Raw genomic sequence first — 56,375 nt, 5'->3', positions numbered from 1 at the left:
CGCGAGCGAGAATAGCGACTCGCTGCGCCACAATGCTGGTGAGGCGCTCACGAGCGCGCGGGACAATGCCGGCGAGGTGCTGAGCAAGGCCCGCGAAACGGCAAGCCACGCGCTGTCGAGCGCGAAGGAAAGCGCCAGCGACACCGCTGCTGCGGCCCGTGACGCTGCGGCATCGGCCGATCTTGGCGGCAAGGCATCGAAGCTGGCGGACGAACTGGTCGCGCTCGTCTCCACCCGTGTCGAGGCGCTGGGTGATGCGATCAAGGCGCGATTGCCGAAAAGCTAATCGCGATTGCCGCAAACGCAATCGACACACAGGCCGCTTTCCTTGGCGGATCGCAGGGACGATGCTAAGGCACCGCGATCAGTCAAAGGAGAACATATAACGCCATGAGCAAGATGCATCTGGTGATGGGCGGCCGCGTAACCAACCCGCAGACGCTGGAATTCCAGGACCTGAGCAAGGTCGACCTGGTTGGCGTTTTCCCGGACTATGCCTCGGCCGAAAAGGCCTGGCGCGGCGCAGCACAGCGCACCGTCGATGACGCCGAAATGCGTTATGTGATTGTCCACCTGCACCGCCTGCTGGAGCCCGAGTTGCCGGCAGCCTGATCGCATGTTTCGGGCGAGACCGGATCATGCCCCGGTCTCGCCCGAACACACATTATCGAACGATCAATTGATAGGCTGGGGCCGTTTGCGGAACCGCCAGCGCAACAAGGGCCGGGTCAAGGCCAGCCCTGCCAGGAAGCCGCCGATATGGGCGGCAATCGCGATCTGACCCAGATCGCCCAATCCCCCCGCCGTCGCCACGCCGATCATCAGCTGGATTGCGATCCATGCGGCTGCCAGCCACAGCACCCGCACAAAATTGGCTGACAACGGCCCGATCCGCCGCACCTGTTGCTGACTATAGAGCAGCGCGTAGGTGGCGATGATCGCGGAAATGGCGCCGCTCGCCCCCACCATCGGATTGATCGATTCCGGCGTGATCGCCCATTGCGCGAAACAGGCGGCATAGGCGCCGGCGATATAGAGGATCAGCGTGCCGGTGCGGCCCAGCACATGTTCGACCTGCCGCCCGCAGAAAAGCAGCATCAGCAGGTTGAAGCCGATATGCAGCCAGCCGGCATGGACGAAGGTGCAACTGAGCGGCGTCAACCACCAGGGCACCGCCGCCATGCCGTCCAGCAAGCCGGGATTACCGACGCGGGCGGGAATGAACCCGCCCAGCAAGGCCGCATTGTCGATCTGCCCCGTCGCCAGACACAGCAGGAAAAGGACCAACGTGAGCAGTGCGATCGCGTTGGTCGTGCGTCCGGCGGGCAGTTTCACGGGATCAGATGAACGCGATCTTGTCGACCAGGTAGAATTTGTCGCCCGACGGGACCGACACTTCCACCTCATCGCCAACCTCGCGGCCGATCAGCGCACGGCCCAAGGGGCTGTTATAGCTGATCATGCCGGCCTTGGCGTCCGCCTCGGCCTGACCCACGATCTGATATTTGACCGGCTTGTCGTCTTCGTCCAGCAGGGTCACGGTCGCGCCGAACACGATCTTGTTGCCCGACAGTGTGGTCGGATCGATGATCTGGGCGCGCGACAGCTTGTCCTCCAGATCGTTGATCGTCGCTTCGACCTGGCCCTGCCGTTCCTTGGCAGCATGATATTCGGCATTTTCCGACAGGTCGCCGTGGGCACGAGCTTCCTCGATGGCGTCCACGATCAGAGGGCGCTCGGCCTTCAGTTCGCGGAGCTGCGCATTGAGCTTGTCATAGCCCATCTGCAGCATCGGCATCTTCTCGACGGTCGCCATTATTGCAAATCCTTCGTCAAAACTTCCCTTTGGCGGCGACCTACGTGGCGCCACCCGCAGCATGCTTCCTGGTGAAGGGGATCAGGCGTGCGACCCGGGATAATAGGACTGTAGCGAGCGCACTTCAAGGGCACGGTCCCGCAAAGCCTCGATTGCGTCCGCCGCAGCGACACTGGCGGTCGCGGTGGTGAAACTTGCAATCTTGGCCCGCAGTGCGCTGGTGCGGATCGCCTTGCTGTCCTTCAAGGACTGCCAGCCTTCGGTGGTGTTGAAGATCAGCTGTACGTCGCCATCGGTGATCCGGTCGACGATGTGCGGGCGCCCTTCGGCCACCTTGTTGACATGCTCGACGGCGATCCCCTGCCCTTCCAGATAGGTCGCGGTGCCGCCGGTGGCGATGATGGTGAAGCCCATGCCCGCCAGCTTCTGCACCGCCGGCAGGATCACCGGCTTGTCGCTGTCCTTGACCGAGACGAAGACGGTGCCGCTGGTCGGCAGCACGGTGCCCGCGCCCAGCTGCGCCTTGGCAAAGGCGGTGGCGAAATTGCTGTCGATACCCATGACTTCGCCGGTGCTCTTCATTTCCGGCGAGAGCACGGGGTCGACGCCCGGGAAGCGGTTGAACGGGAAGACCGCTTCCTTGACCGCGACATGGTCGATCGCGTTGCGATCGATCTTGGGCAGATCCTTGATCTTTTCACCGGCCATGACGCGCGAGGCGATCTTGGCGATCGGGGTGCCGATCGCCTTGGCGACGAAGGGCACGGTGCGGCTGGCGCGCGGATTGACCTCGATCAGATAGACAGTGCCGTCCTTGACCGCGAACTGGATGTTCATGAGGCCGCGGACCGACAGGGCATGGGCCAGCACTTCGGTCTGGCGCTCGATCTCGGCAATGATCTCGTCCGACAGGCTGTAGGGCGGCAACGAACAGGCCGAGTCACCGGAGTGGACGCCCGCTTCCTCGATATGCTGCAACACGCCGGCCACGACCACATCGTCGCCGTCGCACAGCGCGTCGACGTCCACCTCGACCGCATCACGCAGATACTGATCGATCAGCACCGGGGATTCGCCCGACACCTGCACGGCGGTGGTGATATATTCTTCCAGCTGGGCCTGGCCGTCGACGATCTCCATGGCGCGACCGCCAAGGACGTAGGACGGACGCATCAGCACCGGATAGCCGATCCGGTTGGCGACCGCGATCGCCTCTTCGCGGCTGCGGGCAATGCCATTGGCCGGCTGGCGCAGCTTCAGCTTGTCGATGAGCGCGGCGAAACGCTCGCGATCCTCGGCCAGGTCGATCGCGTCCGGGCTGGTGCCCAGGATCGGGATGCCGGCATCTTCCAGCGCCTGCGCGAGCTTGAGCGGCGTCTGGCCACCAAACTGCACCAGCACGCCGGCCAGCGTCCCCTTCGACATTTCGACATGCAGGATTTCCAGCACGTCTTCAGCCGTCAGCGGCTCGAAATAGAGGCGGTCGGACGTGTCATAGTCGGTCGACACGGTTTCCGGGTTGCAGTTGACCATGATCGTCTCATAGCCGGCTTCGCTCAGCGCAAAGCAGGCATGGACGCAGCAATAGTCGAACTCGATACCCTGGCCGATGCGGTTGGGACCACCGCCCAGGATGACGACCTTCTTGCGGTCGCTGGGCTGCGCCTCATTCTCCGGCTCGCCGAAGATCGGGGCTTCATAGGTCGAATACATGTAGGGCGTCTTCGCCTCGAACTCGGCGGCGCAGGTGTCGATGCGCTTGAACACCGGACGCACGCCCAGCTTGTGGCGCAGGCTACGCACTTCGTCCTCGGTCACGCCGCCGGTCATGGCGACGACAGCATCGTGGATCAGGCCGCTGCCACGCGCCACGCCGCGCTCATTGCCGCGCAGATTGACGGACTTGAGCGCCAGCCAGGCAAGACGCTTGTCGGAAAAGCCCATGGCCTTGAGGCGGCGCATGCCGTCCGCATCGCGCGGCAGGCCATGTTCCAGCACTTCATTTTCGGCGTCGACGATTTCCTTCAGACGCTCCAGGAACCAGGGATCGAACTTGGCGATATTGTGGATTTCCTGAACGCTCAGCCCTTCGCGCAGGGCCTGCGCCGCGACCAGCAGACGATCAGGCGTCGCCTGCGCCAGCGCGGCGATGATGTCGTCCTTGGGCGCGCCGACCAGATGATCGACCTGGTTGAAGCCGGACAGGCCGGTTTCCAGACCGCGCAGCGCCTTCTGCATCGATTCATGGATGTTGCGGCCGATCGCCATGACTTCGCCAACCGACTTCATCGCGGTGCCCAGCAGCGGCTCGGCCCCCTTGAACTTTTCAAAGGCGAAGCGCGGAATCTTGGTCACGACATAGTCGATGGTCGGCTCGAACGAGGCCGGGGTCGCCCCGGTAATGTCATTCTCGATCTCGTCGAGCGTATAGCCGACGGCCAGCTTCGCCGCGACCTTGGCGATCGGGAAGCCGGTCGCCTTCGACGCCAGCGCCGAGGAACGCGACACGCGCGGGTTCATCTCGATCACGATCAGGCGGCCGTCCTTCGGATTGACCGAGAACTGCACGTTGGAACCGCCGGTCTCGACGCCGATCTCGCGCAGCACCGCGATGCTGGCGTTGCGCATGATCTGATATTCCTTGTCGGTCAGCGTCAGCGCCGGCGCGACAGTGATGGAGTCGCCGGTATGGACGCCCATCGGATCGACATTTTCGATCGAGCAGATGATGATGGCATTGTCGTTGCGATCCCGCACGACCTCCATCTCATATTCCTTCCAGCCGATCAGCGATTCCTCGATCAGCACTTCGGTGGTCGGGGAAGCGTCGAGGCCGCCGCGCACGATGTTGACGAACTCTTCGCGATTATAGGCAATGCCGCCGCCGGTGCCGCCCATGGTGAAGCTGGGGCGGATGATCGAGGGAAGACCGGTATATTCCAGCGCCTCCAGCGCCTCTTCCATCGTGTGCGCAATGCGCGAGCGGGCCGATTCCAGGCCGATCTTGTCCATGGCGTCGCGGAACTTGATCCGGTCCTCCGCCTTGTCGATCGCCTCGGCGTCGGCGCCGATCATCTGGACGCCGAACTTCTCCAGCGTGCCGTCATTATAGAGCGCCAGCGCCGTGTTCAGCGCCGTCTGGCCGCCCATGGTCGGCAGCACCGCATCGGGCCGCTCCTTCTCGATGATCTTCGCCACGATTTCGGGCGTGATCGGCTCGACATAGGTCGCGTCGGCAAATTCCGGGTCGGTCATGATCGTGGCCGGGTTGGAATTCACCAGGATGATGCGATAGCCCTCTTCCTTCAGCGCCTTGACCGCCTGCGTGCCCGAATAATCGAACTCGCACGCCTGGCCGATGATGATCGGACCAGCGCCGATGATGAGGATGGAGGAGATGTCGGTGCGTTTGGGCATTAGTTTTTCTTCGCCTTTAGGGATTCGATCATTCCATCGATAATTGAGCGGCCTTCCGGGCTGCTTGCGTTCATGACGTTGACGCCAGCACTCACAATCGGCCCATTTTTGGGTTCGAAGGACCAGCCTAGGAAATTCATCTTTGCGGCGCTGGCCACCTCCAGCATCCTAGGCATCCTGTCGTTCAGCCAAGCGATTGTAGGATAGGCGTTTTCCCAAGCCTCAACGCCAGCACTTCCCCCGATGCCGTCAATCTCGACATCGAATGGCATGGCATCAAAAATCGGCTTGGAAAGCTGAACACATTCAGCGTCCTCATCCCAGCGATCATTCTCTTCATCCGCAGGGCAGAAGAAATGGTAACAGACGTGGCAAGCTGCTGGATCAATGGCACCGAGCGCATCGATATCCGACAATGCCGCCTTACCGACCTCCAATAGATGGTCTAGCGAGGTTGCAGCAGCACTCAATGCACGCCCCCCGCCTGCGCTTCGCAGCCCCAGCCGTCATATTCGACACCGCAGAGGATTTCGATCTGGAGGCACTTTTTGGTCAGCGCGCGGATCGACTGCTCATCGACCGGCTGCACACATTCCAGGAACAGGAACAGGTCGCCATCCTCATCTTCCTCCCGGTCCAGTTCGACGAAGCCGAACTGGCTGGCGATGGTCAGAACGCGCTCGAAATCCTGCTCGCTGCCCCGGAAGCTGACATCCACGGGCCGCGCGAGACGCGCGACGTCGCCATTGCGCTTGAGATTGGCGAGGACTTGCCTGTCCGCCTCCCACTCTGCGGCAAGGCGCGCTTCGTCAACCGGGGGCAGGTTCTGGCTCACGCGGCGACCGCGCCCTTGAGGCCATCGACGAACTTCTTGAACAGGTAGAAGCTGTCCTGCGGGCCGGGCGAGGCTTCGGGGTGATACTGCACCGAGAAGGCGTTCTTGTCGGTGAGTTCAATGCCGCAATTGCTGCCATCGAACAGCGAAATATGGGTCGAGCGCGCATTGGCCGGCAGCGTATCGACATCGACGGCGAAACCATGGTTCATGCTGGTGATCTCGACCAGGCCGTCCGACAGGCGCTTGACCGGATGGTTGGCGCCACGATGGCCCTGATGCATCTTGATCGTCTTGGCGCCAACGGCGAGGCCCAGAAGCTGATGGCCGAGGCAGATGCCGAAGACGGGGATGTCGGCAGCCAGCACCTGGCTGATCACCGGCACGGCATATTCGCCGGTCGCGGCCGGATCGCCCGGACCGTTCGACAGGAACACCCCATCGGGATTGAGCGCCTTGACCTGATCGAAGGTCGCGGTGGCGGGCAGCACGGTGACGCGCGCGCCGGCCTGCACCAGATTGCGGAAGATGTTGTTCTTCGCGCCATAATCGATGGCGACGACATGGGGGCGTTCCTCACCCGCTTCATTGAGGCCATAGCCATGACCGATGGTCCAGACGCCATCCTTCCACAGGCGGCTTTCCTTGCCCGTGACTTCGATGGCGAGGTCCATGCCTTCAAGGCCCGGCCAGGCGGCCGCCTTGGCCGCGAGCGCGACGATGTCGAAATTGCCGTCGGGATCATAAGCGATGACGACGTTGGGCGCGCCCTTCTCGCGGATCAGACGGGTCAGCGCGCGGGTGTCGACACCGGCGAGGCCGATGCGGCCCTGCTCCTTCATCCACTGGTCGAACGGTTCGACATTGCGGAAATTGCTGGGCGCGGTGACGTCCTGCCGCGCGATGCAACCCAGCGCATGGGGCGAGGCGGCTTCGACATCATCCAGATTGGTGCCGACATTGCCGATATGCGGGAAGGTGAAATTGATGATCTGCCCGGCGTAGCTGGGATCGGTCATGATCTCCTGATAGCCGGTGATCGAGGTATTGAAGCAGAGTTCGCCGACCGCTTCGCCGACCGCGCCGAAGCCGCGACCGAAGACAGCGGCGCCATCGGCAAAAACCACGACCCCTGTCGCTCCTTTGGGCACAATGAGGGTCTTGGCGTCAGCCATGGTCTGCGGTCCTTTATGCTTTTGCGGGAACCCGTCTGGTGCGGGTTAAACGGCCGGTCACCTATTCCTGCGAGGCGTGAAGGTCAACGTCTGTTAAAAATCTCTTTTCGCATTATATCTGCTCCTTTCCGCAAGAGACAGGATTTATTCGCCGATGATTCGCGACACCATCAAGAGCGCCCAAGTGCAGTCCATGAAGGCCGGCGACAAGGATCGCCTGGCCGCCGTGCGCCTGATCCTGGCCAAGCTCAAGGATCGCGACATCGAATTGCGCACCGCCAGCAATGTCCCCGACGACGACAGCATCGTGGTCGAGGTGCTGCAGAAGATGGTGAAGCAGCGCCGCGAATCAATCGACATGTTCAAGAGCGGCGGCCGCGACGAGCTGGCTGCCAAGGAACAGGCCGAGCTGGACGTCATCGAGACCTTCCTGCCCGCGCAGCTGAGCGAGGACGAGACCAAGGCGGCGATCGAAGGCATCAAGGCAGAAGTTGGTGCTGAAAGCGTCAAGGACATGGGCAAGGTCATGGCCGTGCTCAAGGAACGCCATGGCGCGGTGATCGACATGAGCAAGGCGAGTGGCCTGGTGAAGGCGGCGCTGAGCTGACCCTTCCGCACTAGTCCCCCTCCCGCTTGCGGGAGGGGTCAGGGGAGGGCATGTTCTTGACCGATGGACAAAGGCTATGCTCGCCCTACCGCGAAAGCCCGCGCGCTGCGCAATAATGCCACGGAAGCCGAGCGTGCTCTGTGGCAGGTGATCAGCGCCCGCAAGATTTCCGGCATCCGCTTCAACCGTCAGGTGCCAATCGGCCCGTTCATCTGCGATTTCGTAGCCCGCGCGATCGGTTTGGTAATTGAAGTGGATGGCGGACAGCACGATGATGCCGTCAACGCTGATCGGACGCGCCATATCGAAGCACGAGGCTTTCGCGTGATCCGTTTCTGGAACAATGATGTTCTTGGCAATATCGAAGGCGTGACTGAGGAAATTGAACGGGTGATTGCGGACATGCCCTCCCCCGATTTGGGTAAACAGCGCCCCGCGCTGTTTAGGCCAAGCCGGGGGCTTGACCGACCCAAATCGCCCTCCCGCATGCGGGAGGGGAGATTTTGACCCTCACGCCCCAATGGCTGGACGAACTGCGCGCGCGGACGTCGCTTTCGACGTTGATCGGCAAGACCGTAAAGGTGCAAAAGGCAGGCCGCGAATATAAGGCTTGCTGCCCCTTCCATAACGAGAAGACGCCCAGCTTCACGATCAACGACGAGAAGGGCTTCTACCATTGCTTCGGTTGCGGAGCGCATGGTGATGCGATCCGCTGGATGACCGAGCAGCGCGGCCTGCCCTTCATGGAGGCGGTGAAGGAACTCGCGCAGACGGCCGGCATGGACGTGCCCGCCGCCGATCCGCGCGCGGCCAAGCGCGCCGAGCAGGCCAAGGGGCTGCATGACGCGATGGGCGCCGCACAGGGCTTTTTCGAGGAGCAACTGGCTGGCATCGATGGCGGCGACGCCCGTGCCTATCTCGCCAAGCGCGGCATCAGCGATGCGACCCGGCGCACGTTTGGCTTTGGCTATTCGCCGGATTCGCGTGGGAAGCTCAAGACGTCGCTGCGCGATTTTGGCGAGCCGATGCTGGTCGAGGCCGGGCTGCTCATCGATCCGGATGGGGAACGCGACACCTACGACCGGTTTCGTGGGCGCCTCATGCTGCCGATCCGTGACATTCGCGGGCGGGTTATCGCCTTTGGCGGCCGGATCATCGGCCAGGGCGAACCCAAATATCTGAACTCGCCCGACACGCCGCTCTTCGACAAGGGACGTACCCTCTACAATATCGACCGCGCCTCCCCCGCCAGCCGGCAAAGCGGCCGGGTGATCGTGGTCGAGGGCTATATGGACGTGATCGCGCTGGCCCAAGCCGGTTTCGGCGATGCGGTCGCGCCGCTCGGCACGGCGCTGACCGAGCATCAGATCGAGCGGCTGTGGAAGATGGTCGAGGTGCCTGTACTCTGCTTCGACGGAGATGCGGCCGGGCAGAAGGCGGCGATCCGTGCCGCGACCCGCGCCCTCCCCCTGCTGCGTCCCGGTCATAGCCTGTCATTCGCTACCCTGCCGACGGGGCAAGACCCCGACGACCTGCTCCGCGCCGAGGGGCCGCGCGCGATGGATGCGGTGCTGGCCGCCGCGCAACCGCTGGTCGATCGCCTGTGGGAGCATGAGCAGAAGGTCGCACCACTCGACACGCCCGAGCAGAAGGCAGCGCTCAAGCAGCGGCTCGCCGCCCATAGCGACTCGATCCAGCATCCCGATGTCCGCGCGCTCTATGCCCAGACATTCCGGGAGCGGTATGACGCGCTCTTCTTTGCCCGCCCCGATCGTTTTGGCGGCGGCCAGCGTTCGCAGCGCAGCGCAGGCGGTGGCGGCGCCCGCGCCGGCTGGCAGCGTGACAAGAAGGGCAATTGGAAGCCCCCCGTCCCGCCCGCCGGTAACGAGGCGCGGGAGATCGGCGCAAGCGGCATGGAACATCGGCTGCTGCGCGCGATATTGGCCAGCCTGCTGCGCGATCCGGAGCAGATTGTCCTGCACCGCGAGACGCTGTCAGGCCTGCGAATCGGCGATCCGGCGCTCGCCCAATTGCTGGATGCGATGATCGCCGCATCCTTCCGCAAAGAAACAGTTGAAACGCAGGCCCTCCTTACCATATTGGGGCAAGGTGACTTGTATAATATGGCTAAGGGGATGCTCCGGGCCGATACGTTCACATTCACCCCACATAGGATGACAACCGACCCCAGTCGCGTGCAGCGCGACCTGGACGAGGCCATCCGGGTGATGGCGCAAGGACCGGAGCTGGAAACGGCGCTGGCGGAGGCTACTAGACGGTTCGAGAGCGACTTCAGCGAAGAGAATTTCGCTGAGCAGCAGCGCATCCGCGCACTGAAAGCCGATCACGACAGCCGCCTGGCGGAACTGGCGCAGTCCGAAGACATTGTTTGATTAGGGTCGTTCCTGTCGGGACGACGGAGTTAAGGCGAATAAATGGCGACCAAGGCGAACAGCAAGAATGGCGGGATGGGCGATGGCGAGGATGGCGATGCCCCCCTGCTCGACCTCAACGAAGCGTCCGTCAAGAAGCTGATCGCGCGCGCGAAGAAGCGCGGCTACATCACCTATGACGAACTGAACGATGCCCTGCCGCAGGACCAGATGTCCTCCGAGCAGATCGAGGACATCATGTCGGCGCTCAACGAGATGGGCGTCAACATCGTCGAGAATGAGGAAGCCAGCGAAGACGGCGACGAGCAGCGCGAGCGCGAAGATGCCGAGGATGCCGAGGATGATTCGGGTGACGATGACGGCGCGCCCAAGCTGGTCACCGAAAAGAAGAAGGAAACGGTCGATCGCACCGACGATCCCGTGCGCATGTATCTGCGCGAAATGGGCGCAGTGGAGCTGCTCAGCCGCGAGGGCGAAATCGCCATCGCCAAGCGGATCGAGGCCGGCCGCGACACGATGATCCTGGGTCTGTGCGAAAGCCCGACCACCTTCAACGCGATCATCGAATGGTCGACCGCCCTCAACAATGGCGAGATGCAGCTGCGCGAGATCCTCGATCTCGACGCCATGCTGTCCAAGGATCCTGCTCCGGAAAATCTGGAGGAAGGCGCCGAGGACGATGATGGCGAGATCAGCGAGAAGACCGCCGGCCCCAGCTTCAAGGAAGAGGAAGAGCCGGAGGAAGAATCCGCCGACGGCGACGAAGATGAGGACGGCGCGCCGCGTGCCCGCCGCAATGAGGAAGAAGAGGAAGAGGACAACACCCTCTCCCTCGCCCAGATGGAAGAAACTCTCAAGCCGATGGCGCTGGAGAAGTTCGCGACCATCACCGAGATCTTCCGCGCCTTCTCCAAGGCCCAGGCATCGCGCATGGTCGCCATGGCCAATGGCGAAAGCCTGAGCCAGAAGGCTGAGGACAGCTATCACGAGTTGCGCGAGCAACTGACCGCCGAGGTCGAGAGCGTCCAGTTCCACCAGCAGAAGATCGAATATCTGGTCGATCAGCTCTATGCCTATAACCGGCGCCTGACCGCGCTGGGCGGCCAGATGCTGCGCCTGGCCGAGCGCCACAAGGTCAGCCGCAAGGACTTCCTTGAGCGCTATATGGGCCATGAACTGGACGATGCCTGGCTGGAAAAGGTGCAGGGCCTCGACAAGAAATGGGCCGCCTTTGCCGCTGCCGAAGGCCGCGCGGTCGAACGCATCCGCAACGAAGTGAGCGAGATCGCCCAGGCGACCGGCATGTCGCTCAGCGAATTCCGCCGCATCGTCAACATGGTGCAGAAGGGCGAGCGCGAAGCGCGCATCGCCAAGAAGGAAATGGTCGAGGCGAACCTGCGCCTCGTCATCTCCATCGCGAAGAAATATACGAACCGCGGCCTGCAGTTCCTGGACCTCATCCAGGAAGGCAATATCGGCCTGATGAAGGCGGTCGACAAATTCGAATATCGTCGCGGTTACAAGTTCAGCACCTATGCCACCTGGTGGATTCGTCAGGCGATCACCCGTTCGATCGCGGATCAGGCGCGGACCATCCGTATCCCGGTCCACATGATCGAGACGATCAACAAGCTGGTTCGCACCAGCCGCCAGTTCCTGCATGAACAGGGCCGTGAACCCACGCCGGAGGAAATGGCCGAGCGCCTGTCCATGCCGCTCGAAAAGGTGCGCAAGGTGATGAAGATCGCCAAGGAGCCGATCTCCCTCGAAACGCCGATCGGCGACGAGGAAGACAGCCATCTGGGCGACTTCATCGAGGACAAGAATGCGATTATCCCGGTGGATGCGGCGATCCAGGCGAACCTCAAGGAAACGGTCACCCGTGTCCTTGCCAGCCTGACCCCGCGCGAGGAACGCGTGCTGCGCATGCGCTTCGGCATCGGCATGAACACCGACCATACGCTGGAGGAAGTGGGCCAACAGTTCAGCGTGACCCGCGAGCGTATCCGCCAGATCGAGGCGAAGGCGCTGCGCAAGCTGAAGCACCCCAGTCGCAGCCGCAAGATGCGCAGCTTCCTGGACCAGTAATATAGGCTAGCAAAAAAGACCTGGCCCGGATCATCTCCGGCCAGGTCTTTTTTTACCTAGTGAGCTTGGCGGCTAGCACCACGATTTCAGGCCTCCACCGCCTCCATCTGGATGCCGTCCGGCATTGCGACGTTATCGGTAACTGGGCTAATCACCCCATCAAACAACAGATCGATGACGGCCAATTCATGCGATCCTTGATCCGGCAAGCGCGCCGTTCCCCGATGCTGGATATTATCATAGCCGACCTGCTCGGCCTCTGCATCTGCGACCAAACGAAGCGAGAAGCGCTCCTCGACATCCAGTGACGCACAAATCTGCTTGCCGAAATATTGATCGGGAATGACCAAGTTGAGCAGGAACGGATATTTCTCGTCATCGAGCGCACGCCGTCGTAGCGAAAAATAGCTTTTATGTGCACCGAACTGCGCACAGACAACGCCATCCTCGCGCGTGGACACTACCATGACAGCGACAACACTTCCCTGAACATTGAAGGAAATTTCGGCTCCCTCACCAATAATAGCGGCACGTTCTGAAAATAAAGAGTTAGAAAAATCACGAAATTTGGTATCAGCAGGCAACATCATATCGAATTTATTAGCCATCACCGCCGATTGCGCATTGATGAAATGACCAGGCATGATTGGCGCATAATCCCGTGCTAAACCATACCCCTCTCCCTTCAATATCCGATCTGCAACCATCTCTCCGATCATCACCTGCAGGAACTTATGATAATGGGATTGATCTCGGTGCCATTCCTTGGCTGGGTCCCAATAGTTGAGCGGCGCCTTCGCCAAAAGCTCCTGTGTGACGTCGATTGTCGACACCCCGTAGCGCATGTTGATCAACGCCACGCCGCTGCTGATACCTGAAATTTGCGTCCGACCGGTGTTGCTGCGAGAGAAAAGCAGCGGCGTGAGAATTTGCGCCGTCGGATTGTCTCTACGCAGACGCGCAATCATCCCTTCATAGGCCTTGGTCCATTGCTGATGGATTCCGAAACGCGCAAGTTCCGCATCATTAAGGGCATACTCAACGATGATGACGTCTGCATCAATATGCTGCCCCTTTGTCACCACTTGCCATAAACCGAAATGACAAAATGTACCGCCGACCGAGAGATTGCGAAAATCGACCTTCTTACCGGTGCGCCTCTCAAGATTGGCCACAAGAGGAGGGGTGTATCCATTTCTCATCAAAGAATTAGATCCACCGATTACGCAAAGCTTCAATGTATCAGGCATCTTGCCCCTTTCGATCCTGCCCAGGCGAACCATTTCAATATGCACCAAAAATAGGCGTGTGAAGAGAAGTTTCGTAATAGCGTCATATGGGGAGCAAAGTCTGGATGGATTATCCTGATCGCCGCCTCCCTATCGCTAAAACTCGGCTCGTCGCATGCATATTGCGTTCCATCGACACAGGCTCAGGTTTAACCCGGCGTTTACGCACCTTGCCCTAAATTATGCCCAGCGGCGCCCCTTACGCCGTTGCCACAGGGAAATTTCTATGAGCGAAGTGACGGCGCTGCGCCGGGGCGACGATATTGCGCAAATCCTGGATATGCTGGTTCGTACCGATGGCAGCTATGGCCATAACTACACGATCCAGGCGAGCCAGGATGCACGGTCGCGCGATGCCCTGGGCCTGCCGGACCTTGCCGATGCCGCCTATTATCTCTGCCTGCTCCATGGTCGCCATCCCGGCGTAATCGATCATGCCGCCACACGGTCCGTCGAAAATGCCTCGCGCCGCTGGCTAATCGAGGCAGCAGACGCGTTTGCGCGGGAGCGCGCCTATCTGACCCAGGTGACCGTGGCCGCAGGCCCAGCCCCCAGTACGGCGGGCCAGAGCAACTGCGAAGCGCTCGTCAGCCAGCAGCGCCATGCGCTCGACATGCTGGCCCAGTCCGACCGGCGCGGCTGCGCCATGGGCGCGGCGATTGCGCTGGTGCTGGACTGGCGTGCCGTGCGCAAGCTGCTGGACATTGCCGCGCTTCGTGCGGGCATAGAGCCCGTACCCTGTGCCCTACCTGATCATCGCGCAACACTGGAAGTCGCCCGCGCCATCGGCGGCGATCCGGCTGTCGATCGCGCGATCCAGTTCGGCATGCGCCAGTTGCTCGCCCAGCATCGCGGCTTGTGGGATCTGCTTGAAGCCCGCGCCGCCATCCGCCGCCAACAGCAAGACTGATCCATCGCCCTGCCGGTTTGCCGCAACGCACAAACGCGTTGCGCCCCAATCCCGCTTTGCCTAGTCCGGTCCTCCAGCAATGATGGAGCGGAAGAGAGCCATGCGCTTTGAGGGCACCCAGGATTATGTCGCCACCGACGATCTGAAGGTCGCGGTCAATGCCGCGGTGCTGCTGCGCCGGCCGCTGCTGGTGAAAGGAGAACCCGGCACCGGCAAGACCGTGCTGGCCCAGGAAATCGCCAAGGCCATCGACGCCCCCCTCATCGAATGGAACGTCAAGTCTACGACCAAGGCGCATCAGGGCCTCTATGAATATGATGCGGTGGCCCGTCTGCGCGACGGCCAGTTGGGCGACGAGCGGGTCCACGACATCGCTAACTATATCCGCAAGGGCAAGCTGTGGGAGGCCTTCACCTCCCCCACCCTGCCCGTGCTGCTGATCGACGAGATCGACAAGGCCGATATCGAATTTCCCAACGACCTGTTGCAGGAACTCGATCGCATGGCCTTCCATGTCTACGAAACCGGCGAGACGGTCGCGGCCAAGGAACGGCCGGTCGTCATCATCACCTCGAACAACGAGAAGGAATTGCCCGACGCCTTCCTGCGTCGCTGTTTCTTCCACTATATCAAATTCCCCGATCGCGAGACGATGCAGGCGATCGTCGATGTCCATTTCCCCGGCATCCAGAAGATGCTGGTCAGCCGCGCGATGGACATTTTCTACGACATTCGCGAAGTTCCGGGCCTCAAGAAGAAGCCCAGCACCAGCGAATTGCTCGACTGGCTGAAGCTGCTGCTGAACGAGGACATGCCGCTCGACGTACTGCAGAATGCCGACCCGACCAAGGCGATCCCGCCACTACACGGCGCGCTGCTCAAGAATGAGCAGGACATCATGATGTTCGAGCGCCTGGCCTTCATGGCGCGGCGCCAGGGGCGCTGAGGCCGCGATTCGGCCTGGGCGAATCGCGGCCGTCGCGCTGGATGAACCCGACCGGGTCACACCCCAAGGCCTGATCTGGACCGATACTGCGCCACGATCAGCCCATCACGACCCGCAATTGCCACGATTTCCGGGGCAAATAGCGCCGGCGACATGAAGGCCGCTTGCGCCCCTGTGGAATCCATGGTCTCCTGACCCTCTGACATTCAAGCCCGCGCCAAGACGGTCTGAATCGAGAGAGAGGATGCCAATGCCCAAAAGTGCGTTGTTCCTGTGTTCGATGGCCCTCTGCCTGACCTTGCCCTCGCTGGCGCAGGCGGCGGACGATATCGAGGCATGGACGCCCAGCGATACTGCCATAAGTGCGACCGCCGCCGGCATCAGCCTGCCGCAGACGGTCGCCAGCCTGTCACTGACCAAGAGTGGCGAAGTGTCGAACGGCGGCAAGGGCATCGACAATTACGCCCAATATATTTCGCAGGATGGTGCCATCCAGGCGACCCTCTATGTTTATCTGCCGGCCTATGCCGACGCCTCGCTCGCCGCATACATGACCGACAAGGCGGTGATGGAACGGTTCGGCACCAAGACCCATCGCACCGCCTATGACAGCGTCGCAGCCGGCGGTACTGCGGGCACCGCGATCCGCGCCGTCTATGACGATGCCGCCGATGGCGCACTGACGACGGCGGCCGCCTTTGCCCATGCCGGGCGCTGGATGGTGAAGCTGCGCGTCACCGGGCCGACCGAACGCCGCGCCGAAGTGCTTGCAGGGCTGGACGGGATGTTGGCCGGCTTGCAATTCGACGAGGTTTCAGCGCTGCACGCGACCAGTCCGGCCAGCTTCGGCGCCTGTCCCACCGGCGACATCAGCGATGCCCGCCTGACCAAGGCCGTGCCCAGCGGCACCGCCGGCCAACCCGTGCCGCAGGATGTCCGCATCCCGCGCGAGGGTAAGGACAATCTGTGCATTCGCGGCACCGTCCAGACTGCGCAGGGCAGCTATGACATGTTGCAGCAGACGGGTCGCAGCGACGGCGCGATCATCGTGCCGGTCGACGATAGTGGCACCGTCCTCGCCTTCGATCCCGCCACCCGCGACCTTGGCTATCAACTGTCAATCCATATGGTCGGCCAGACTGATCTTTACGGCATCTATGACAAGGTGCCCAGCGGCCGCCAGATCGCCGCGATCCTGGACGGCAAGGATCCCCAGACGGCCCAGGCCGAAGCCACGGCACTTTATGCCGCCAATGGCGAGGTGACGATTAGCCAGGGGGCACGCAAGCCCAACTGAGGCGGTTTTACAAAGTCCTGGGTGCTCCGGACATTATCCGGAGCGCCCTTTCGCTCCCGATCAGCGACCGGGGCACGCGCCGACGCGCTCCCCCGACAATTCGGTCTTCAGGCTCCCGAAGAAGCGCGGCTTCTCTGGCCCTTTCCCGCGCGGCCCCCGTCCGCCAACCGTCTTGTGTTCGGCAGATGCCTCCAGCGCATCGCCCGTGACCGTTCCGTTCATCCTGCCATAGGAAAAGCCGCCATGCGCACGGCCACAATATAGTCGCCCCTCGAATTTGCGCCCTGACACAGTGACCCGCCATTGGCGGCATCCATGCGGGCCACCGGTCCCAGCCGGAAGGGGCGGTCCCTCCACGGCATAGCGGATCGCCAGATCATCGCGACGATCGGGGATGCAGGCCTCCCACTGGCGGGTGCCCGGAGGATGATGTCCGGAAACGCTGCTCACATAGGTGCCGATCTCGGTAAAGCGCCACAGGCCCGGATTGATGACATGGCGCGCGCCGGTGACGATGATCGCGTCGGATTTTTCCGCATCGTCCGCTGGTGCATCCTGCCCGGCGGCGGCGGTTTCAAGCGCAGCCTCGCTCACCAGCGCAGGCAGGGTGCCACGATGATTGGCGAGATCGTCGATCCGGGCATTGACGCATTGCTTGGCCTCTTCGCGCCGTGTCTTCCCGTCGAGCAGGCATTGTTGCAGCAACATGCAGATCGCCCGGTCGGCCGCCGGCGTGCCGGTCGTCCCGTCGAGATTGCAGGCCTTGAGCCAGGGACCACGAAGCGCATATTCGATGTTGATGATCTTCATCCTGGCGACGATCACGACGATCTCGTCCTCGGCCTGTTGCGGCGTATCGGTCCCCAGCGCCGCGCCCGAAGCGCCGAGCAGCGCCAAAGCCAGCGCCCGCGTCCATCGCCGTCCCGCCATCGGCAGCCTCTCCCCATTCTTCTGTTGTTCCGTCAGCTTAACGATCATGCGCGCACTGCAAAGCATTTTCGTCGGGGCCGGAATGATTGGCGGCCGGGCCATGGCGCGCTAGATATCAAGACATGAACGACCCCACGGGCGCGACCCGCTTTGCGCGGATACGCGCCCATCTGGAATCGGTCCGCGTTGCGGCGGGGCCGCGCGCCTGGGCCTACGAATTCCTGCTGTTCGGCTTCAAGCAGGGCTGGGCCTGCCTGTTCGGCGGACTGATGTTGGCGCTGCTACTCGCCACCCATCTTTTCTATCCCGCCGGTGCGCCGCTGCATCGCTATGATTTCCTGACCTTGTCGGCGATCGCGATCCAGATCGCGATGCTGGCCCTGCGACTGGAAAGCCCGCGCGAGGCGCTGGTGATCTGCGCCTTCCACCTGATCGGCACGATCATGGAATTGTTCAAAACCCATGCGGGCAGTTGGGTCTATCCCGAGGCCAGTCTGCTCCATATCGGCCCGGTGCCGCTCTTTTCCGGTTTCATGTATGCTGCGGTCGGCAGCTATATCGCGCGGATCTGGCGCATCTTCGACTTCGGCTTCAGCCGCTATCCGCCGGTCTGGGCGACAGTGCTGCTGGCGAGCGCCATCTATGTCAATTTCTTCGCCCATCACTGGCTGCCCGATGTCCGGATCGCCCTGTTCGCTGCCGCCATGCTGTTGTTCGGGCGGACATGGATCTGGTTCACGCCCTGGCGGGAGCCACGGCGCATGCCGCTGCTACTCGGCTTCTTCCTGGTCGCGCTGTTCATCTGGCTGGCGGAGAATATCGGCACCTTCGCCAATGCCTGGACCTATCCCAGCCAGCGCCATGGCTGGGAGATGGTCAGCCTGATGAAGCTGGGCGCCTGGTATCTGCTGATGATCATCTCCTTCGTTCTGGTCTCGTTGATCCATGGCATCCGGCGCGTCGATCAGATCAGATACCCGACCTCATAGACACCCCATCGACGCCCGGCGAAACGCAGCGGCACGAACACGCTGCGCAGTGCCCGATAGCGCCCCTCCCCCAGATTCTGGCGATAGGTGAAGAGATAGAAGTCGTCGTCGCCGTCGAGCGCGCGGCGGGTCTGGGCGTCCATGAAGATTTGCCGGTTGCGGGCATGCTCCATGTTCCAGCGCGGGTCACCGATGCGCTGCGGCTGGCTGCGCGCGCTGATATGGGTGGGCAGATAGCCGTCCATGTCGATCAGGCAGCAACCGATGATGGTCGCGTCCTTCGCGGTATGGCGGTCGAGCAACGGTCGCACCCGCAGATCGGCATAGGCGGTGAAGCCGGTCTGATATTGGGTCGGTTCAGACCCCGCGATCGGTCGATGGCTGCGATCGAACAAGGCCTGTTGCGACAGTTCGCCGCAGGCCAGCGCATCTTCGAGCAGGGCCGCGACTTCCGCCGCGCCATCCTCGGCCAGCGCGATATAATGGCTGTTGCGGGTGCGCAGCCGGCTCTGCGCCGCCGTGTTGAGCATGTCGTTGGCCAGGCCCTCCAGCGTCTCGATCTTGTCGCGGGCCATGTCGACCCGCCCCGCGCTTTCGGTCGAGGAACGGCCGAACAGCGCCAGCCCCTGGTCCAGCGCCGCGACATGGGCGTCGGCCTCGTCGGTGCAGGCGACGATCGCATTGGAACGCTCGCCAAACTGGCTCACCAGCGAGGCGATCTCCGCCATGGACAGGCGCAGCTGGTCGATATGGGTGCCGACGTCGCGGCCGCGCTGGATATTCGCCTCCACCCCGCCGATCAGATGGCGGGCATCGCGGTCTAGCTGGCCAAGCTTGCTGCCGACCGAGGCCGAGGATTCGGCCGCCTGCTCGGCAAGCCGGCGGATTTCCTCCGCCACCACGGCAAAGCCCATCGTTGCCTCACCACCGCGCGCCGCCTCGATCGCGGCATTGACACCCAGCAGACGGGTCTGGCGGGCGATCGTGCCGAGCTGGTCAGAAATGCCGCCCACCGCCTCGATCACCTGCAGAAACTGGCGCAAATGGCCTTCGAGGCCGGTGACATGCTCGACCAGCCCCGCCACCTCGCCCAGCGACAGGGTGATGACGTCATGCCCCTCGGCAATGATGCGCCCGGCGCGCCCGGCGGTCAGGCTCAACTCCTGGGCCGCCGCCACACTCTCATTCTGGCTGGCGGTCAGCGTCTGCATGTTCGCCTGAAGATCCGACAGGCGCGCCGAATCGCCCTGGATCCGGCGGTTCACCTCGCCCAGAAATCCAGCGGTTTCGCTGCATTGCAATGCTATGTCGCCCGACCGTTCCCCCAGGTCAGCCAACAATTCTCCGTTTTCCAAGCCGCCCCCGCAACTTAACTGTCATAATGAATACTGGACTGTTTACCGTGCGGTGCAACACTTAATATTTCGCCAATGCGATCCGCCCGGCGCTTGCATCGCCCGACCCGCTGGCCGACAAGATCGGCACCATGATGCTCAATTTCCTCGACGCGCTGCGCGCCGCCGGCATCCCCGCCAGCATCAAGGAGCATCTGTTGCTCCTGGAAGCGCTGGACCGCGACGTGATCGAGCGGCGGCCGGAGGATTTCTACTATCTCGCCCGCGCCACCTATGTGAAGGATGAGGGGCTGATCGACCGGTTCGATCAGGTCTTTGCCAAGGTCTTCAAGGGCCTTTTGGGCCAGGACGGAGTCGAGGCGGAGATACCCGAGGAATGGCTGTGCCTGGTCGCGGAGAAGTTCCTCAGCCCCGAGGAGATGGAGAAGATCAAGTCGCTGGGCGACTGGGACGAGATCATGAAGACGCTGAAAGAGCGGCTGGAGGAGCAGAAGGAGCGCCACCAGGCCGGCAGCAAGTGGATCGGCACCGGCGGCACGTCCCCCTTCGGCCATGGCGGCTATAATCCCGAGGGCGTGCGGATCGGCGGGGAAAGTCGGCACAAGCGCGCGATCAAGGTCTGGGAAAAGCGCGAATTCGCCAATCTGGACAGCAATCGCGAGATCGGCACCCGCAATATCAAGGTGGCACTGCGCCGGCTGCGGCGTTTTGCGCGGGAGGGCGCGGCCGACGAGCTGGACCTGGACGCCACGATCCGCGGCACCGCGCGGCAAGGCTGGCTCGATATCCGGATGCGGCCCGAGCGGCACAATGCGGTCAAGCTGCTGCTGTTCCTGGACGTGGGCGGATCGATGGACCCGCATATCAAGCTGTGCGAGGAGCTGTTTTCCGCCGCGACCAGCGAATTCAAGAATATGGAATTCTTCTATTTCCATAACTGCCTCTATGAAGGCGTGTGGAAGGATAATCGCCGCCGCTTTGCCGAGCGCACCCCGACCTGGGACCTGCTGCACAAATATGGCCATGATTATAAGGTGATCTTCGTCGGCGACGCGGCAATGAGCCCCTATGAGATCAGCCATCCCGGCGGATCGGTGGAGCATATGAACGAGGAAGCCGGTGCCGTCTGGCTGCAACGCGTCGCCCATACTTACCCCGCGACCGTGTGGCTGAACCCCGCGCCGGCGGAACATTGGGGCTATAGCCAGTCGACCCGCACCATCCGCGACCTGATGAACGAACGCATGTATCCGCTGACGCTGGAGGGGCTGGACGAGGCAATGCGGGAATTGACGCGCAAGCGGTAGGGCTGGCCTTCACAGCACGTAGACATATCCGACAGGTCAAAGAGCCATCCGCATTATGGCGGAGGGGTGCGGTGTAGGACAGCGCGAATTTTCTGCTTTGAGGGTCGCCGGTCGGCGAACGACGCGACAGTTTATTTCGGCCCGAAGTTCACAGTGTCGTCGGGCCATTTCGGGCCTTTTGCAGCTGTCACGCGCCCGCGACGCGACAGCAACGCGCCTGTGACGCGACTATTGCGTCACGATCAGGGTCACCGTCCCGCGCCACCGACGCGACAGTCAGGCGACAGGGACGCGACAATTCTGGACATGCGTGCGTGAGGGGGACGGCTGTTCATGGCCGGAGTAGATCATGAACGGGGCGAATAGGACAGACCGGGTGCGGCCTTGGTCGGGTCGCGCTCGCAAAGCAAGAAAAGCGGGATGCCGGGTCAAGCCCGGCATGACGGGATGGGGTCGGGCGGTTAGCGACCACTTTTTGCCATTTGCCTTCGCTGGCATTGCTCTCAATTGCGGACGTTGAAATTGATCGCCATAACGCAGAAATGATCGAAGACCGCTTGAACCATTTGCGCCGTGTCATAGCTGATGGGCAGACAGCTTTAGCTGTAGATGCTGCACTCGATCCGATTGCGAGTGCCGCCAATCCGGAAACCATCAAACCGTTGCTACTGATGTTGAACGATGACAGCGACGATGACGGGATGTGGTCGATCGTCCATGCAGCAGAGCAGTTCGACGATCATGTCTACATCAGCAGTTTTGTCGCAGCGCTTCCATTCCTGAACATCGCTTCGGCCCGCTGGGCATCAATCGTTATGATGCGCGTGCTGAACTCTGATGCTGCAAAATCCGAGTTGGTTCGACAGTTGCGGTCTGCCCCTGAGGATGCGCGAAAGGTTGCAACCATAATTTGCGAGCGCATCAATACCGCTGATCCTCGTTTTTTAGCGAAAACGACGGCCATCCTGATAGCTGCGAAGTAGTTTGCAGCCTGACAGCTAACGCCCTGTCGGATGTTCAAAGCCGACCGTCCGCCATTCACCCTTATTCGTCATCCCCGCGAAGGCCCGGTCTCATGCGGTAACAGACGGAGATCAGCCGTTTGCGCTATCCGTTTCCTTCGCTTGCGCCTGCCAAAGATGCCAGCCTTCGCTGGCATGACGGGGGGAAAAGCAGAAGATAGTCATTCATCCCTGCATGGCGCTTCCCTGGCATCGGTTTTGCCCGCGCTCGCAGTACATAGCCCGCACTCAGCGTGGCGGATGGAGGCCGGGGATGTTGTCGATCGTCACCCAGCCCTGCACATAATTGGCATAATAGAGCCCGAACAGGACGGCCGAGAGCAGGGTCGCGCGCAGCATGACGCGGCCGGGGCGGAAGTTGCTGGGGGCGCTGTCCGCCTGGCCTTTCAGCAGCGCCTCGCCCGTCTCGTCGGGCGTGCGCAGGCCGAAGGGCAGGACGAGGAAAGCGCTGATCACCCAGAACAGCACATAGATGGCGAAGATGGCGTACCAGTTCATCCGGCCCGCCCATTATTGCAGCCCATGCCCCTATCCTCTCCCGTCATTGCGGCGCTTCTTCGCTCGCCATGACGATTCAATCTTGATCGGCCCGAGCCTAGAGCGAGATGACATGAGATCAACCCATGCTGTCATTTCGCTCCAGATGTTTCCGGCTTCGCGCGAAAGCGCCGTTCGCATCTGCCCGAAGGTCGGAGGCGAACGGCGCTCTGGCCTAAATCATGCGCGGATCAGCAGCACGTCGACGATCGGCTTCTTGCCGGTCCAGCGGGTCGCGGTGCGGCGCACGGCGAGGCGCAGGCGCTCGCGCAGGGCTTCCGGCTCCATCGATCCCTTGGCGACGGCCGCTGCCGCTTCCTCCGCCGCTTCGGCGAGGAAGGCATCCTTGTCTTCCTCCACCGGCACGCCCTGAGTGCGCAGCACGGGTTCGCCGATCAGGCGGTTCTTGGCATCGAGCGCCACCGCCACGCTGATCTGGCCGTGCAGGCCGAGCTTGCGCCGTTCGTTCATGGTCGCGCCGTCGGCCGGCAGGATGACATCGCCGTCAAGCACCAGACGGCCGGTATCCTCATGGCCGATGATCGTCGGCTTGCCCGGTGCCAGACGCAGCAGGTCGCCGTTCGACTGGACCACCGCATCGGGGATGCCGGTGGCCAGGCCAAGCCGCGCCTGTTCCGCCATGTGGCGGCGCTCGCCATGGACCGGCAGCAGGATGGCGGGGCGGATCCAGCGATACATGGATTCCAGTTCCGGACGGCCCGGATGGCCCGAGACATGGACCTCGGCCTGGCGGTCGGTCACCATGATGATGCCCTTGGTCGCCAGCGCATTCTGGATGCGGCCGATCGCGATCTCATTGCCCGGAATCTGCTTGGACGAGAAGATGACGGTGTCGCCTTCGGCCAGCTTGATCGGGTGGCTGTCAAAGGCGATGCGCGACAGGGCGGCGCGCGCCTCGCCTTGGCCGCCGGTGGCGATGAACATCACTTCCGAGCGGGGCAGATCCATCGCATCGTCCCAATCCAGCACCGGCGGGAAATCCTTGAGATAGCCGGCCGCCTTGGCGGTGCTGATGATGCGGTCGAGCGAGCGGCCGGCGACGCACAGCTTGCGCCCGGTGGCGGCCGCGACCTCGCCCAGCGTCTGCACGCGCGCGGCATTGGAGGCAAAGGTGGTGACCAGCACCCGGCCCTTCGCCGCCGCAACTGTCTGCATCAGGCCATCGCGCACCGTGCTTTCAGAACCCGACGGTTCTGGATTGAAGACATTGGTGCTGTCGCACACCAGAGCCAACACGCCCTCGTCACCGATCGCGGTCAGTTCCTCCGGGGTGGAGGGCTGGCCGAGCAGCGGGGCAGCGTCCAGCTTCCAGTCGCCGGTGTGGAAGATGCGGCCGTGCGGCGTGTCGATCAGGACGGCATTGCCCTCCGGGATCGAATGGGCCAGCGGCACATAGCGGAAACCGAACGGGCCGAGATTGAAGCTGCCCTCATTCTCGATAACGTGGAGCTTCACCTCCTTGGTGAGGCCCTCTTCTTCCAGCTTCAGACGGATCAGGCCGGCGGTGAAGGGCGTGGCATAGAGCGGCACGCCCAGGTCCGCCGCCAGATAGGGGATGGCGCCGATATGATCCTCATGCCCGTGGGTCAGCACGATGCCGAGCAGGTCGTCCTTGCGCTCCTCGATGAAGGCCAGGTCGGGCAGCACCAGTTCCACGCCGGGATACAGGGGATCAGCAAAGGTCAGGCCGAGATCGACCATGACCCATTTGCCCTGGCAACCATAAAGATTGACGTTCATGCCGATCTCGCCCGAGCCGCCAAGGGCCAGGAAGAGCAGCTCGTCTTTGGGTGTCATTCTGTTTTAAAACTCCGTTCGTACAGCAATGCGAGGCCCTGGATCGTCAGGTCGGGCGCGATCGCATCGAAAATATCGCTATTGTCATTGAAGAGGACAGCGAGTCCTCCGGTCGAAATCACTTTGGTCGGGCGGCCGATCTCGGCGCGCATGCGGGCGACCAGCCCCTCCATCATCGCCACATAGCCCCAGAAGACGCCGATCAACATGGCGTCGGCCGTGGTCCGACCGATAACCGATCGGTTCTCTGGCGGGGCGATCGCGATGCGGGGCAGCTTGGCCGCTGCCGCCACCAGCGCATCGAGCGACAGGTTGATGCCCGGCGCGATGATGCCGCCCTTATAGGCGCCGCGATAATCCACCACATCGAAGGTCGTCGCCGTGCCGAAGTCGATGACGATCAGATCACCAGCATAAAGGTGGTGCGCGGCGATCGCGTTTACAACCCGGTCGGCGCCGACCGACGCAGGCTCCGCCACATCCAGTTCGATGCCCCAGTCGACCGGCGCCTGGCCGGCGACCAGCGCAGTGGTCTTGAAATATTTGTCGGCCAGCACCTGAAGATTGTGGAGCGCACGCGGCACGACCGTGGCGACGATCACCGCGTCGACATCGGCCATGGCATAGCCTTCCAGCATCAAGAGCTGGTTCAGCCACACGGCATATTCGTCGGCGGTGCGGCGCGGGTCGGTGGCGATGCGCCAGCGCGTCTTGATCTCACGCCCGTCGAGCAGCGCGAAAACGACATTGGTGTTGCCCGCGTCGATCGCGAGAAGCATGGCCGAACCCTCAGATGAGAAAGATATCGCCGGCATGAATGGCACGGGTATCGCCATTCGCCAAGCGCAGGATCAACATACCCTGGCTGTCGAGCGTGCCGAAGCCACCCTCCACCACGTCGCCGTCGGGCTGGACGACGCGCATCGGCGTGCCGGTCGGATGGGCATTGAGCAGCCAGTGGGCGCGGACCGGATCAAGCCCCTGTGCCCGCCAGATCGCCAGCCAATGGCCGAAAAGCTGGGCGAGGCGCTCCAGCAACGCGGCGGCATCCGCCCCTTCCCCGGTCGCGCCTTGCGCAACGAGACTGGTGACCGGACGGTCGAGGCCCTGGGGGAAATGGGTGACGTTGAGGCCGATACCGACCACCACGGCATCGCCGGTGCGTTCCAGCAGGATACCGGCGATCTTCGCACCGTCGACCAATATGTCATTGGGCCATTTGATCCGCGCCTGTCCGGCACAGAGCGGCGCGACCAGCGCATGGACGGCGTTCGCCGTGACCAGCGCCAGCGTATGCGCCATCGGGTCGCCCGGCTGCAGCCGGATCAGAGTAGAGCAATAGAGATTGCCGACCGGGCTTTCCCACGCCCGGCCCAAACGACCGCGGCCTCCGGACTGTCGCTTTGCGCGCAGCCAGAGGCCCTCGGTTTCACCCTGCTCCGCCAATGCCAGCATGTCGGCATTGGTGGAGCCGGTTTCTTCTACGGTGCGAAACTGCGTCAGAACAGCGAAGCCGCCGCAGCCGCGCTGGCCTTGTCCAGCAGCGGGTTGAGCAGATAACCGAAGACGATCACGATGGCGCAGGCGGCCATGATGATGTTCTCGACCGCCCCGCCCTTCGCCTCATAGGGCGCGGCCGGCTCGTCGAAATAGATCGTCTTGATGATCTTGAGATAATAGAAGGCGCCGATCACCGACATGGCGATGCCGAAGGCGGCGAGCGCGGTCAGGTTGGCCGCGACCGCGGCATCGAACACCAGGAACTTCGCCCAGAAGCCGAACAGCGGCGGGATACCGGCCATCGAGAACATGAAGATCGCGAAGGCGGCCGACAGGCCCTTGCGCGACTGCGACAGGCCGGCGAGGCTGGCGATCGTGTCGACCGGCTTGCCGTCGGCATCCCGCATCTGGAGGATGCAGGCGAAGGCACCGATGGTCATGACGACGTAAATCGCCATGTAGCTCATCGTCGCGGCAACGCCGGCGGGCGTGCCGGCGGCGAGGCCAACCAGCGCGAAGCCGACATTGTTGATCGACGAATAGGCCATCAGACGCTTGATGCTGGTCTGGCCGATCGCCGCGACCGCACCGAACAGGATCGAGGCGAGCGCAACGAAGATGATGATCTGCTGCCAGTCGAGACCGGCCGGGCCGAGCGCTTCGATCGCGACCCGGACCATCAGGCCCATCGCGGCGACCTTGGGCGCGCTGCCGAAGAAGGCGGTGACCGGGGTCGGCGCACCTTCATAGACGTCGGGCGTCCACATGTGGAACGGCACGGCGCTGATCTTGAAGGCGAGACCCGCGAGTACGAAGACCAGGCCGAACAGCTCGCCCTTCGACACGCCGTCGCCCATGGCGATGGCGATGCCGTCGAACGCGGTCGAACCGGTGAAACCATAGAGCAGCGAGATGCCGTAGAGCAGGATGCCGCTGGCCAGCGAACCGAGCACGAAATATTTGAGGCCCGCTTCCGACGACTTTTCGTCCTGGCGCATGAAGCTGGCCAGCACGTAGGACGCGAGGCTGTTCATTTCCAGGCCGACATAGAGCGTCAGCATGTCGCCGGCCGAGACCATCATGCCCATGCCGATAGCGGCAAAGACGATCAGGACGGCATATTCGGGACGCAGCGCGCCGCCGGCAGCGAAGAAGCGCGGGGCCAGCAGGATGGCCGCACCGGCCGCGCCATAGATAAGCGCCTTGGCATAGACCGAGAAGGCGTCGGCACGGACCAGGCCGTCGAACGCGACCGGGCCGTGCGCCATCGAGGTGCAGAGGCTGAGGCCGGCGGCGAGCAGTGCGAGCACTGCCAGCCAATTGACGGCATGGGTCGAGCGGTCACCACCGAAGGCGGCGATCAGCATCAGCACCAGGCCGGAGCCGGTGAGGATGAGTTCCGGCAATACGGCCAGAAGGGAAGCGGTTTCGATCATTAGTGCGCCTCCCCGTGCGCAGCGGCTTCTTCATGATGGCCCTCGCCCGCAGGCTTGGGCGCACCCATCTTGATCTGGGAATCTCCTGCGGGAGCCGCAGGGGCGAGACGCGCTTCGAGCGCGCGGATGTCGGGACGCATCGGGGCCAGGAAGCTTTCCGGATAGACGCCCATCCAGAGCACCGCCGCGGCAATCGGGGCGAGCAGCCAGATTTCACGCGCCGACAGGTCGGGCATGGCGGCGGCATCGGCATTCACCTGATCGCCGTAGCAAATGCGGCGATAGAGGTAGAGCATGTAGGCCGCACCCAGGATGATGCCGGTGGTGCAGATCAGCGCCGCCCAGGTCGAAACCTGATAGATGCCCATCAGCGACAGGAATTCGCCGACGAAGTTGCTGGTGCCCGGCAGACCAACCGAAGCCATGGTGAAGAGCAGGAACAGCACGGCGTAGCGCGGCATGTTGATCGCAAGGCCACCATAGCGGTTGATCTCACGGGTGTGCAGGCGGTCATAGATGACGCCGACGCAGAGGAACAGCGCGCCCGAGACGAGGCCGTGGCCCAGCATGACCATCATCGCGCCTTCCAGGCCCGCCTGGTTGAAGGCGAACAGGCCGATGGTGACGATCGCCATGTGCGCGACCGACGAATAGGCGATCAGCTTCTTCATGTCCGACTGAACCAGCGCGATGAGGCTGGTATAGACGACGGCGACCATCGACAGGCCCCAGACCCAGGGCGCGAGCTGCGCCGAGGCTTCCGGGAACATCGGCAGCGAGAAGCGGATGAAGCCATAGCCACCCATCTTCAGCAGCACGCCTGCCAGGATGACCGAACCGGCGGTCGGCGCCTGAACGTGCGCGTCGGGCAGCCAGGTGTGGACCGGCCACATCGGCATCTTCACCGCGAAGCTGGCGAAGAAGGCCAGGAACAACCAGATCTGGATCTTCGGATCGAAGTTGTAGGCCATCAGGTCGGGAATGCGGGTCGTGCCGGCCTCATGCACCATCCACATCATCGCGATCAGCATCAGGACCGAGCCGAGCAGCGTGTAGAGGAAGAATTTGTACGAGGCGTAGATACGGTTCGCACCACCCCAGATACCGATGATGAGATACATCGGGATCAGGCCGGCTTCGAACATGATGTAGAAGAGGTAGAGATCCTGCGCGGTGAAGACGCCGATCATCAGCACCTCCATGAACAGGAACGCCGCCATATATTCGCCGACGCGCTTGTTGATCGCGTTCCAGCTGGCGCCGATGCAGATCGGCATCAGGAACACGGTCAGCGCGATCAGCAGCAAGGCGATGCCGTCGATCCCGAGCGCCCACGCGAAGCGGCCGAAGATCGGCGCATATTCGGTGAACTGCCACTGGGCGCCTGCGCCCGACTGATCGAAATTGATCCACAGGACGACGCCCAGGACCAGATCGACCAGCGTGGCGATCAGCGCAATCCAGCGCGCATTGTTGGCGCCAGCGAAGAGGCAGGCGATGGCACCAGCCATCGGCACTGCCATCATCAGGGAGAGGATGGGGAAGCCGTCCATTATCGTGTCATCGCCCAGGTTGCAGCCGCGGCGAGGCCAATCAGCATCACCAGCGCATAGGTGTAGAGGTAGCCGGACTGAAGCCGACGGGTGATCTTGTTGCCCTGCACGACCAGAGCAGCCAGCCCGTTGGGGCCGAAGCGGTCGATGAAGCCGACATCACCGAACTGCCAGAAGAAGCGGCCGATGGCGAAGGCAGGCTTGACGAACAGGAAGTTGTACAGCTCGTCAAAGTACCACTTATTCAGCAGGAACTGGTGCAGGGCGCCGAAGGTGGCGACGAAGCGCTGCGGCCAGTCGGTGTTCTTGATGTAGGCGAGCCAGGCAATGACCAGGCCGGTCAGCATCACGGTGAACGGACCGAACTTGACCCAGGTCGGCACTTCATGCGCGGCGTGCATCAGGTGGCTGTCGAACGCGAGCGCCCCCTTCCAGAACTCGATGCCGCCTTCCGGACCAATGAACTGGTCGTGGAAGACGAAGCCGGCGAACACGGCGCCCAGGCTGAGCACCAGCAGCGGGATCAGCATGACCAGGCCGCTTTCATGCGGATGGTAGCCACCGGTGCCGTCGCCAGCGTCATGGGCATGATGGTCATGGCCATGATCGGCGTGCGCGTGGGCATGATCGTCATGACCATGGCCAGCATGGGCGTGATCGTCATGGCCGTGGCCGTGATCGTCGTGCAGCGCATGCTGGATATGTTCCGACTGGGTCCAGCGCGGCTTGCCGAAGAAGGTCAGGAAGACCAGGCGCCAGCTGTAGAAGCTGGTCAGCAGCGCGGCGAAGATGCCGACATAATAGGCACCGATGCCTGCACCGCCCGAAGCGAAGGCCGCTTCGAGAATGCCGTCCTTCGAATAGAAGCCGGCGAAACCGATGCCAACGAGCGGCAGGCCGACGCCAGTGATGGCGAGAGTGCCGAGCGTCATGGTCCAGAAGGTCACGGGGATCTTCTTACGCAGGCCGCCATAGTAACGCATGTCCTGCTCATGGTGCATCGCATGGATGACCGAGCCGGCGCCCAGGAACAGCAGCGCCTTGAAGAAGGCATGGGTGAAGAGGTGGAACATCGCCGCGCCATAGGCGCCGCAACCGGCCGCAAAGAACATGTAGCCCAGCTGCGAACAGGTCGAATAGGCGATGACGCGCTTGATGTCGGTCTGCACGGTGCCGACAGTGGCGGCGAACAGACAGGTGGCGGCACCGACATAGGTGACCACGGTCAGCGCGGTCGGCGACATTTCGAACATCGGCGACAGACGGCAGACCATGAAGACGCCGGCCGTGACCATGGTGGCCGCGTGGATCAGCGCCGACACCGGGGTCGGGCCTTCCATCGCGTCGGGAAGCCAGGTGTGGAGGCCCAGCTGCGCCGACTTACCCATCGCGCCGATGAACAGCAGCAGGCAGAGCACGGTCATGGTGTCGAAGCGGTGACCCAGGAAGCCGATGGTCGAACCCGCCATCGACGGGGCCATTTCCAGGATTTCCGGGATCGAGATGGTGTTGAACACCAGATAGGTGCCGAAAATGCCCATCATGAAGCCAAGGTCGCCGACGCGGTTGACGACGAACGCCTTGATCGCGGCCGCGTTTGCACTCGGCTTACGGAACCAGAAACCGATCAGCAGGTAGGAGGCCAGACCCACGCCTTCCCAACCGAAGAACATCTGCAGCAGATTGTTCGCGGTCACGAGCATCAGCATCGCGAAGGTGAAGAGCGAGAGATAGGCGAAGAAGCGCGGCTGATCCGGCTCTTCGTCCATATAGCCCCAGCTATAGAGGTGGACGAGGCTGGACACGCTGGTGATGACCACCAGCATGACCGCCGTCATGGTGTCGACCCGCAGTGCCCACTGGGCATCGAAGCTGCCGCTTTCGATCCAGGTGAAGACGGGCGCGACATAGGGTTCGGCGTGGCCGGTCAGGAAGCTGATGAAGATTGGCCAGGACATGGCGCAGGCAGCGAACAGCGCGCCGGTCGTGACGATCTTCGCCGGAATCTTGCCCAGGGCCTTGTTGCCAAGGCCGGCGATGGCTGCGGCGAGCAGCGGGAGAAGGACGATAAGCTGGATCATGGGATTTGGCTCAGCCCTTCATCCGGTTGACATCGTCGACGGCGATGGTGCCGCGACCACGGAAGTAAATGACGAGGATGGCGAGGCCGATGGCCGCTTCACCCGCCGCGACGGTCAGCACGAACATCGAGAAGACCTGGCCCACCAGATCGCCCAGGAAGGCGCTGAAGGCGACGAGGTTGATGTTCACGCTGAGGAGGATCAGCTCGATCGCCATCAGGATGATGATGACATTCTTGCGGTTGATGAAGATGCCGAGCACCCCCATCACGAAGAGGATGGCGCTGACCACCATATAATGTTGAAGGCCGATCACAGCTCCACCCCCTGCCCCACGGGCTGATTGATGTTGCGCACGGCGTCCTGCGGACGACGGCGGTTCTGCTTGGCAACATTCTGGCCACGGACGCCGCCACGGGCACGATGGGTCAGCACGATGGCGCCGATCATCGCGACCAGCAGGACGATACCCGCCGCCTCGAACAGGAAGATGTAGCGGGTGTAGAGAATACCGCCGATCGCCTGGATGTTGGAAAGTTCCGGATTGGCCGGGGCCGCACGCTGGGCCAGTTCAACCGGGCCGGCGCTCCACAGGCCGATGCCCAGGACGATTTCCGCCAGCAGCACCAGCGCGATCAGCAGGCCGAACGGCAGATAGCTGACGAAGCCGGCGCGCAGTTCGGCGAAGTCGATGTCGAGCATCATGACGACGAACAGGAACAGCACCACGACCGCGCCGACATAGACGATGACAAGCAGCATCGCGATGAATTCGGCGCCGAGCAGGATCATCAGACCGGCAGCGTTGAAGAAGGCCAGGATCAGCCAGAGGACCGAATGGACCGGGTTGCGCGACAATATCGTGAGCGCGCCGCTGCTCACCACCAGAATGGCGAACAGGTAAAAGGCGAGGACGTGGATCACAGGTTCATATTCCCTTTGACGCCGGCGGCTTAACGATAGGGTGCATCGGCAGCAAGATTGGCAGCGATGGCACGCTCCCACTTGTCACCGTTTTCCAGGAGCTTGGCCTTGTCGTAGATCAGCTCCTCGCGGGTTTCGGTCGCGAACTCGAAGTTCGGACCTTCGACGATCGCATCGACCGGGCAGGCTTCCTGGCAAAAGCCGCAATAGATGCACTTGGTCATGTCGATGTCGTAGCGCGTGGTACGGCGGCTGCCATCGTCGCGCGGCTGCGCCTCGATGGTGATCGCCTGCGCCGGACAGATGGCCTCGCACAGCTTGCACGCGATGCAGCGCTCTTCCCCGTTGGGGTAGCGGCGCAGCGCATGTTCACCACGGAAACGCGGCGAAATCGGGTTCTTCTCGTAGGGATAGTTGATCGTCGCCTTGGGCTTGAAGAAATACTTCAAGGTCAGCCAGTGCGCCTTCACGAACTCCCAGAGGGTAAAGCTTTTGACGTAGTAACCGAGGCTCATTGTGCGCCTCCATAGCGCGTCAGCATGAGGAAGCCCGAAACCAGGAAGACGAAGAAGAGCGAGGTCGGCAGGAAGATCTTCCAGCCCAGGCGCATCAGCTGGTCATAACGGTAGCGGGGCACCGTCGCCTTCACCCAGGAGAAGACGAAGAAGAAGAAGGCGATCTTGAGCAGGAACCAGATGATGCCCGGCACCAGATAGAGCGGCGCCCAGTCGAACGGCGGCAGATAGCCACCCCAGAACAGGATCGCGTTGAGGCCGCACATCAGGATGACGTTGGCATATTCGCCGAGCCAGAAGAGCGCGAAGGCCATCGACGAATATTCGGTCTGGTAACCCGCGACCAGTTCGGATTCCGCTTCGGTCAGATCGAACGGCGCACGCGCCGTTTCCGCCATGGCCGAAATCAGGAACATGATCGCCATCGGGAACAGCAGCGGGTTGAAGCCGTTGCCGTTGAGGAAGCCATAATAACCCTTCTGGCTTTCCACGATCGCCGACATGTTGAAGCTGCCGGCCCACAGCACGACGGTGATGAGGATGAAGCCGATCGAGACTTCATAGGAGATCATCTGCGCGCTGGCGCGGATCGCGGAGTAGAAGGGATATTTGGAGTTGGACGCCCAGCCCGCCAGCACCACGCCATAGACGCCGAGCGACGAGATGGCGAGGATGTAGAGCAGGCCGACATTGATGTTCGACACCAGCACACCGGCGCCGAACGGGATGACGGCCCAGGCCATCAGCGCCACGGTGAAGGTGATGATCGGCGCGATCAGGAACAGGGCCTTGTTCGACGCCGAGGGAACGATGGTTTCCTGCAGGAAGACCTTGAGGCCGTCCGCGAAGGACTGAAGCAGGCCCAGCGGGCCGACGACGTTGGGACCACGGCGCAGCGCCATGGCCGCCCAGATCTTGCGGTCGGCATAGATGATCATGGCGACGGCCAGCATCAGCGGCAGTGCGATGACCAGGATACCGATAATGGTCGAAAGCAGCCAGGCGCCTTCGAAAGGCAGGCCGAGGCCTTGGAAGAAAGCGGTCACTCTGCGGCCTCCGCGAAGCTTTCACCATGGATCAGCTCGGCCGAGCATTGCTGCATCGTCGGGCTGGCGCGGCAGATCGCGTTGGTGAGGTAGAAATCCTTGATCGGCGAACCCAGCTCGCCGGTCGCACCGGTCGGCAGCGAAGGCACGGACCAGCCATAGTCGGCGATACCTTCGACGCCCAATGCGGGAACCGCCTTGACCATCTGGCCACGCAGCGCGTCGAAGCTGTCGAAGGGCAGCCTGGCGCCCAGCGCTTCCGACAGGGCGCGCAGGATCGACCAGTCCTCGCGGGCGTCGCCCGGCGCGAACACGGCCTTTTCACCGAACTGCACCCGGCCTTCCAGGTTGACGTAGGTTCCGGCCTTTTCGGCATAGCTTGCGCCCGGCAGGATCACGTCCGCCGCATGGGCGCCCTTGTCGCCATGATGGCCGACATAGACCTTGAAGCTGCCCTCGAAGGCCGAATAGTCGACTTCGTCGGCGCCCAGCGAGAAGAGCAGCTTCGGCGCGGCCGCAGCCACAGCCTTGATGCCGCCCTTGGTCGCATAGCCCAGCATCAGGCCGCCCATGCGGGCCGCCGCGAAGTGCAGGACGTTGTAACCGTTCCAGCCGTCCTTGATCAGGCCCAGCGTATCGACCAGCGCCAGCGTGTCGCCATGCGCGCCGTCCTTGGCCAGCACGCCGCCACCGACGATCATCGCCGGACGGGCAGCGCCCTTGAAGGCTTCGACCACGGCTTCGGGCAGCTTGGCCAGCAGCGACGCGTCATTGCCCAGCCATTCGACCTTGTAGGTCAGGTCGAATTCGGGACCGACGGCGAAGACCTTCGCGCCCTTCTTGATCGCCTTGCGGATGCGGGTGTTCACCAGTGGCGCTTCCCAGCGCAGGTTGGTGCCGACCAGCAGGATGACGTCCGCGGTTTCGAGATCGGCGAGCGGCGTGTTGAATACCACCGACGACAGGCTCGACACGTCGTAGGACAGGCCGGTCTGACGGCCTTCCAGGAGCGAACCGCCGAGCTTTTCGACCAGCGCCTTGCCCGCGAACATGGTTTCGCAATCGAGCAGGTCGCCGGCGATGGCCGCGACGCTGCCGCCATGCTGGACCGCGGCGACGGCGGCAAAGGCTTCCGCCCAGGTCGCCGGAACCAGCTTGCCATCCTTGCGGACGAACGGCTTGTCGAGGCGCTTGCGGACCAGACCGTCGACATTGTGACGGGTCTTGTCCGACGCCCACTCCTCGTTCACGTCGTCATTGATGCGCGGCACGGCGCGCAGCACCTGACGACCACGGCTGTCGAGGCGGATGTTGGTGCCGAGCGCGTCCATCACGTCGATCGCATGGGTCTTCTTGAGTTCCCACGGACGCGCTTCGAAGGCGTAGGGCTTGGCGGTCAGCGCGCCGACCGGGCAGAGATCGACCACATTGCCCGACAGCTCGCTCTTGGCGGCATGTTCGAGATAGGTGGTGATTTGCATGTTTTCGCCGCGATAGATGGCGCCGATTTCCGGCACGCCCGCAACTTCCTCTGCAAAGCGCACGCAACGGGTGCACTGAATGCAGCGGGTCATGACCGTCTTGACGATCGGCCCCATATTCTTCTCGGTGACGGCGCGCTTGTTTTCGTCATAGCGCGACGAACCACGGCCATAGGCGACCGACTGATCCTGAAGATCGCACTCGCCGCCCTGGTCGCAGATCGGGCAATCGAGCGGGTGGTTGATGAGCAGAAACTCCATCACCCCTTCGCGGGCCTTCTTGACCATTTCGCTGTCGGTGCGGATTTCCTGGCCTTCGGTGGCCGGAAGTGCGCACGACGCCTGCGGCTTGGGCGGTCCAGGCTTCACCTCGACCAGGCACATGCGGCAATTGCCGGCGATGGAAAGGCGCTCATGATAGCAGAAACGGGGGATTTCCTTCCCCGCCTGCTCGCAAGCCTGGAGGACTGTGGCGCCCGCCGGGACTTCGAGTTCTACGCCGTCTACTTTGACCTTCGGCATGGTTACTCCGCTGCCTCCATGACGGGGGCACTACCCTTGTTCTCGTTGATCCGGCGCTCGATTTCCGGACGGAAGTGCCGGATCAGCCCCTGGATCGGCCATGCTGCTGCGTCGCCAAGCGCGCAAATGGTGTGGCCTTCAACCTGCTTGGTCACCTGGAACAGCATGTCGATTTCGCTCTGGTCGGCGTCGCCGGTGCGCAGGCGCTCCATGACGCGCCACATCCAGCCAGTGCCTTCGCGGCACGGCGTACACTGGCCGCAGCTCTCATGCTTGTAGAAGTAGGAGAGACGCGAAATGGCGCGGACGATGTCGGTCGACTTGTCCATGACGATGACCGCGGCGGTGCCCAGGCCCGAACCCAGCGCGCGCAGACCGTCAAAGTCCATCGGTGCGTCCATGATCTCCTTGGCGGGGACCAAAGGCACCGAAGAACCGCCCGGAATGACCGCGAGCAGATTGTCCCAGCCGCCACGGATGCCGCCGCAATGGCGGTCGATCAGTTCGCGGAACGGGATCGACATCGATTCCTCGACGACGCAGGGCTTGTTCACATGGCCGCTGATCTGGAACAGCTTGGTGCCGCGGTTATTCTCACGGCCGAAGCCGTTGAACCAGGCGGCGCCGCGACGCAGGATCGTCGGCGCAACCGCGATCGATTCCACGTTGTTCACGGTGGTCGGGCAGCCATAGAGGCCCGCGCCGGCCGGGAAAGGCGGCTTCAGGCGGGGCTGGCCCTTCTTGCCCTCGATGCTTTCGATCTGGGCGGTTTCCTCGCCGCAGATATAGGCGCCGGCACCACGATGGACGAACACGTCGAAATCATAGCCCGAGCCGCAGGCATTCTTGCCGATAAAGCCCTTTTCATAGGCCTGCTCCACGGCGGCGAAGAGTACCTTCGCCTCATAGATGAATTCGCCGCGAATATAGATGTAGGCAGCACGCGCCCGCATCGCGAAACCGGCGATCAGCGCGCCTTCGATCAGCTTGTGCGGATCGTGGCGGATGATTTCGCGGTCCTTGCACGAACCCGGTTCGGATTCGTCGGCGTTGATGACCAGGAAGCTGGGACGGCCGTCCTTGCTTTCCTTGGGCATGAAGCTCCACTTCATGCCGGTCGGGAAGCCGGCGCCGCCGCGGCCGCGCAGGTTCGACGCCTTGATGGTGTCGATGATCGCGTCCTGGCCGATTTCCATCAGCTTCTTGGTATTGTCCCAATCGCCACGCTTCATCGCGGCGTCGACGCCCCAATCCTGGAAGCCGTGGACGTTGGTGAAGATGCGGTCCTTGTCGGACAGCGGCCCGACGAAGGGCGCCGGTGCGGGTGCATCGGTCATGCCGTCGCTCCTTCGTTCCATTGACCGCGATAGTCGTGATTTTCGCCGACCATCTCCTTGAGGGTGGTCGGGCCACCTTCCGGCGCGCTGGTCTGGCGATCGATCTGCGGGCCGATCTTGGGCTGGCCGCCGGCGGCCAGCGTTTCCAGGATGGCGATGGTGCTGTCGTAGGTCAGATCTTCGAAATTATCGTCGTTGATCTGGACCATCGGAGCGTTGGCGCAGGCACCAAGGCATTCGACCTCATTGAGGGTGAACAGGCCGTCGGGGGTCGTGCCACCCTTGACCAGGCCCTTGTTCTTGCACGCGGCAAAGACATCGTCCGACCCGCGCAGCATGCACGGCGTCGTGCCGCAGACCTGCACATGATAGCGGCCGACCGGCGCGAGGTTGTACATGGTGTAGAAGGTCGCGACCTCATAGACGCGCATGTACGGCATATCGAGCTGACGCCCGATATATTCCATGACCGGAACCGGCAGCCAGCCGTTGGTCTGGGTTTCCGCACCGACCTGACGCTGGGCCAGATCAAGCAGCGGCATCACTGCCGACTGCTGGCGACCCGCGGGATAGCGCGCGATGACCTTCTTGGCCTGCTCGGCATTTTCGGGCGTCCACGCGAACGCGCCCCAGCGCGCGCGGGTTTCGGCCTCATCGGGGATATGAACTGCGTCAGCCATTATCGGTCACATTCTCCGAACACGATGTCCATCGCGCCCAGTACAGCGGTGGTGTCGGCGAGCATGTGGCCCTTCATCATGAAGTCCATAGCTTGCAGATGCGAGAAGGCGGTCGGGCGGATCTTGCAGCGATAGGGCTTGTTGGAGCCGTCGCTGACCAGATAGACGCCGAATTCGCCCTTGGGGCTTTCGGTCGCCACATAGACTTCGCCCGCGGGGACATGGAAGCCCTCGGTATAGAGCTTGAAGTGGTGGATCAGCGCTTCCATGTCCCGCTTCATCTCGCCGCGCTTGGGCGGGGAGACCTTGCGGTCGAAGCTGGCGATCGGCCCTTCCGGCATCTCGTTGAGGCACTGTTTCATGATGCGCGCGGACTGGCGCACTTCCTCGACGCGGACCATGAACCGGTCATAGCAGTCATAGGCAGTGCCGACGGGCACATCGAAGTCCATGCGGTCATAGACGTCGTAGGGCTGCGCCTTGCGGATGTCCCAGGCAATGCCCGAACCACGCAGCATAGGGCCGGAGAAGCCCCACTTCAGCGCATCTTCCTTGCTGACGATCGAGATGTCGACATTGCGCTGCTTGAAGATGCGGTTGTCGACGACCAGGCTCATCGCGTCCTCGAACAGACGCGGCAGGCGGGTGTCGAGCCAGTCGGCGATGTCGGTCAGCAGTTTCAGGGGCACGTCCTGATGGACGCCGCCCGGCCGGAAATAGGCCGAATGCATGCGGGCACCCGAGGCGCGCTCGAAGAAGTTGAGGCAATCCTCGCGGATTTCGAACAGCCACAGGTTCGGCGTCATCGCGCCGACGTCCATCACGTGCGAACCCAGGTTGAGCATGTGATTGCAGATGCGGGTCAGTTCCGCGAAGAACACGCGCAGATATTGCGCGCGCAGCGGCACTTCCAGGTTCAACAGCTTTTCGACCGCCAGAACATAGCTATGCTCCATGCCGAGCGGCGAACAATAGTCCAGCCGGTCGAAATAGGGCAGCGCCTGCATATAGGTCTTATATTCGATCAGCTTTTCGGTGCCGCGATGCAGCAGCCCGACATGCGGGTCGCAGCGCTCGACGATTTCGCCGTCCAGTTCCATGACCAGACGCAGAACGCCGTGCGCCGCAGGGTGCTGCGGACCGAAGTTGATCGTGTAGTTCTGGATTTCCGTGTCACCATAGGCCGGGTCGGCCGCATCGGTGACATGATCCATCTTTTCGAGATAGTCGGACATCAGGCCTTACCTTCGGGCTTGGCAGCCCCCTTGCCTTCATCGGTTTCGGCGGCGGGCTTGGCCGGCGCGTCGGCCGACTTTTCCTCCGCCTTCTTGTTGGCGGCATCGCCAGCACCGGTGTCGGCCTTGCTTTCCGTCGCCTTAGGCGTGGGTGCGGCTGCGGGCGCAGCAGCAGGCGCGGCAGGCGCCGCGGCCTTCTCGTCACCCGGCAGCACATATTGCGCGCCTTCCCAGGGCGACATGAAGTCGAAGCTGCGGAAATCCTGCGCCAGTTTCACCGGCTCATAGACGACGCGCTTGTCTTCCTCGGAATAGCGCAGCTCGACATAACCGGTCAGCGGGAAGTCCTTGCGCTGCGGATGGCCCTTGAAGCCATAGTCGGTCAGGATGCGGCGCAGGTCGGTATTGCCGTCGAAGATGACGCCATACATGTCGAACACTTCGCGCTCCAGCCAGCCGGCGACCGGCCAGAGGTGCGTGACGGTCGGCACCGGCGTATCCTCGTCGGTCGAGACCTTGACGCGAACGCGGTGGTTACGGGTTACGCTGAGCAGGTGATAGGCGACCTCGAACCGGTCCGGGCGTTCCGGATAATCGACGCCGGCGATTTCCATCAACTGCTGGTAATGCGCCATGTCGCGCAGCGCGACCATGGCATTGGCCAGGTCGTCACGCGCGACAACGAAGGTCAGCTCATCGGCATGATCGATGGTCTCGATCAGCATCGAACCCAGCAGGGCGCCGATTTCCTCGGCGATCCCTTCGGGGTTCACGATCTTGGGTGCAGAATGGCCCATATTAACGCTCAATCGTCCCGATCCGGCGGATCTTCCGCTGCAGCTGCATGATGCCGTAGAGCAAGGCTTCGGCGGTCGGCGGACAGCCCGGCACATAGATGTCGACCGGCACGATGCGGTCACAGCCACGGACGACCGAATAGCTATAGTGGTAGTAACCACCGCCATTGGCGCAGCTGCCCATCGAAATCACATATTTCGGGTTGGACATCTGGTCGTAGACCTTGCGGAGCGCCGGGGCCATCTTGTTGCACAGCGTGCCCGCGACGATCATCACGTCCGACTGGCGCGGAGACGCGCGCGGCGCGGCGCCGAAGCGCTCCATGTCGTAGCGCGGCATGTTGACATGGATCATCTCCACGGCGCAGCAGGCCAGACCGAAGGTCATCCACCACAGCGAGCCGGTACGCGCCCACTGAAACAGTTCCTCGGTCGAGGTGATCAGGAAGCCCTTGTCATTCACTTCGCTGTTGAGCGAGTCGAAGAAGGCCTGGTCGGGCTGCGTCCCCATCGGCGGCATGGTGCCGGGAATGGGGCTGGTCAGTTCTACTCCCAATCGAGTGCTCCCTTCTTCCACGCATAGACGAGGCCGAGCACCAGCTCCGCTATGAAGATCATCATCGTCGCCCAGCCGGCCCAGCCGATCTGGTCGAGGCTTACCGCCCACGGAAAGAGAAATGCCGCCTCCAGATCGAAAATGATGAACAGGATGGCGACAAGGTAGAAACGCACGTCGAACTGGCTGCGCGGCTCTTCAAATGCGGGAAAACCGCACTCATATTCGGAGAGCTTGGCAGGATCGGGCTTGTGCGCACCGGTCAGGCGGCCAACCAGCATCGGCAGAAAGACGAAGGTGCCGGAAAGCAGCAGAGCGATCCCGAGAAAGATCAGGATCGGCAGATATTGGCTGAGATCGACCAATGGAATCCCCTGGGCGAAAATTGTTCTGGGGGGCCTTTAGGCCTGCTGCATATGCGAAGCAAGGGGCGAACCTGTGAGAATGATTCGCAACAATTGCAAAGGCTTGATCGCGTTACCAAAAGCGCAAGGGACGATTGCCCCAGACACAAAAAAACAGGCGCCGGACCACCTCTGGAAGCCCGAAGACTCGCAGCGGTGGGCCGACGCCCTTTGCTCTTAAATCAGGAGCTTAGCAGAGCCTGATTCACGCCATCGGCGGAGGCGCCCCGAGCGCTTCCACCTCAGACGATCAGGCTCTTAGCGCAGCGCGCCGGCCACCAGCTTGTGCAGCTTGCTGTGGGTGGTGTCATTGCCGGCGATCATTTCCCTGCGGTCGATCATCTGGTCGCCGCCACGGAAGTCGCTGACGAAACCGCCGGCCTCGCGCACCATCAGGATGCCGGCCGCCACGTCCCAGGGCTGGAGGCCGCTTTCCCAGAAGCCGTCATAGCGGCCCGAGGCGACATGGGCGAGGTCGAGCGAGGCCGCACCGAAACGGCGCAGGCCGGCGACCGAGGGCGCCACCGCGCCGAACACGCGGCTCCATTCGGCCATGTTGCCATGACCCATGAACGGAATGCCGGTGGCGATCAGGCAGTCGGCGAGGTCGCGGCGGGCCGAGACACGCAGACGCTGGTCATGACGCCAGGCGCCGCGATTCTTTTCCGCCCAATAGCTTTCGTCGGTGACCGGCTGATAGATCAGGCCCGAGGTCACTTCGCGCTTGCCGCCGAACAAAGGCTCCTCGACCGCGATCGAGATGGCGAAGTGCGGGATGCCGTGCAGGAAGTTGGTCGTGCCGTCGAGCGGATCGATGATCCAGCGCGGCTTGTTGGGATCGCCCTCGATCACCCCGCCCTCTTCCAGCAGGAAACCCCAGTCGGGACGCGCCTTCTGCAATTCCTCGACCAGCGTCTGTTCGGCCTGCTTGTCGGCCTTGGACACGAAGTCCGCCGGCCCCTTGCGCGACACCTGCAGATGCTCGACCTCGCCGAAGTCGCGGCGCAGCTTGGAGCCGGCCTTGCGGGCGGCGCGTTCCATGACGGTGAGAAGGCCGGAATGGGATACCATGTAAAATCTCCGCCGCCCCGGTGGGCGGCCTTTGCTTTATTTCTTCGGGGCGGACTTGGCGGCGGGCGCTGCCGGGCGATAGCCACAGGTGCCGGCGATCACCGCCAGCATCTGCGAGGGATCCTTGCGGTTCACCTTGCCCGGATTGCCCGCGATCACCTTGTCGGTCGCCGCGCTGATCTGCGACAGCGGATTGGCGTAGAGGCATTCGAACAGCGCGGTCTTGACCGGCGGCTCGACATCCTTCGATTCCAGCGCGCTGCTGATGACCTGCAACACATAGGCGGCACTGTCGATCTGCGCCTTGGACGGCTTGTTGACCGTCTGGGCAGGGAGCGCAGCCGGCAGGACACCGATCGCGAGGCCAGTTGCCAAGAGAGCGGCGGCTGCCGTGCTGCGCCCGAACCGCATCAGTCGGCCCGCTTCACATATTCGCGCTCATAGACATCGACCACGATGCGCGTGCCGGTGACGATGTGCGGCGGAACCATGACGCGGACGCCATTGTCCAGGATCGCCGGCTTGTAGCTGGCCGATGCGGTCTGGCCCTTCACCACGGCGTCGGCTTCGACGATGGTCGCTTCGACCGTCTCGGGCAGTTGGACGCTGATCGGGCGTTCTTCATACATTTCCAGCATGACCATCATGCCGTCCTGCAGGAAGGCCGCAGCGTCGCCGACCAGGTCCATCGGCAGGTTGATCTGGTCATAGGTTTCGGTGTCCATGAACACCAGCATGTCACCCTCGGGGTAGAGATACTGGAAATCCTTGGTGTCGAGGCGGATGCGCTCAACGCTCTCGGCCGAGCGGAAGCGGACATTGTTCTTGCGGCCATCGATCAGGTTCTTCAGCTCCACCTGCATATAGGCGCCGCCCTTGCCGGGCTGGGTGTGCTGAATCTTGACGGCGCGCCACAGGCCACCCTCATATTCGATATTGTTGCCGGGACGAATGTCCACGCCGCTGATCTTCATGGGAAGAGCCTGCCTATATGTCTGAATGTGGAAAAGAGCCGGCCTCTGCGAGGCTGGCCGCGCCTTTACCGCGAGACGGCGCCAAGGGCAAGAGGGCGGCGTTTCCGCTTAACTTCGCACATTTCCCGCACATTTTGAAATTCGCTTTCCTACTTCGGCAATTTTCGATCGCGGCTGGCCCCGATGATAGCCGATGACGAACAAGTAGGACAGGTCATTGACCGACCAGCAGCGGATAGGGATTGATCGGTCGGCCACCATGCCAGGGGTCGCCGGGTGCCATGATGTTGACGGCGAAATGCAGATGCGGCGCGGCGGGATCGGCATTGCCGGTGCTGCCCACGGTCGCGATCCGCTGCCCGCGCCTGACCACCTGCCCTTCGCGCAGGCCCGGCGCATAGCCGTCGAGATGGGCGTAATAATAGACGGTCCGGCCATCGGGCGCGCGTTCGTAGAGGGTGCGGCCACCGGCCTCGCTCCAGAAGATCTTTTCGATCCGGCCATCGGCGGCGGCCAGCACCGCCCTGCCCCGCGCCGCCATGATGTCGATCGCGTCATGCGGCCGGGCGCCGCCCGCGCGCGCCTGGGTGAAGGTATCGGTGAGCGCGGAAGCGGGCATGCCCTCCACCGGAATCAGCAGTGCTCCCTTGCTGGCAGTTGGCGGCGCAGATGCCGCGGATCGCACGGGCGCGTCGGCCGGGACGATCCGCACGCAATGTTGGGCGAAAGCGATGCAGAGCAGCAGCACCAACGCGATGCCGCCCCACAGCCGGACGTTCATGCCTGGAACTTCGCCTTGACGCCGCTCTTCACCATCTGGGCGAGCCGCGCCGCATCCCAGTTGGTAAGACGGATGCAGCCATGGCTTTCGGTGCGGCCGATCAGTTGCGGCTCGGGCGTGCCATGGATGCCATAATGATCCTTGGACAGATCGATCCACACGACACCGACCGGGCCGTTGGGGCCGGGTTTCAGCACCGCCTTCTGGTCCTTCGACGCGGCATCCCAGAACAGGTCGGGATTATAGTGGAAATCGGGATTGCGGCTGACGCCCTTGATCGTCCATTCGCCCAGCGGCAACGGATCATGCTGTGACCCGGTCGTGACCGGGAATTGCGCGATCAGGCGATTGTCCGCGCCATAGACCTTGAGCAGCCCTTCCGACTTGTCGACCACCAGATGGTCGGCCTGGGGCTGGTCCTTGGCGACGCCGAGGCTGGCGAGTGTTTCGCCCCAGCCGCGCTCGTCACCCTCGATCTGCGCAACCGGCTGGTTGGCGATCGCCGGCACGCGGATCGTCGCCCCTGCCGCGACCTTGGTGTTGGGCGCATTCATGCCGGTCAGCACTTCGGGCGTGGTGTGGAAGCGCTCCGCCAGTTTTTCGAGCAGATTGCGATAGGTGAGCGCGGGCAGACTCGCCTGATTGTTCAACCCCTTGGGAATGTCGAAGAACGGCCCACGGGCAAAACCGTCAGGGATACGCACCAGCCAGGTGGTCGGCTTCGCCTCCCCCTCCAGCAGCGCGGCCGAGGTCTTCTGGTCATAGTCGCCGGTGACCGGCAGCTTGTTCGCCTCCTGGAAGCCGCGCAAGGCCGCCTTGAAACTCATCCCGTCCTTGCCGTCGATCACGCCGGGCGAGAAGCCCCAGCGGTCGAGCACCACCTGCGCCTGCAAGATCGGACTGGGCTGCCAGGGCTTACCGCCGGGTTCGTCCACGACCTGGAAGGCATAGGCCGCCGAGGGATCGGGCGCCGCCTGCGCCTGGTTAACGGGCGCTGATGGCTGGCTTTCATTGGCGTCGGTGGTCGACACATTGCAGGCCGCACACAGCAGCGGCAGGCCGAGAAGGTGATATTTCAAGGCGATACTCTCCCATTTCCTGGGAGATACAACGCAGCAGGCGGCGGAAAGCTGCCTGCATCACTGCGATCAGATGGCCTCCGCCTTGGCCTTTTCACGTTCCCGCAACCCCTCCATATCCCGATCGAGGAAATAGTTGAGGAAAGTGCGTATGGCGGCGATCGCGGCCAGCTTGCCGATATCGGCCCAGCTTGGCGCGATGCTGGTCTCTACGATGTCGGCGGCCAGCTGAAAACTCAGCCCCGCCACCAGCCAGCGACCAAAGCTCATCCAGACCGGCATCAGCTTGGCTTCGTCCGCCTTGAACAGTAACAGACCGCTGAGCCCTACCGCACTCTGAACAGCGCCGATGGCAATCGCCAGGATCGCGAGCAGGTTGATGACCAGCGCGATATATTCCGCCAGCCGATGGACGAATTCTTCCAGCACCATGCCTAGCACCCCTTGCCCGATTGCAAGGGATGCTGGGCCGCCGGCAGTCATTTTCCTATCGGGATAAACCCGCGCCCATGGCCCCGGCGGCGCTTTTCTGCGCGCCTGCGCCCCTGACTACTCAGGCTTTTCAGGCTTTGGCGGGAGCACCGCGGCGAAAGCGGCGACACCCGCCTTTGGCCCGTCGGGATGATTCCACACCGCACCGCTGACGGCCAGGAAGTCGGCGCCCGCGGCGATCAGCGGCGCGGCATTGTCCGGCGTGACGCCGCCGATCGCGACACAGGGCAGTTCGAACAGGGTCGTCCACCAGCCCAGGATCGACGGCTCGGCACGATGCGTCGTTTCCTTGGTCGTGGTCGGGTAGAAGGCACCGAAGGCGACATAGTCGGCCCCCGCCTCACCCGCTTCCATCGCCAGATGGCGGCTGTCGTGACAGGTCACGCCGATCTGCACCTTGGGACCAAGCTGCTTGCGCGCCTCGCGCGGGTCGCCATCTTCCTGCCCCAGATGGACGCCATCGGCGTTCAGCCGCTTGGCAAGGCCGATGCTGTCATTGATGATGAAGGCGACCTCCTGTTCGGCGCAGAGCGCCTGGATCGGCCCGGCCAGCGCTGCGATGGCATGATCGTCGATTCCTTTCAGCCGCAACTGGAAGGCGGCGACCCTGCCTCCATCGAACGCCTGCGCCAATTGATCGACGAACGTCTCGTCGATCGCCGGCGGCGAAATCAGATAGAGTTGGCAGGCAGGGCGAAAGCCCTTTTCGAATTGCTCGGCAAAATGGGGGTCGAGCGCCAGTTCTTCGTCAGTGAAATCGGTCATGCGCGCCTTATAGCCGCTCGCGCGGCTGCGCCAAGTGCGGCTATGACCACGACCATCGAACCGAGGGATAATTCATGCGTCACGCTTTCGCCGCCCTGCTGCTTTTGTCCGCCGCGCCCGTGCTGGCGCAGGAGGCGCCCCGCCCCCGCGCGCGGGAGGCAGGCGTGACCGTCGGCATCCTCCGGCCCGGCCCGCTCAACGCGATCACCGACGTCGCGGGGGTGAAGGTGGGCCAGGTGACCTTGCCGCGCAGCAAGGACGTCAACACCGGCGTGACCGCGATCCTGCCCCATGGCGGCAACCTGTTCCAGGACAAGGTGCCGGCGGGCTTCGTCGCCTATAACGCGTTCGGCAAGTTCATGGGATCGACCCAGGTCGCCGAGCTGGGCGAGATCGAGACGCCGATCCTGCTGACCAATACGCTGAACGTGGCGGAGGCCGGCGCGGCCTCGGTCGAATGGACGCTGGCGCAGACGGGTAATGAGGAGGTGCGGTCGGTCAATGCCGTGGTGGGCGAGACCAATGATGGCATGCTCAATGACATTCGTGGGCGGCATGTGACCATCGCCGACGCCCGGCGCGCGATCGAGAGCGCCAAGGCCGGCCCGGTCGAGGAAGGGGCGGTCGGTGCGGGCACCGGCACGGTGGCCTTCGGCTTCAAGGCGGGGATCGGCACATCTTCCCGCAAGCTGCCTGCGTCGCTGGGCGGCTGGACCATCGGCGTGCTGGTGCAGGCCAATTATGGCGGGGTACTGACGATCGCGGGCGTGCCGGTGGGTGTGAAACTTGGCCGCTATGACTATCGCCAGCAGGTCGAGGAAAGGAAGGCCGACGGATCGGTCGTGATCGTGATCGCAACCGATGCGCCGCTGTCCGACCGCAATCTGCGCCGGGTCGCCGAGCGCGCCTTTGGCGGCATCGCGCGGACCGGGTCGAGCTTCTCCAACGGGTCGGGCGACTATGCGATTGCCTTTTCCACCAGCGACGCGGTGCGGCGCACGGCGGCAAAGCGCAATGCCGTGGCGGCGGTGGATGACCTGCCGAATGATCGCATCTCGCCGCTGTTCCAGGCGACCATCGAGGCGACCGAGGAAGCGGTGTTGAACGCGCTGTTCAAGGCGCAGACCGTGGTCGGCAATCGCGGCACGGCAGAGGCGCTGCCGCTCGACAAGGTGCTGCCTATGCTGAAGGGCGCGCGCTGAATGCGGCAATGAAGGCGGCGGGATCGTCAAGCCGGTGAGCGAGGTAGCGGATCGTGCGCCGCCCTGCCTTGGCCGGTGGGTCGAGCGCGATGACGATGTTGGGGTGGGCGATCAGCGCGCCGTTGAACAGGCCCGCCGCCTTGAGATCGGCCAGCGTCCAGTCGTCGCGCAAACCCGCGACTTGGGTCCAGGGGATGGCGAAGCTTCGCAGCTTGCCGACGGGCCAGATCAGCCCATCCGGGTCGATCCGCACCGGATGGTGGCGCAAGGAGCGGATGAAGAGGATGAACCAGCCGATCGTGGCAAGGCTCAAAAGCGAGAGGATGAGCGCCGCGCGCGGACTCCACAGCGCAACCAGCAGATGGGCCACGGACGTCTCGACGACCATCAGGCCCAATAGCACCCAGAGCATCGGCGCGACCCCCCGATGATAGGAAAAGGCGGCGCCGGCGGGACTTTCCCCCTGCCCGGCGCCGTCCATATGCGTCAGGCCGCGACCGGGGTCTTGGTGGCCGAAGCGGCGTAGATTTCGTCGATCGCACCGCCCAGCGACGCGTTGAATTCGTCGTCACTCATCTGGTGGCGCAGGTCGTTGAGCAGCGCGCGGCTGAAGCTGGCGATGATGCCCCGATTCTTGGCGAGTTCGGCGCAGGCTTCGGTGCGGCTGAAGCCACCCGACAGGGCGACGACGCGCAACACCTTGGGATGATCGACCAGCGGATCGAACAGGCCGGCCTTGGCGGGCAGCGAGAGCTTAAGCATCACCTGCTCGCCTTCGGGCAGGGCGTCGAGATTCGTGAGGATTTCCTCCAGCAGGATCTGGTCGGCTTCGGCGCGTTCGGGCGACTTGATGTTCACTTCGGGCTCGATGATCGGCATCAGGCCGCCAGCCAGAACCTGCTTGCCGACTTCGAATTGCTGGGCGACCACGGCGGCAATGCCCTCGCGGTTGGCGAGGTTGACGACCGAGCGTTCCTTGGTGCCGAACACGCCCAGGCCCTTGGCGCGGGCGAGCAGTGCGTCGAGTTCGGGCATCGGCTTCATCAGCTGCACGCCGTTCGCCTCATCCTCCAGGCCCTTGTCGATCTTGATGAAAGGCACGACGCCGCGTTCGATCAGCGCGGTTGGGGTCGGCTTGCCGTCGACGATGCCGTCCATGGTGCGCTCGAACAGGATGGCGCCCAGCACCTTGTCACCGGTGAAGGCGGGCGAGGTGATGACACGGCTGCGCATCGCGTGGATCAGGCCGAACATCTCCTCATCATTGCTCCAGGCGCTTTCCTCGACGCCATAGCCCTTGAGCGCCTTGGGCGTCGAACCGCCGCTCTGGTCGAGCGCGGCGATGAAGCCCTGACCGTCGGAAACCTTCTTGACCATGTCCTGATCCAGCATCTGCACATACCTTCTCTTGGGGCGCGCCACCCCCTCGGCAGCGCGGAAAAATGGAAGCTGTCGGGCCGACCCGAAAGCATGACTGTAGCGGTCGGGAAAGCCCGCTGGTATCCGGGCTGTTAGCTAGTCCCATGCCGCACCGCAAGATACTTGGACCGGCCGGGCGACGGGGCGGCCGCCAATATCGTTGGCGCGTGCGAAAACGGCTGATAGGCTGCGGCCAAAGGTCTGAATCGGGGGAAGAATGGGGATCGGGAAAATGCGGCCCGTCATGGCGGCCGCGCTGATGCTGGGACTGCTCGATAGCGGGGCAGCACAGGCGGCGACCAAGCCGGTGGTCGGCGAGATGGCGCCGGATTTCGAATTGACACTGATCGACGGCAGCAAGGTGTCGCTGGCGGAGCTGAAAGGGCAGGTCGTGCTGCTCAATTTCTGGGCGACCTGGTGCGTGCCCTGCCGCAAGGAATTGCCGACGCTGGACAGCTATTATGGCCTCCAGAAGAAACATGGGCTGAAGGTGTTCGCGATCACGACGGAGGGATCGGTGCCGGTCGCACAGTTGAAGCAACTGTTCGCGGCGATGCACATCCCGTCGGCAAAACGGATCAAAGGCCCCTATGGCCCACTGACCGGGGTGCCGACCAATTTCGTCATCGATCGGTCCGGCAAGCTGCGCTACGCCAAGTCCGGCGCGTTCGAGCTGGACGATCTCAATGCGCTGCTGGTTCCCTTGCTGAACGAACAGCCCCCCGCCTGACGCCATTTTCAGTTGCATTGCACAATGAAATTTCCGTCATCCGGTTGAAAGCCGCCCGTGCGGTGGCCATTAGGGCGGGATGACCCATTCCGCCGCCCTGCCCCTGCCGCACGATCATGCGCCCCTGTCCCGCTTTGCCATATTGCTGATGGCGGTCGCGTGCGGGACGATGGTAGCCAACCTCTATTATGCCCAGACGCTGATCGACGTGATCGGGCCGGAAATCGGCATGTCGGCCGGGGTCGCGGGCCTCATCACCACGCTGACGCAGCTTGGCTATGGCCTGGGCATCATTCTGGTCGTGCCGCTGGCCGACCTGTTCGAGAACAGGCGGATCGTGCTGATATCGGCAGTGGCGACGGTGCTGGGCTGCATCGCCATCGCCCTGTCCAATGGTCCCGCGACCTTCCTGATCGCCTCCGTCATGACCGGCGTGGGTGCAACCGGGGTGCAGGTGCTGATCCCGCTGGCCTCCCACCTCGCCCCACCCGAGCGGCAGGGGCGCGTGGTCGGCACGGTGATGAGCGGCCTGTTGTTCGGCATCATGCTGTCGCGGCCGATCGCCAGCTTCCTCGCGGGATCGATGGGCTGGCGGGCGACCTTCCTGCTGTCGGCCGGAGTGATCGCGCTGGTCGCGGTCGCGCTGCTGATCGCCTGTCCGCAGCGCCGGCCCAAGGGCGGCATGCATTATGGGCAGGTATTGGCCTCGACCTTCTCGCAGCTCGGCAAATATCGTGTGGTGCGGATGCGCGCCTTCTACCAGGCGTCGATGTTTGCGGCGTTCAACCTGTTCTGGACCGCCGCACCGCTGAGCCTGATCCATGATTTCGGGCTTGGCCATAACGGCATCGGCGCCTTTGCCCTGGCGGGTGCAGGCGGCGCGCTGGTGGCCCCGGTGGCGGGCTGGCTGGCCGACCGGCGGCTGACCGGCCCGGCCTCGCTCGGCGCGCTGATCGCGCTCGCCATCGGATTCCTGCTGGCGGACTGGACGGTGGCGGCGGGCAGCCTGATCGGCTTCACCATCATGGCGGTGCTGATCGACGCGGCGGTGCAGGTCAGCCAGATCACCGGACAGAAGCTGATCTTCTCGCTCGATCCCCATGCGCGCGGCCGGATCAACGCGGCCTATATGACGGTGATGTTCGTGGTCGGCGCGCTGGGATCGGTGATCGGATCGACCACCTATGAAGCGGGCGGCTGGAGCCTGAGCGCGATCGCCGGTGCGGCGATCGGCGGCGTGGCCGCGCTGGTCTTCATCCTGTTCGACCGGGGCGCCAGCGCCACGCGCTGACGCCCCGGGCTGTTAAGGGACTTAAGCGTAGAGCGCCTTCACGCCCGGCAGTTCCTTGCCTTCCATCCATTCGAGGAAGGCGCCGCCGGCGGTCGAGACGAAGGTGAAGTCGGCGGCCGCGCCGGCATGGTTGAGCGCGGCGACGGTGTCGCCACCGCCCGCGACCGAGACCAGCTGACCTTCCTTCGTAAGCGCCGCCGCCGTCTTGGCGAGGGCGACGGTCGCCGCGTCGAAGGGCGCGATTTCGAACGCGCCGAGCGGGCCGTTCCACACCAGGGTGCGGCAGTTCTTGAGCGCATCGCCGAGCGCCTCGACCGCGGCCGGGCCGACGTCGAGGATCATTTCATCCTCGGCGACTTCATGGACGTTGCAGATACGCACCGACGGGGGGTTGGCGGCGAATTCCTTCGCCACGACCACGTCATAGGGCAGATGGATGATGCAGCCGGCTTCCTCGGCCTTGTCGAAGATCGCCTCGGCCGTGTCGGCCAGATCCTTTTCGCACAGCGACTTGCCGACATCGACGCCACGGGCGTGAAGGAAGGTGTTGGCCATGCCGCCGCCGATGATCAGATGATCGACCTGGGTGACGAGATTGTTGAGCACGTCGAGCTTGGTCGACACCTTGGCGCCGCCAACGACGGCCGCGACCGGCTTTACCGGGGCGCCGAGCGCGGCTTCGAGCGCATCCAGTTCCTTCTCCATCGAGCGGCCGGCAAAGGCGGGCAGCTTGTGGGCCAGCCCCTCGGTCGAGGCATGGGCGCGGTGCGCGGCGGAAAAGGCGTCGTTGACATAAAGGTCGCCGATCGCGGCGATGGCATCGACCAGCGCGGGATCATTTTTTTCCTCGCCGGCATGGAAGCGGGTATTTTCGAGGATGGCAATGTCGCCCGGACGCATCACCGCAATGCCGTCGATCGCGGCTTCACCCTGGCAGTCGGGAATGAACTGCACCTCGCGGCCCAGCACCTGGGTCAGCGGACGGGTGATCTTGCTCAGCGAAAATTCCGGGTTCTTCTGGCCCTTGGGCCGACCGAAATGGGCCAGGATCAGCACCTTGGCGCCGCGATCGGCCAGTTCCAGGATGGTCGGCATTGCCGCGCGCAGACGGGTGTCGTCGCTGACCGAACCGTCCTGCATCGGCACGTTCAGATCCTCGCGCACCAGCACCACCTTGCCGGTGATGTCGCCCATGTCGTCGAGTGTCTTGAACGGCTTTGCCATGATCGCTCCTAGAAATTGGAATTATATCAGAAGAAAAACCCCGCCGGTTGGTCCGGCGGGGCTGAGAAGGCTTAGAGGAACTTCGCCACGACACCGGTGGTGTCGATCATGCGGTTCGAAAAGCCCCATTCATTGTCGTACCAGCTGAGCACGCGGACCAGATTGCCCTCGATCACGGCCGTTTCCAGGCTGTCGACGGTCGAGCTGCGCGGATCGCCATTATAGTCGATCGAGACCAGCGGCTCGTCCGAATAGCCCAGGATACCCTTGAGCGGGCCGGCTTCCGACGCAGCCTTGAGCAGGCCGTTGACTTCCTCGACCGTGGTGGCGCGGCTGGGGATGAACTTGAGGTCGACGACCGAAACGTTCGGGGTCGGCACGCGGACCGACGAACCGTCCAGCTTGCCCTTGAGCGACGGCAGAACCTCACCCACGGCGCGCGCGGCACCGGTGGTGGTCGGGATCATCGACAGCGCAGCGGCGCGGGCGCGGCGCATGTCCTTGTGGATCTGGTCCAGCGTGTTCTGGTCGTTGGTGTAGCTGTGGATCGTGGTCATGAAGCCGCGTTCGATGCCGATCGCATCGTGCAGCACCTTGGCGAGCGGCGCCAGGCAGTTGGTGGTGCAGCTGGCGTTCGAGATCACGACATCGTCGGCGGTCAGTTCGTCATGGTTGACGCCGAAGACGACAGTCTTGTCGACATTGGTGCCCGGTGCCGAGATGACGACGCGCTTGGCGCCGGCGGTCAGGTGGGCGCCGGCCTTGTCCTTGCTGGTGAAGATGCCGGTGCATTCCAGGGCGATTTCGACGCCCAGTTCGGCATGCGGCAGGTTGGCGGGATCGCGCTCTGCCGTCACCTTGATCTTCTTGCCGTCGACCACCAGGAAATCGCCGTCGACGCTGACGTCGCCAGCCCAGTTGCCATGCACCGAGTCACGCTTGAACAACAGGGCATTGGCCTTGGCATCGCCCAGGTCGTTGATGCTCACCAGTTCCAGATCATGGTCGGTGCGCGAGAGGATGGCGCGTGCCACCAGACGACCGATACGGCCGAAACCGTTGATTGCTACCTTCGTTGCCACTGCACTTGTCTCCCGGTTTGCGTGTTGGTCTTGGGTTCAGGCGCCGAGCGCGGCCTTGATCTGCGGAGCGATCTTGGCGGCGGTCAGGCCGAAATGGTCGTAAAGGACTTCGGCCGGAGCCGATGCGCCGAAGCTGTCGATGCCGAAGCGCAGGCCCTCGATGCCAGTATAGCGTTCCCAGCCGAAGGTGGTGCCGGCCTCGATCGAGGCGCGCAGCACGCCGGCAGGCAGGATATCGGCCTTGTAGGCGGCGTCCTGCGCGTCGAAATGCGCCCAGCTCGGCATCGAGACGACGTCGGCGCCGATGCCCTGTTCTTCCAGCGCCTTGGCGGTGGCGACGGCGATCTCGACTTCCGAACCGGTGGCGAGCAGCACGACCTGGCGATCGGCGGTCGCGGCGACCAGGCGATAGGCGCCCTTGGCCGACAGATTCTCAGCTTTTTCGAGGCGCAGCTGCGGCAGGTTCTGGCGGGTCAGCGCCAGCACCGACGGGCCGGTCGCATCCTTCAGCGCCAGTTCCCAGCACTCCGCCGTCTCGACGATGTCGGCCGGGCGATAGACGTCGAGGTTGGGAATCATGCGCATCGACATGACATGCTCGATCGGCTGGTGGGTCGGGCCGTCTTCGCCCAGACCGATCGAGTCATGGGTGAGGACGTGGATCACGCGCTGTTCCTGCAACGCGGCCAGACGGATGCCGGCGCGCATATAGTCGGAAAAGACCAGGAAGGTGCCGCCATAAGGGATCACGCCGCCATGCAGCGCCATCCCGTTCATCGCGCAGGCCATGCCGAATTCGCGGATGCCATAATAGACATAACGACCCGAATAATCGTCGCGGGTCAGCGGGCCGGTCGACTTGGTCTTGGTGTTGTTCGAGCCGGTGAGGTCGGCCGAGCCGCCGACGGTTTCGGGCAGCAGATCGTTGATCGCGCCCAGCGCCAGTTCGCTGGCCTTGCGGGTGGCGACCTTCTGCGGGTTGGCGATCAGGCTATCGATATAGGTTTCGAGCGAGAAGCCGGCCGGCAGTTCGCCCGCCATGCGACGCGAAAATTCAGCACCCTCCGAGGCCTTTGCCAGGCGGCCTTCCCAAGCGGTCCGCACATCGCGGCCCTTGGTGCCGATCGCCTTCCAGGCGGCGTCGATGTCGGCGGGGACGACGAAGGGTTCGGCGGCCCAGCCGAGGAACTCGCGGGCGGCGGCGACTTCGGCCTCGCCCAGCGCCGAGCCATGGACGCCCGAGGTGCCGGCCTTGTTCGGCGCGCCATAGCCGATCTTGGTGGCGCAGGCGATCAGCGAGGGACGCGGATCGGCCAGCGCCTCGTCAATGGCGCGGCGCACGTCGGCAACGTCATGGCCGTCGCACGACACGACATGCCAGCCGGTGGCGGCATAGCGGGCAAGGACGTCCTCGTTGCTCGACAGGTCGACCGCGCCATCGATGGTGATCTTGTTATCGTCCCACAGCACGATCAGGCGCGACAGGTTGAGGTGACCGGCGAGGCCAATGGCCTCATGGTTGATGCCTTCCATCAGGCAGCCATCGCCGGCGATCACCCAGGTGCGGTGATCGACCAGATCGTCGCCATATTCGGCGTGCAGGTGACGCTCGGCAATCGCCATGCCGACGGCGGTGGCCAGGCCCGAACCCAGCGGACCGGTGGTCGCCTCGACCCCTGCCAGCTCGAAATTCTCCGGGTGGCCGGCGCACGGGCTGCTGAGCTGGCGGAAGTTGCGGATGTCGTCCATCGTCGGACGGGCATAGCCGGTCAGGTTCAGCAGCGAATAGATCAGCATCGAGCCATGGCCGGCCGACAGCACGAAGCGGTCGCGATCGGCCCATTTGGGCTGGGTCGGATCAAACTTCACATAATCCTTGAACAGCACGGTGGCGACATCGGCCATGCCCATCGGCATGCCGGGATGGCCGCTGTTGGCAGCCTGCACGGCGTCCATGGAAAGCGCCCGGATGGCGTTGGCGAGCTGCGTGTCGGAAACGGTCATAGCGGGAAGATGTCTTTCATGACTGGCATGGAATGGCCCGCGCGAACGGGCGAGTCGATTTGGGTTCCCTTTGTCGCGTCAATCCCCATGCGTCAACCGCGGGCGGGGCGCGGCGCGCGGCAAGCCGTCCAAACAGCGCTTTTGCAAGGCGAAAACATTGGCTATGCAGAGATCATGGCAAGCGACCGCATGATGCAGGCGATCGGCACGCTGGAGCGCGCGATCAGTCGGCTAGAACAGAATGTGGCCAGCCTCCCGGAGGCTGCCCCCCATGCCAATGGCGTCGATCAGACGGCCGCGCTGGCCGCGCTGCAATCGCTGGACGCGCTGATAGGCGAACTCAGGGAGCGCACCGATGGCTGAAATCATGCTGCAGATCGCCGGACGCCCCTATCAACTGCGCTGCCGCGATGGCGAGGAGGACCATATGGCCCATCTCGCCCAGATCATCGAGGACAAGGCCTATCAGGCGCAGCGCAGCACGCCGGGCCTGACCGAAGTGCGCACCTTGCTGTTCGCGGCACTGTTCATGGCCGATGAACTCAACGAGTTGAAGCGGGCGGCGGCGGGGCGCCAGGAGCGATTGGCGCTGGACACGGATGACGAACCGGCGACCCGTGCGGTCGAGGCATTGGCCGCGCGCGTAGAAAAGCTGAGCGAAGCCCTTGCCGCCCGGGCTGCAGGCGCCTAGATTGATGGAGACGGGCACTGCCTGGTGCGAGCTTTAGCGAACATCCCTGAGGCGATAATCACATCCAAGGGGGCTGTCCCTGGGCGGGTTCCGGCCCGATCTACATGGTCCCCACCTGACGTTGAGGCGTCAGAGGATATTCCAGCAAACGGCCAAGGCGGTCCCGTCACCCCCTTTCCTACCAGCAAAGGCACCCCATGCCCGACGACAGTGATGCCGCCGACAAGTCGACCCTGCGCGCGATCGCGCGGCAGCGGCGCCGCAACTTCGTCGCCTCGCTCGACGCGCTGACCCACAGGCTGGCGTTCAAGGCCGTCCCCTCCCCGCTTGCCCGGCGCATCGCCGACGCGCAGGTGGTCGCGCTCTACATGGCGCTGGATGACGAGGCGCCGGCACAACGGCTGGCCGCGCAGTTGGGCGTGATGGGCAAGCAGGTCGCGCTTCCCCGCGTGCTAGATCGGCTCGGCAGCATGGATTTCCTGCTCTGGCGGCCGGAGGATCAACTGTTCCCCGGCCTGTTCGGCACCAGCCATCCCGAACCTTCGGGCGGCGCGGTGGCGCCCGATGTCATCATCGCACCGCTGCTGGGCTTTGATCGGGCGATGAACCGGCTGGGCCAGGGCGGCGGCTATTATGACCGCGCCTTTGCCCGCCATCCCGATGCCTTGCGCGTCGGACTTGCCTGGTCGGTGCAGGAACTGGATGATGTACCGGCCGACCCCTGGGATCTGCCGCTCGACATGATTCTGACCGAATCGGCCCTGATCGAGGC

57 protein-coding genes and 1 other RNA gene (2 of these 58 running past the window's edge) are annotated in these 56,375 nt (G+C 63.3%); 19 read left to right on the top strand and 39 right to left on the bottom strand.

Annotated features, from left to right (window positions below; all coding sequences use genetic code 11):
- A protein-coding gene (locus tag GGQ90_RS02650) for a hypothetical protein (protein ID WP_188080697.1) crosses the window boundary here: on the top strand, positions 1-286 show its end. The gene continues 368 nt to the left of window position 1, outside the view; the window shows 286 of its 654 coding nt (coding positions 369-654); its start codon lies off the left edge, out of view; it ends in the stop codon at positions 284-286.
- 104 nt (positions 287-390) lie between these two features.
- Positions 391-612 (top strand): DUF4170 domain-containing protein, encoded by a 222-nt coding sequence (locus GGQ90_RS02645; protein WP_004211788.1) that lies wholly within the window; start codon positions 391-393, stop codon positions 610-612.
- A gap of 63 nt (positions 613-675) precedes the next feature.
- Here the strand turns inward: GGQ90_RS02645 and GGQ90_RS02640 are convergent, their stop codons facing one another.
- The 6 genes from GGQ90_RS02640 to carA form a co-directional block, all read right to left on the bottom strand.
- Positions 676-1,335 (bottom strand): rhomboid family intramembrane serine protease, encoded by a 660-nt coding sequence (locus tag GGQ90_RS02640; RefSeq protein WP_188080696.1) that lies wholly within the window; start codon positions 1,333-1,335, stop codon positions 676-678.
- A 4-nt stretch (positions 1,336-1,339) separates the two neighbouring features.
- The gene (greA, locus tag GGQ90_RS02635; protein WP_188080695.1) at positions 1,340-1,816 is read right to left on the bottom strand and encodes a transcription elongation factor GreA; all 477 of its coding nucleotides are present in this window, start codon (positions 1,814-1,816) and stop codon (positions 1,340-1,342) included.
- A gap of 81 nt (positions 1,817-1,897) precedes the next feature.
- Positions 1,898-5,233 (bottom strand): carbamoyl-phosphate synthase large subunit, encoded by a 3,336-nt coding sequence (carB, locus tag GGQ90_RS02630; protein WP_188080694.1) that lies wholly within the window; start codon positions 5,231-5,233, stop codon positions 1,898-1,900.
- Positions 5,233-5,703: a hypothetical protein gene (locus tag GGQ90_RS02625; protein ID WP_188080693.1), complete on the bottom strand. Its 471-nt coding sequence runs from the start codon at positions 5,701-5,703 to the stop codon at positions 5,233-5,235. Before GGQ90_RS02625 ends, carB begins: the two co-directional genes overlap by 1 nt.
- Positions 5,700-6,068, bottom strand: coding sequence for a ribonuclease E inhibitor RraB (locus GGQ90_RS02620; RefSeq protein WP_188080692.1), 369 nt, complete (start codon positions 6,066-6,068; stop codon positions 5,700-5,702). Before GGQ90_RS02620 ends, GGQ90_RS02625 begins: the two co-directional genes overlap by 4 nt.
- The gene (gene carA / locus GGQ90_RS02615; protein WP_188080691.1) at positions 6,065-7,243 is read right to left on the bottom strand and encodes a glutamine-hydrolyzing carbamoyl-phosphate synthase small subunit; all 1,179 of its coding nucleotides are present in this window, start codon (positions 7,241-7,243) and stop codon (positions 6,065-6,067) included. Before carA ends, GGQ90_RS02620 begins: the two co-directional genes overlap by 4 nt.
- A gap of 154 nt (positions 7,244-7,397) precedes the next feature.
- Between carA and GGQ90_RS02610 the strand changes: the two genes are divergently transcribed.
- The 4 genes from GGQ90_RS02610 (at position 7,398) to rpoD (ending at position 12,331) form a co-directional block, all read left to right on the top strand.
- The gene (locus GGQ90_RS02610) at positions 7,398-7,850 is read left to right on the top strand and encodes a GatB/YqeY domain-containing protein (protein ID WP_188080690.1); all 453 of its coding nucleotides are present in this window, start codon (positions 7,398-7,400) and stop codon (positions 7,848-7,850) included.
- A 63-nt stretch (positions 7,851-7,913) separates the two neighbouring features.
- Positions 7,914-8,357, top strand: coding sequence for an endonuclease domain-containing protein (locus tag GGQ90_RS02605; protein ID WP_188080689.1), 444 nt, complete (start codon positions 7,914-7,916; stop codon positions 8,355-8,357).
- Entirely contained in the window at positions 8,354-10,243 is a 1,890-nt protein-coding gene (gene dnaG, locus GGQ90_RS02600; protein ID WP_188080688.1) for a DNA primase, read from the top strand. The genes GGQ90_RS02605 and dnaG overlap by 4 nt, the downstream gene beginning before the upstream one ends.
- A 42-nt stretch (positions 10,244-10,285) precedes the next feature.
- Positions 10,286-12,331 (top strand): RNA polymerase sigma factor RpoD, encoded by a 2,046-nt coding sequence (rpoD, locus tag GGQ90_RS02595; RefSeq protein ID WP_188080687.1) that lies wholly within the window; start codon positions 10,286-10,288, stop codon positions 12,329-12,331.
- A gap of 86 nt (positions 12,332-12,417) precedes the next feature.
- Here the strand turns inward: rpoD and GGQ90_RS02590 are convergent, their stop codons facing one another.
- Positions 12,418-13,614, bottom strand: a complete 1,197-nt coding sequence (locus GGQ90_RS02590) for an SGNH/GDSL hydrolase family protein (protein ID WP_223178053.1) — start codon at positions 13,612-13,614, stop codon at positions 12,418-12,420.
- A gap of 232 nt (positions 13,615-13,846) precedes the next feature.
- Here GGQ90_RS02590 and GGQ90_RS02585 point away from each other — a divergent pair, with 232 nt between their 5' ends.
- From GGQ90_RS02585 to GGQ90_RS02575, 3 genes are all read left to right on the top strand, one after another.
- Complete coding sequence (locus GGQ90_RS02585) at positions 13,847-14,530, top strand: DUF6975 family protein (RefSeq protein WP_188080685.1); 684 nt, start codon at positions 13,847-13,849, stop codon at positions 14,528-14,530.
- A 100-nt stretch (positions 14,531-14,630) separates the two neighbouring features.
- Positions 14,631-15,476 (top strand): AAA family ATPase, encoded by an 846-nt coding sequence (locus tag GGQ90_RS02580; RefSeq protein WP_097382627.1) that lies wholly within the window; start codon positions 14,631-14,633, stop codon positions 15,474-15,476.
- A 250-nt stretch (positions 15,477-15,726) separates the two neighbouring features.
- On the top strand, positions 15,727-16,773 hold the full coding sequence (locus GGQ90_RS02575; RefSeq protein WP_188080684.1) for a hypothetical protein: 1,047 nt from the start codon (positions 15,727-15,729) through the stop codon (positions 16,771-16,773).
- A gap of 60 nt (positions 16,774-16,833) precedes the next feature.
- On the opposite strand, the gene GGQ90_RS02570 is transcribed toward GGQ90_RS02575, so the two are convergent.
- A complete protein-coding gene (locus GGQ90_RS02570; RefSeq protein ID WP_246428101.1) occupies positions 16,834-17,751 on the bottom strand; it encodes a DUF3617 family protein in 918 nt (305 codons plus the stop codon).
- A gap of 74 nt (positions 17,752-17,825) precedes the next feature.
- Here GGQ90_RS02570 and GGQ90_RS02565 point away from each other — a divergent pair, with 74 nt between their 5' ends.
- Positions 17,826-18,692 carry a DUF817 domain-containing protein gene (locus GGQ90_RS02565; RefSeq protein ID WP_188080682.1) on the top strand — a complete coding sequence of 289 codons (867 nt, stop codon included), beginning with the start codon at positions 17,826-17,828 and terminating at the stop codon, positions 18,690-18,692.
- On the opposite strand, the gene GGQ90_RS02560 is transcribed toward GGQ90_RS02565, so the two are convergent.
- A complete protein-coding gene (locus GGQ90_RS02560; protein WP_188080681.1) occupies positions 18,668-20,032 on the bottom strand; it encodes a methyl-accepting chemotaxis protein in 1,365 nt (454 codons plus the stop codon). The two genes, GGQ90_RS02565 and GGQ90_RS02560, sit on opposite strands and share 25 nt — an antisense overlap.
- A 146-nt stretch (positions 20,033-20,178) precedes the next feature.
- On the opposite strand from GGQ90_RS02560, the gene GGQ90_RS02555 reads away from it, so the two are divergent.
- Positions 20,179-21,354 carry a vWA domain-containing protein gene (locus tag GGQ90_RS02555; protein WP_188080680.1) on the top strand — a complete coding sequence of 392 codons (1,176 nt, stop codon included), beginning with the start codon at positions 20,179-20,181 and terminating at the stop codon, positions 21,352-21,354.
- Positions 21,355-21,896: 542 nt separating this feature from the next.
- Positions 21,897-22,337, top strand: coding sequence for an Imm30 family immunity protein (locus GGQ90_RS02550; protein ID WP_188080679.1), 441 nt, complete (start codon positions 21,897-21,899; stop codon positions 22,335-22,337).
- A 267-nt stretch (positions 22,338-22,604) separates the two neighbouring features.
- On the opposite strand, the gene GGQ90_RS02545 is transcribed toward GGQ90_RS02550, so the two are convergent.
- From GGQ90_RS02545 to thiE, 25 genes are all read right to left on the bottom strand, one after another.
- On the bottom strand, positions 22,605-22,874 hold the full coding sequence (locus GGQ90_RS02545) for a DUF1467 family protein (protein WP_188080678.1): 270 nt from the start codon (positions 22,872-22,874) through the stop codon (positions 22,605-22,607).
- Between the two features lie 219 nt (positions 22,875-23,093).
- Positions 23,094-24,731 (bottom strand): ribonuclease J, encoded by a 1,638-nt coding sequence (locus tag GGQ90_RS02540; protein WP_188080677.1) that lies wholly within the window; start codon positions 24,729-24,731, stop codon positions 23,094-23,096.
- Positions 24,728-25,510: a type III pantothenate kinase gene (locus GGQ90_RS02535; protein WP_188080676.1), complete on the bottom strand. Its 783-nt coding sequence runs from the start codon at positions 25,508-25,510 to the stop codon at positions 24,728-24,730. The genes GGQ90_RS02540 and GGQ90_RS02535 overlap by 4 nt, the downstream gene beginning before the upstream one ends.
- 10 nt (positions 25,511-25,520) lie before the next feature.
- Positions 25,521-26,234, bottom strand: coding sequence for a biotin--[acetyl-CoA-carboxylase] ligase (locus tag GGQ90_RS02530; RefSeq protein WP_188080872.1), 714 nt, complete (start codon positions 26,232-26,234; stop codon positions 25,521-25,523).
- A complete protein-coding gene (gene nuoN, locus GGQ90_RS02525) occupies positions 26,231-27,667 on the bottom strand; it encodes an NADH-quinone oxidoreductase subunit NuoN (RefSeq protein WP_188080675.1) in 1,437 nt (478 codons plus the stop codon). The genes GGQ90_RS02530 and nuoN overlap by 4 nt, the downstream gene beginning before the upstream one ends.
- On the bottom strand, positions 27,667-29,220 hold the full coding sequence (locus tag GGQ90_RS02520; RefSeq protein WP_188080674.1) for an NADH-quinone oxidoreductase subunit M: 1,554 nt from the start codon (positions 29,218-29,220) through the stop codon (positions 27,667-27,669). The genes nuoN and GGQ90_RS02520 overlap by 1 nt, the downstream gene beginning before the upstream one ends.
- Positions 29,220-31,301 (bottom strand): NADH-quinone oxidoreductase subunit L, encoded by a 2,082-nt coding sequence (gene nuoL, locus GGQ90_RS02515; protein WP_188080673.1) that lies wholly within the window; start codon positions 31,299-31,301, stop codon positions 29,220-29,222. Before nuoL ends, GGQ90_RS02520 begins: the two co-directional genes overlap by 1 nt.
- Before the next feature lie 10 nt (positions 31,302-31,311).
- The gene (gene nuoK, locus GGQ90_RS02510; protein WP_004211745.1) at positions 31,312-31,617 is read right to left on the bottom strand and encodes an NADH-quinone oxidoreductase subunit NuoK; all 306 of its coding nucleotides are present in this window, start codon (positions 31,615-31,617) and stop codon (positions 31,312-31,314) included.
- Positions 31,614-32,225 carry an NADH-quinone oxidoreductase subunit J gene (locus GGQ90_RS02505; protein WP_188080672.1) on the bottom strand — a complete coding sequence of 204 codons (612 nt, stop codon included), beginning with the start codon at positions 32,223-32,225 and terminating at the stop codon, positions 31,614-31,616. Before GGQ90_RS02505 ends, nuoK begins: the two co-directional genes overlap by 4 nt.
- Before the next feature lie 29 nt (positions 32,226-32,254).
- The gene (gene nuoI, locus GGQ90_RS02500) at positions 32,255-32,740 is read right to left on the bottom strand and encodes an NADH-quinone oxidoreductase subunit NuoI (RefSeq protein ID WP_004211738.1); all 486 of its coding nucleotides are present in this window, start codon (positions 32,738-32,740) and stop codon (positions 32,255-32,257) included.
- Entirely contained in the window at positions 32,737-33,786 is a 1,050-nt protein-coding gene (nuoH, locus tag GGQ90_RS02495) for an NADH-quinone oxidoreductase subunit NuoH (protein ID WP_007714767.1), read from the bottom strand. Before nuoH ends, nuoI begins: the two co-directional genes overlap by 4 nt.
- Positions 33,783-35,789, bottom strand: coding sequence for an NADH-quinone oxidoreductase subunit NuoG (nuoG, locus tag GGQ90_RS02490; RefSeq protein WP_188080671.1), 2,007 nt, complete (start codon positions 35,787-35,789; stop codon positions 33,783-33,785). Before nuoG ends, nuoH begins: the two co-directional genes overlap by 4 nt.
- Positions 35,790-35,791: 2 nt before the next feature.
- Positions 35,792-37,126, bottom strand: coding sequence for an NADH-quinone oxidoreductase subunit NuoF (gene nuoF, locus GGQ90_RS02485; protein WP_004211735.1), 1,335 nt, complete (start codon positions 37,124-37,126; stop codon positions 35,792-35,794).
- On the bottom strand, positions 37,123-37,806 hold the full coding sequence (locus GGQ90_RS02480; protein WP_188080670.1) for a complex I 24 kDa subunit family protein: 684 nt from the start codon (positions 37,804-37,806) through the stop codon (positions 37,123-37,125). Before GGQ90_RS02480 ends, nuoF begins: the two co-directional genes overlap by 4 nt.
- The gene (locus tag GGQ90_RS02475) at positions 37,806-39,041 is read right to left on the bottom strand and encodes an NADH-quinone oxidoreductase subunit D (RefSeq protein ID WP_188080669.1); all 1,236 of its coding nucleotides are present in this window, start codon (positions 39,039-39,041) and stop codon (positions 37,806-37,808) included. The genes GGQ90_RS02480 and GGQ90_RS02475 overlap by 1 nt, the downstream gene beginning before the upstream one ends.
- Positions 39,041-39,838, bottom strand: coding sequence for an NADH-quinone oxidoreductase subunit C (locus GGQ90_RS02470; protein ID WP_188080668.1), 798 nt, complete (start codon positions 39,836-39,838; stop codon positions 39,041-39,043). Before GGQ90_RS02470 ends, GGQ90_RS02475 begins: the two co-directional genes overlap by 1 nt.
- Position 39,839: 1 nt before the next feature.
- A complete protein-coding gene (locus GGQ90_RS02465; protein WP_007714778.1) occupies positions 39,840-40,394 on the bottom strand; it encodes a NuoB/complex I 20 kDa subunit family protein in 555 nt (184 codons plus the stop codon).
- Positions 40,385-40,759, bottom strand: a complete 375-nt coding sequence (locus GGQ90_RS02460) for an NADH-quinone oxidoreductase subunit A (RefSeq protein ID WP_188080667.1) — start codon at positions 40,757-40,759, stop codon at positions 40,385-40,387. Before GGQ90_RS02460 ends, GGQ90_RS02465 begins: the two co-directional genes overlap by 10 nt.
- Before the next feature lie 297 nt (positions 40,760-41,056).
- A complete protein-coding gene (locus GGQ90_RS02455) occupies positions 41,057-41,869 on the bottom strand; it encodes an inositol monophosphatase family protein (RefSeq protein ID WP_188080666.1) in 813 nt (270 codons plus the stop codon).
- A 36-nt stretch (positions 41,870-41,905) separates the two neighbouring features.
- Positions 41,906-42,244, bottom strand: coding sequence for a hypothetical protein (locus GGQ90_RS02450; protein WP_246428099.1), 339 nt, complete (start codon positions 42,242-42,244; stop codon positions 41,906-41,908).
- A 35-nt stretch (positions 42,245-42,279) separates the two neighbouring features.
- Positions 42,280-42,843 carry an elongation factor P gene (efp, locus tag GGQ90_RS02445; RefSeq protein WP_004211725.1) on the bottom strand — a complete coding sequence of 188 codons (564 nt, stop codon included), beginning with the start codon at positions 42,841-42,843 and terminating at the stop codon, positions 42,280-42,282.
- 214 nt (positions 42,844-43,057) lie between these two features.
- Positions 43,058-43,624: a M23 family metallopeptidase gene (locus GGQ90_RS02440; protein WP_188080664.1), complete on the bottom strand. Its 567-nt coding sequence runs from the start codon at positions 43,622-43,624 to the stop codon at positions 43,058-43,060.
- Complete coding sequence (locus GGQ90_RS02435; protein ID WP_188080663.1) at positions 43,621-44,703, bottom strand: L,D-transpeptidase family protein; 1,083 nt, start codon at positions 44,701-44,703, stop codon at positions 43,621-43,623. Before GGQ90_RS02435 ends, GGQ90_RS02440 begins: the two co-directional genes overlap by 4 nt.
- 69 nt (positions 44,704-44,772) lie before the next feature.
- Positions 44,773-45,135 carry a DUF1622 domain-containing protein gene (locus GGQ90_RS02430; RefSeq protein WP_188080662.1) on the bottom strand — a complete coding sequence of 121 codons (363 nt, stop codon included), beginning with the start codon at positions 45,133-45,135 and terminating at the stop codon, positions 44,773-44,775.
- A gap of 117 nt (positions 45,136-45,252) precedes the next feature.
- A complete protein-coding gene (gene thiE, locus GGQ90_RS02425; protein ID WP_188080661.1) occupies positions 45,253-45,960 on the bottom strand; it encodes a thiamine phosphate synthase in 708 nt (235 codons plus the stop codon).
- A 74-nt stretch (positions 45,961-46,034) separates the two neighbouring features.
- On the opposite strand from thiE, the gene GGQ90_RS02420 reads away from it, so the two are divergent.
- Positions 46,035-47,162, top strand: coding sequence for a DmpA family aminopeptidase (locus GGQ90_RS02420; RefSeq protein WP_188080660.1), 1,128 nt, complete (start codon positions 46,035-46,037; stop codon positions 47,160-47,162).
- On the opposite strand, the gene GGQ90_RS02415 is transcribed toward GGQ90_RS02420, so the two are convergent.
- Positions 47,140-47,643 (bottom strand): hypothetical protein, encoded by a 504-nt coding sequence (locus GGQ90_RS02415; RefSeq protein WP_188080659.1) that lies wholly within the window; start codon positions 47,641-47,643, stop codon positions 47,140-47,142. The two genes, GGQ90_RS02420 and GGQ90_RS02415, sit on opposite strands and share 23 nt — an antisense overlap.
- 5 nt (positions 47,644-47,648) lie before the next feature.
- Positions 47,649-48,554, bottom strand: a complete 906-nt coding sequence (locus tag GGQ90_RS02410; RefSeq protein WP_188080871.1) for a fructose bisphosphate aldolase — start codon at positions 48,552-48,554, stop codon at positions 47,649-47,651.
- A 259-nt stretch (positions 48,555-48,813) separates the two neighbouring features.
- On the opposite strand from GGQ90_RS02410, the gene GGQ90_RS02405 reads away from it, so the two are divergent.
- On the top strand, positions 48,814-49,311 hold the full coding sequence (locus GGQ90_RS02405; RefSeq protein WP_188080658.1) for a TlpA family protein disulfide reductase: 498 nt from the start codon (positions 48,814-48,816) through the stop codon (positions 49,309-49,311).
- Between the two features lie 79 nt (positions 49,312-49,390).
- Complete coding sequence (locus GGQ90_RS02400) at positions 49,391-50,602, top strand: MFS transporter (protein WP_188080657.1); 1,212 nt, start codon at positions 49,391-49,393, stop codon at positions 50,600-50,602.
- 21 nt (positions 50,603-50,623) lie between these two features.
- Here the strand turns inward: GGQ90_RS02400 and GGQ90_RS02395 are convergent, their stop codons facing one another.
- The 3 genes from GGQ90_RS02395 to tkt form a co-directional block, all read right to left on the bottom strand.
- A complete protein-coding gene (locus GGQ90_RS02395; protein ID WP_188080656.1) occupies positions 50,624-51,826 on the bottom strand; it encodes a phosphoglycerate kinase in 1,203 nt (400 codons plus the stop codon).
- 71 nt (positions 51,827-51,897) lie between these two features.
- Positions 51,898-52,908, bottom strand: a complete 1,011-nt coding sequence (gap, locus tag GGQ90_RS02390; protein ID WP_188080655.1) for a type I glyceraldehyde-3-phosphate dehydrogenase — start codon at positions 52,906-52,908, stop codon at positions 51,898-51,900.
- 36 nt (positions 52,909-52,944) lie between these two features.
- On the bottom strand, positions 52,945-54,912 hold the full coding sequence (gene tkt, locus GGQ90_RS02385; protein WP_188080654.1) for a transketolase: 1,968 nt from the start codon (positions 54,910-54,912) through the stop codon (positions 52,945-52,947).
- A 174-nt stretch (positions 54,913-55,086) separates the two neighbouring features.
- Between tkt and GGQ90_RS28945 the strand changes: the two genes are divergently transcribed.
- From GGQ90_RS28945 to GGQ90_RS02370, 4 genes are all read left to right on the top strand, one after another.
- Positions 55,087-55,275, top strand: coding sequence for a hypothetical protein (locus GGQ90_RS28945; protein ID WP_223178082.1), 189 nt, complete (start codon positions 55,087-55,089; stop codon positions 55,273-55,275).
- The gene (locus GGQ90_RS02375) at positions 55,268-55,603 is read left to right on the top strand and encodes a cell division protein ZapA (RefSeq protein ID WP_188080653.1); all 336 of its coding nucleotides are present in this window, start codon (positions 55,268-55,270) and stop codon (positions 55,601-55,603) included. The genes GGQ90_RS28945 and GGQ90_RS02375 overlap by 8 nt, the downstream gene beginning before the upstream one ends.
- Positions 55,604-55,614: 11 nt before the next feature.
- A non-coding RNA gene (gene ssrS, locus GGQ90_RS29980) (6S RNA) lies at positions 55,615-55,771 on the top strand.
- 29 nt (positions 55,772-55,800) lie between these two features.
- A protein-coding gene (locus GGQ90_RS02370) for a 5-formyltetrahydrofolate cyclo-ligase (protein ID WP_188080652.1) crosses the window boundary here: on the top strand, positions 55,801-56,375 show its 5' portion. Its footprint extends 7 nt past the window's final position; the window shows 575 of its 582 coding nt (coding positions 1-575); its start codon is at positions 55,801-55,803; its stop codon lies beyond the right edge, outside the window.

It is taken from the genome of Sphingobium scionense (genome assembly GCF_014197035.1).
Lineage (GTDB): Bacteria > Pseudomonadota > Alphaproteobacteria > Sphingomonadales > Sphingomonadaceae > Sphingobium > Sphingobium scionense.
This window is presented reverse-complemented; position numbering and strand designations above follow the sequence as displayed.

Bases quoted from the DNA above. Each gene is read 5' to 3' on its own strand.
- GGQ90_RS02400 (WP_188080657.1), top strand. From the start codon at position 49,391: ATGACCCATTCCGCCGCCCTGCCCCTGCCGCACGATCATGCGCCCCTG.
- carB (WP_188080694.1), bottom strand. From the start codon at position 5,233: ATGCCCAAACGCACCGACATCTCCTCCATCCTCATCATCGGCGCTGGT.
- GGQ90_RS02480 (WP_188080670.1), bottom strand. From the start codon at position 37,806: ATGGCTGACGCAGTTCATATCCCCGATGAGGCCGAAACCCGCGCGCGC.
- tkt (WP_188080654.1), bottom strand. From the start codon at position 54,912: ATGACCGTTTCCGACACGCAGCTCGCCAACGCCATCCGGGCGCTTTCC.
- GGQ90_RS02605 (WP_188080689.1), top strand. From the start codon at position 7,914: ATGGACAAAGGCTATGCTCGCCCTACCGCGAAAGCCCGCGCGCTGCGC.
- GGQ90_RS02540 (WP_188080677.1), bottom strand. From the start codon at position 24,731: ATGACACCCAAAGACGAGCTGCTCTTCCTGGCCCTTGGCGGCTCGGGC.
- GGQ90_RS02585 (WP_188080685.1), top strand. From the start codon at position 13,847: ATGAGCGAAGTGACGGCGCTGCGCCGGGGCGACGATATTGCGCAAATC.
- efp (WP_004211725.1), bottom strand. From the start codon at position 42,843: ATGAAGATCAGCGGCGTGGACATTCGTCCCGGCAACAATATCGAATAT.
- GGQ90_RS02375 (WP_188080653.1), top strand. From the start codon at position 55,268: ATGGCTGAAATCATGCTGCAGATCGCCGGACGCCCCTATCAACTGCGC.
- GGQ90_RS02570 (WP_246428101.1), bottom strand. From the start codon at position 17,751: ATGATCGTTAAGCTGACGGAACAACAGAAGAATGGGGAGAGGCTGCCG.
- GGQ90_RS02410 (WP_188080871.1), bottom strand. From the start codon at position 48,554: ATGCTGGATCAGGACATGGTCAAGAAGGTTTCCGACGGTCAGGGCTTC.
- nuoL (WP_188080673.1), bottom strand. From the start codon at position 31,301: ATGATCCAGCTTATCGTCCTTCTCCCGCTGCTCGCCGCAGCCATCGCC.
- nuoI (WP_004211738.1), bottom strand. From the start codon at position 32,740: ATGAGCCTCGGTTACTACGTCAAAAGCTTTACCCTCTGGGAGTTCGTG.
- GGQ90_RS02440 (WP_188080664.1), bottom strand. From the start codon at position 43,624: ATGAACGTCCGGCTGTGGGGCGGCATCGCGTTGGTGCTGCTGCTCTGC.
- GGQ90_RS02415 (WP_188080659.1), bottom strand. From the start codon at position 47,643: ATGGACGGCGCCGGGCAGGGGGAAAGTCCCGCCGGCGCCGCCTTTTCC.
- GGQ90_RS28945 (WP_223178082.1), top strand. From the start codon at position 55,087: ATGGCAAGCGACCGCATGATGCAGGCGATCGGCACGCTGGAGCGCGCG.
- GGQ90_RS02475 (WP_188080669.1), bottom strand. From the start codon at position 39,041: ATGTCCGACTATCTCGAAAAGATGGATCATGTCACCGATGCGGCCGAC.
- GGQ90_RS02545 (WP_188080678.1), bottom strand. From the start codon at position 22,874: ATGAACTGGTACGCCATCTTCGCCATCTATGTGCTGTTCTGGGTGATC.
- GGQ90_RS02645 (WP_004211788.1), top strand. From the start codon at position 391: ATGAGCAAGATGCATCTGGTGATGGGCGGCCGCGTAACCAACCCGCAG.
- GGQ90_RS02535 (WP_188080676.1), bottom strand. From the start codon at position 25,510: ATGCTTCTCGCGATCGACGCGGGCAACACCAATGTCGTTTTCGCGCTG.
- rpoD (WP_188080687.1), top strand. From the start codon at position 10,286: ATGGCGACCAAGGCGAACAGCAAGAATGGCGGGATGGGCGATGGCGAG.
- nuoN (WP_188080675.1), bottom strand. From the start codon at position 27,667: ATGATCGAAACCGCTTCCCTTCTGGCCGTATTGCCGGAACTCATCCTC.
- greA (WP_188080695.1), bottom strand. From the start codon at position 1,816: ATGGCGACCGTCGAGAAGATGCCGATGCTGCAGATGGGCTATGACAAG.
- nuoF (WP_004211735.1), bottom strand. From the start codon at position 37,126: ATGACCGATGCACCCGCACCGGCGCCCTTCGTCGGGCCGCTGTCCGAC.
- GGQ90_RS02565 (WP_188080682.1), top strand. From the start codon at position 17,826: ATGAACGACCCCACGGGCGCGACCCGCTTTGCGCGGATACGCGCCCAT.
- GGQ90_RS02590 (WP_223178053.1), bottom strand. From the start codon at position 13,614: ATGGTTCGCCTGGGCAGGATCGAAAGGGGCAAGATGCCTGATACATTG.
- GGQ90_RS02395 (WP_188080656.1), bottom strand. From the start codon at position 51,826: ATGGCAAAGCCGTTCAAGACACTCGACGACATGGGCGACATCACCGGC.
- GGQ90_RS02610 (WP_188080690.1), top strand. From the start codon at position 7,398: ATGATTCGCGACACCATCAAGAGCGCCCAAGTGCAGTCCATGAAGGCC.
- GGQ90_RS02420 (WP_188080660.1), top strand. From the start codon at position 46,035: ATGCGTCACGCTTTCGCCGCCCTGCTGCTTTTGTCCGCCGCGCCCGTG.
- GGQ90_RS02430 (WP_188080662.1), bottom strand. From the start codon at position 45,135: ATGGTGCTGGAAGAATTCGTCCATCGGCTGGCGGAATATATCGCGCTG.
- GGQ90_RS02520 (WP_188080674.1), bottom strand. From the start codon at position 29,220: ATGGACGGCTTCCCCATCCTCTCCCTGATGATGGCAGTGCCGATGGCT.
- GGQ90_RS02580 (WP_097382627.1), top strand. From the start codon at position 14,631: ATGCGCTTTGAGGGCACCCAGGATTATGTCGCCACCGACGATCTGAAG.
- GGQ90_RS02405 (WP_188080658.1), top strand. From the start codon at position 48,814: ATGCGGCCCGTCATGGCGGCCGCGCTGATGCTGGGACTGCTCGATAGC.
- nuoG (WP_188080671.1), bottom strand. From the start codon at position 35,789: ATGCCGAAGGTCAAAGTAGACGGCGTAGAACTCGAAGTCCCGGCGGGC.
- GGQ90_RS02575 (WP_188080684.1), top strand. From the start codon at position 15,727: ATGCCCAAAAGTGCGTTGTTCCTGTGTTCGATGGCCCTCTGCCTGACC.
- GGQ90_RS02550 (WP_188080679.1), top strand. From the start codon at position 21,897: ATGATCGAAGACCGCTTGAACCATTTGCGCCGTGTCATAGCTGATGGG.
- GGQ90_RS02455 (WP_188080666.1), bottom strand. From the start codon at position 41,869: ATGGTATCCCATTCCGGCCTTCTCACCGTCATGGAACGCGCCGCCCGC.
- carA (WP_188080691.1), bottom strand. From the start codon at position 7,243: ATGGCTGACGCCAAGACCCTCATTGTGCCCAAAGGAGCGACAGGGGTC.
- GGQ90_RS02470 (WP_188080668.1), bottom strand. From the start codon at position 39,838: ATGGGCCATTCTGCACCCAAGATCGTGAACCCCGAAGGGATCGCCGAG.
- GGQ90_RS02555 (WP_188080680.1), top strand. From the start codon at position 20,179: ATGATGCTCAATTTCCTCGACGCGCTGCGCGCCGCCGGCATCCCCGCC.
- thiE (WP_188080661.1), bottom strand. From the start codon at position 45,960: ATGACCGATTTCACTGACGAAGAACTGGCGCTCGACCCCCATTTTGCC.